We start from the raw sequence: 57,671 nt of genomic DNA on the forward strand, positions 1-57,671 counted from the left end.
ATAATCTCTTAATGATCTTCTTAATGCTTCGTCAGCATCAAGCTAGGTCGGCTATATTACCCTTTCTTTTCAGAAAGTCAACTAGCAATGTTAATTTATTTTCCAACTCATTCTCAAAACTTAGATCTAACCTATTCAGCTAAATCTTTGTTTTTCAACAAGTTTTAATCAACATCACCGCCGATGGATGTGCATTCTACAGCATTCCTCCCCCAATGCAACCTCTTTTTTAAAATTTAATTATATTTTCTTAACAAGTGATTATATTTTCTACAAAATCACTCTTTTTTCACGGTTAATTCACATTTTTTGTGCAAATATACTTTAGTAAACTGCTTTCAACTCTCGCTATAATGGCGTTATTCTGTTCGTACTTACTATTTATTTAATAAGACTAATATTCAGCTTTTATTCTAGGATGTTTTTATGCAGTACTCTCAACTTATTTGGGTCAGTATGTTAAGTATTGGTTTAGCAGCACCCGCTTACGCCAAACAACCTGAGATTGCAGGCAATAAAATTGCTGACGATACTGCATTATCAACATCTGATAAGTTGTCTACCTCAAATGATAATAACCAGCCTTTAAACAACGATATTGCTAAGGCTTCACAACCAGCTTTAGAAAATTCAGTTAACACCAATGGATCTATCAAAGATTTAAAAAATTTAAAAATTGATAATTTCAAAGTCAATGCAACAGCAGCATTACCTGAAAATGAAAAAGATCCACTTCAACCTTTAAACAGACAAATCTACGCATTTAATGATGTTGTCGATCAAAATGTCTTGCGCCCTATAGCCGTGCAGTACGCTGATAAAGTTCCAGAACAAGTTAGAGATTCATTACGTGGCTTCCGAGACAATTTGGGTGAGCCATGGAATGCTGTAAATCAGGTTGCTCAAGGTCGCTTTAAACGTGCCGCACAAACGTTTGGTCGTTTTACATTAAATACAATTACAACGCTTGGTTTCGCTGATCCTGCACGTCGCTTATCTCTGCCAATGGAAGATGAGGATTTTGGAACTACTCTAGGCTATTACGGTGTCCCTTCTGGTCCTTACCTCGTTCTTCCTTTTATGGGACCAAGCACCTTCCGTGATACTGTTGGTCGCGTAGTAGATAGTCAGGCACGCCCTCAAAAATATTTACTCGATGGTCATGATCGCATCTATTATAGTGACTGGGCACTTAGCGCATTAGATACACGTGCTCAACTTTTAGAGATTGAACAAGTCTTGCAAGGTGACAAGTATGCAGCAATGCGTGATGCCTACTTACAACGAAAAAACTATGTTATTGCTGAAAAACGCGGTTTAGAAACGGGTTCTGGACTATTTATTGAAGATGATTTTTCAGATGATGAGTCCTTCATGGATGAATCTATCGAATCTGAATAAAAGCCATATGTAAGTTAAAGTCTAAATCTTTTGTTTTTAGACTTTAACTTGGCGTTCGATATAAGTTCGTCTAAGATAGTTTTATAAATAAAGCATTTAGGATTGATTCTTTCATCTATGTATTTCATTCAACCCACTCGTGACATCCATCTTCTAGATAGCGTTCTAGAGGCTCTGCCGAGTTTACAAATGATTCATATAGATGATCTTCATCTTTACGATTCAACCATCATTGCCATTAGTGATGTTAATGATTTTCTGCAATATAAATGGACTCTCCCTACGATCGTGATAGGTCATGCAGATGAGGGACTTCAACTCTCGCAAGCATGGGAACTTGGCGCACTCGCTGGCTGGATTTGGGACCGTCTTCCAAAAGATCTCGCAAAATCGATTGCTAAAATTGAAGCAAAATACAAACGCAATCAGGACAGCCGCGACCTGCCCTCTGCAGCTGAATTACAAAAAAAACTATTACCCAACCCAATCGACCTACTTAATTATAAAGTCGAGACTTTATTTCAACCGTCAGCTTACTTATCTGGTGATTGGTATGATTATTGGAAACTCAGTGATCGTGAAATCTTATTTTATCTCGCGGATGTTTCTGGACATGGTGTAACAAGCTCACTTCTTACCTCTTGGATGGCTGCATTTCACGGTAGATCGAAAACCCCACGAGAACTCCTCAAAAAACTTAATGGCATGCTTTTACAAGAGAACATCGAAAAGCATATTACAATGATTGCAGGCACATTGAATCTAGAGACCCACCAGCTTAAGTGGTCAAGCGCAGGGCATTACCCTCCAGCAATTATCTTTGAACCTAATCAGGATGCTCGCATCCTCAACACCAGCAGCTTTCCCTTAGGTCTTACTGAAGATCTCGAAATTGAAGAGTTTGAATGTACGTTGAATCGTGGAGCTCGTTTTATTATTTGCTCAGATGGTGCACTTGAACCTTTTGATGGTGGATTGAATGAACAATTTACACAATTGGTCTATCACTTGCAAAATCAATCATTCGAAGTTCCTGAACATGTTGCAGATGATATTGCAATACTCAGCTTCCAACGTCTAAATTAAGTTAATAATCAATAGTGTAGCTGTTTATAAATCGATCTACGACTGAAGACTACTTGAGTATCGACTTGCGCTATGTGATAATTTTAGCATCCTTTCTGCAAATGGCATTTATATGTCAACAGGTCATGTTGAATATGCAAGCTTGGATGGTACGCACATTTTCAAACTCATTGGAGAAGTGCGCGCTCAATCTTGTATAAGCCTTGATAAATTATTATCTCGGATTGAACAACAACAAAACGTCGTAGGCGCAATTGTTGATTTAACCCAAACTACATTCATAGACAGTACTGTGCTTGGAATCCTCGCAAAACTAGGATTAAAGCTCAAACAAGTGCATCAAGTTCAAGCTGTTATGTTATCTACTAACCCAGATATCACTACACTTGCGAACAGTATGGGTCTTGGTCAGGTTTTCGTAATTTTAAACTATTGCGGAGATCCGAATGTGTGCACGCGCGCTTTATTGGACGAACACATCACACATAATGCAATGCTTTCAACTGTATTAGATGCTCATCGTACATTAATGAAATTAAATGCTGATAACCAAAATATGTTCGAGCCTTTGGTTAAACAATTAGAACAACAACAAGATACCATCGATCACAGCATCTGATATTCTCTTAAGCATACTGAGCGCTTAAGGAGAACCTCATGACAACCTTACTTTCTGTCACCCAAATGAACTCCCAAAATGATATTGAAAATAACTTTCAAGTCATTGAATCATTGTTAGCAAAAAGTAAGAATCAAGGGGCCTCCTTGATCGTTTTCCCGGAGAATTTCGTTTGTTTTGCGGCAGGCAAACAGCGTGAGACTGCTGAACGATTTGAAGAAATACAATCTCGTTTAGAACAACTTGCTCATCAATATCAAATGTGGATTGTTGCTGGGACACTCCCCTGTCCTTTTCGCCCAGACGGCACCATTGTGCCAGATGGTCGTGTCAGAACAACTAGTCTTTGTATTAGCCCTGAAAAGACAGAAGCACGTTATGACAAGATTCATTTATTCGATGTTCAAGTCGGTGATGCGGTAGGTGGATATCAAGAATCTAAGTTTTTTGAACCAGGTGATCAAACCGTCATTGCTAAAACTCCATTTGGCAATATTGGTTTAATGGTCTGCTATGACCTTCGTTTTCCTGAACTTGCTTTAAAGCTGCGCGTACAAGGCGCAAATATTTTAACAGCACCTTCTGCTTTTACTTACACGACAGGTCAAATGCACTGGCAATTACTTTTACAAGCTCGTGCCATGGACAGTCAATGCCAAGTTTTAGGCTCAGCTCAACAAGGGTGGCACGGTGAAAAAAGACAAACCTGGGGTCACTCTGGTGCTGCGAATTCTCGTGGTCAATTTTTAGATATCACCTCTGAAGAAGGTGCTCAAATGATTACAGTTCCTTTTGACATCGATGAACAGAAAAAAATTAGAGAATCGATGCCATTAATTCAGCATCGTAAACTTATTCAGCTTTGACCTGCTCACACATAAAAATTGAATACCAAGCTTTACAAAATTACCGATTATCATTCCTTTTAAATCAGAGAGTATAGATATTCACCTATACTCTATCTGGAAGGAATCATGTCATTAGAAAAAGTTGTTTATACCGCACATGCAAAAGCTACTGGTGGGCGTGATGGTCGTGCTACATCATCAGATCAAATTTTAGATGTTCAGCTCGCTGTACCAAAAGAAATGGGTGGTCCCGGTGGTGGAACAAATCCAGAGCAATTATTTGCTGCTGGTTATTCTGCATGTTTCTTAGGTGCGATGAAATTTGTTGCCAACCGCGATAAATTGAAAATCACACCAGAAGCTTATATTGAAGGCGAAGTGAGTATTGGTCCTATTCCAACTGGTTTTGGAATAGCAGCCACTTTAAATATTCATCTGGAAGGCTTGGATAAAGAGGAAGCTCAAAAGCTGGTAGATGCTGCTCATATCGTTTGCCCATATTCAAATGCAACACGTGGCAATATTGATGTGACCTTGAATGTGATTGTTTGATCCAGTTGTTTCAATCCTAAAAATCACGCTGATATGCATATGCATCTCAGCTTTTTTGTGGTTATAAGTTAATTTCAACTTAGAAAAAGAAATTTTATATTAGGTGGGATCAAGTAGATTTATGTGTATCTAAAGGAATAATGACTCTTTGCCTCAGCTTGCAGTAATCAGTCCTGCAGCTTAATTTAAAGAAAAATAGTGATTTGGAGATACCTCCACTAACTAGTTCAGTATCTCCAAAATTTCCGTCTTCAACTATATCAATTCAAAAGTACATATGTCTTTTTGACTATTACTCTTTTAATCTAGCAAGTAAACTATTTAAAAAGTATTGCTAAGTCAATTAAGGCGGGCGTTGTAATTGAGCCGATCATTGACTTCATAACACTAGGCGTCCCATTAACGGAAATAGCTGGACGTGCACGAGGAGTTGTAAGTGCTGTATCGCTATTTAGATCTATACGGTATAGGATAGAAGCACCATTATTGTTGCTTATTGCCGCTAGAGCTAATCCATTATCACCACCAGCAATATCGAAACCATCATTCAAGCTTAAGTTCACGCCAAGACTACCTAATCTCACCAATGTTCCATCATTGGGTGGAACTTGCTTCGTCAGTAACTGATTGGCCTGATCTAGATTAAATAATTCGGTGCTAAGAGCTGAAATAGGTGTTTTAAAACTGTTGGTATATGCCGCAGCGCTAATCACTGCATTTGTGATCCCATTAATTTTGCCATCTTGAATGGTTTCACCCGTATCGACATTGATTCGCAGATTTTGCCCTGAATTACTGATGACTCTTAAACGGTCAGCCGTTGGATTGAAGTCAACAGCAAACTGTGTGCCGTCTAGAGTACTAAAGTTACTACCCGTGCCTGCTTTAAGTGCAGTCACAAGTGTTGCAGCACCAGAATTTGGGTTAATGGTATACAAGTTTGCTTGATTAGTTAAACCATATAGTGTATCGGTTTTATCAGTAGCAGTACGTAATCTAAAATCAATACCTACGAATTTTTCATTGACCAATACGCCTGTAATTTTTTGTTCGGCCGTATCATTTGGACTATTGATTTCAAATCTAATTAAAGAATTATTATTGGTCAACCCAATTCCTTTTGAAGTGGTTTCTTCTGCTCGATTAAGCGCAATCCCACGAATGGAGGTTTGACGATATTCGTTAGGCAAGTCGCTTGTCTCAAAAATAGCGTTATTGGTCGTTCCGACTTGAGCAAGATTAACTTGAAATAGTTTATATGCACCCGAGACTTTTAATGCAGCAAAACCAATATTATTTATTGGGTCTATATCAAAACCACCGTTATTCGATACATCCTGACCTAAGGGTGCAGAGATACCTAATGTTCCGGCATTTGCATTTTGCAGATAAATGCGATCTGTCGAAGATTCGATACTGTATAATTTTGTACTTGCCGTTCCAGCAAAAGCATTGGTATAAGCTGCGGCACTTACTTCGGTTGTAGCATCACCAACCCGACTAATTTCTCCATCGGTGATGGTGAGACCTGTATCAACATTAACTCTTAGGTTTTGACCATCTTGACCAATAATTCTTAGACGATCCGCAGCAGGGTTGAAATTCACGCTAAGCGCATCAGGATTGGAAGTAATTTTACTAAAAGCTGCATTACCATCTGTCGTATCTGCTGGATCAGCTGTCATTTTAATAACGAATTTTGCTACTCCAGAACTTGGATTTAACGTGTAAATATTACCCAACAAACCTACTGCATATAACTTTCCATCACTTGGACGATGGTCCATTCCAACCAGTTGATCCCCAGAAACTAAACCTGAAATTTTAATATTTGAAATCAGCGAACTAGGTTGGTCATGATTGAGTGAGCTAATCATACCGTCACTGGTCAGTAGCAAGAGATTACCAGTAGCATTTGTTGGAGGAATAGGCTCAGATGAATTTGAATCATTACATCCAACTAATCCGATACCACCGAGTACGGTGAGGGTGCAGATGAGTGTTTTGAGTTCCATGTATAATTTTCCTTAATTACTGATATTTGATTTTGAAGAACTTCTGATTACACGGTTCAATATGTAAAACAACTCAGCTTTGCTGAGAAACACGTCGAGGTATCTTTAGACTTGGAAAGGATCATTCTCTATAGTTAAGCATGTAGAATACATAGAAATGTAGATCTTCAAGTTCAATGTCTGTCGCATGTTAATTAACCATATGTTTTTATTATTTTTTAGTAAATATATGTTTTATAGCTATTGTTTTGTATTGTTAGATCTATTTGGTAATACTTCACAGATTTTTCACATTATGTATGAAACCAAATGCAAAATTAAATTATCACATTGCAAAATCTAAATATTACATAATCTTTAATTTTGTAAAATAATTTTAGTGAGATGTCTTACAGTAATGGCGTTTTGACATAAGATAATTCATAAATATTCCTATAATTGACCTTATAAACCTTATTCAAAATTATTTTTATTTATTAATGTAATTCATTACCTTATGCGAATGCGAAATGCCCAACTATTATAATTGGGCTCTTTTGTTGAATCCTCAGCTTTCGAGCTTAATTTCAAATCAGCGCTTCTTCGTTTTATCGAGAATTATTAAATAATCTCTGAATCACTCCGCCGCTTCATTTGTTACTCGAAGTACTTCCTCTAATGTACTCTTACCTTCAAGCACCTTTCGTAACCCATCATCACGTATCGAACCTGACTGCTGACGAGCATAGTTTTCAACTTCAAACTCTGCAGCATTCCCATGAATCAGACGGCGCATTCCATCATCAACAGGGACGATTTCATAAATGGCGGTACGACCACTAAAACCTGTATGCGCACAATGTTCACATCCCTCTGGTTGAGGCAGATTGAGTGCAGTACCATCATGGACATTCTTAAAAATTTCTTTTTCAAAATCATCCGCGGCACGCCAACTATGACAATGCGAACACAAAGTACGAACCAATCGTTGCGCAATCACACCAATTAAAGAACTCGATAGAAGGAATGGCTCAATTCCCATGTCTTTTAAACGCGTCACTGCACCAATCGCAGTATTGGTATGCAACGTCGACAATACCAAGTGACCCGTCAAGGATGCTTGCACAGCAATTTCTGCAGTTTCTAAATCTCGGATCTCCCCCACCATTACCACATCTGGATCTTGACGAAGCATCGCTTTCAATGCACGCGCAAATGTCATATCCACTTTAGTGTTAACCTGAGTTTGTCCAATACCTTCAAGTTGATATTCAATTGGATCTTCCGCGGTCAAAATATTCTTAGATCCGTCATTTAAATCCGAGAGTGCAGCATAAAGTGTCGTCGTTTTACCAGAACCTGTCGGTCCGGTCACGAGAATGATACCGTGAGGACGATGCACTAATTGGGTTAATCGCTCGTAATCATCTTTCATCAGACCCAAATGAGTCATATTTAAACGACCTGCTTGCTTGTCTAAAAGACGCATTACTACGCGCTCACCATGTGAAGAGGGTAAAGTCGAAACACGGACATCCACCTCACGACCTGCCAGTCGTAAAGAGATACGACCATCCTGAGGAATTCGCTTTTCAGCAATATCAAGTTTTGCCATTACTTTAATACGTGAAACTAACAATGGGGCAAGTTCACGACGTGGTTGCACGATTTCTCGAAGTTGCCCATCAACACGTAAACGAACCGATAACTTTTTTTCAAAAGCTTCAATATGTATATCTGATGCACTCACTCGAATGGCTTCGGACAATAATGCGTTAATCAATCTAACAATCGGAGCATCATCTTCCTGATCCATTAGATCTTCTGCTTCAGGTACTTGATCAGCTAAACTTAACAAGTCAGGATGATCTTCTAAACCAGCAGCCACTTGCTGAGACTCGCCTGTTTCACCAGCATAACTTGAACTGAGTAACTGACTAAAATCTTGTTCAGTCGCCAATTGATATTGGGCTGTACGCCCCACGTAACGGCGTGCTTCTTGCAAAGCAACCAAAGCAGTATCTTGGCGACGGACAATAAAAACTTGATCCCCTTCATAACGCAACAAAACGCCATGCTTTTTTGCAAAACTATACGGTATTTGTATTTGTTTAAGTACTTGCATAAGGGATGATAATCATGATTAAAATTACCTCGAGTGTACTCTAAGCATTTGACAGCGTGAAGACAGTTTTTTAATGAATTTATTTAAGGATATTCCCTATTGTCACTAGATCAGAAACTTGAGCAAAACCCTTCGACTTTAAGATGGTGGGGTGAGCAGCATTTTGAACTCAATCAAGTGCGTGCTTGGCAATTTGGTTCATTGCTCTTTCGACTCACTCGTGGCTTACAAGAATGGCGCATGGAGTACTACCGTCCTCAAATTCAATACGACTACGAACAAAAGTGGCAGGAAATGGATGACCCCCATTTTTCATTTCCTCGTCCAGTACATGTTGAACGTTACATGTTCAGGGAAACTCACCCTAAAATTCAATTGATACCACGTCTTGCAGATCGATCTGTGGTGATCCGTCCTGTAGACCCAATTTACATTCCTGCTGGTCAACGTGGCACGCTTTATATTAGTACTCCTCTGTGGCTTTCAGGTTATGTCGAAAGTCAAAAGACCCCATTATTCGATATACCGGTCATTATGCCTAAAGATACATGGTTCGGTCCGGATCAACGCAGTGGTGAAATGTGTTACGCCACTTCAGTTGATGGTCGAACAGAACTCAAACAACTTCGTCCACGTGCATTTCGTGCAGTCACTCCAATTGACTTTCACAATGTCAGTGGACATCAACTCCGTTTCGATCGAATGAATGTACCTGTTCCTGCCCTGCCTTTGTTTTATAGTGAAAGTACAGAGCGATTATGGACGTCACAAATTAAAGTCATTCACGAAGGGATGGATCGACCAGCACGTATTCGTATTGAAAATCGCACCCCACCATTGGCTGGTGATGTAATTTATGTCAATCCAGCACGTGCCCCAGGTAGTACTTTATTTAACATGTTTGATTCATTCTTCTAAGGGGGGCATATGGCAGATAGTCTTACCGGCACCATTGCTGATAGCCTCAAAAGTATATTTACCAATATCAATACGGATCGCCTAACTGAAATTATTATTGCGATTGTGCTTTGCTTTATTGGATTCCTTTTTGCTCGAGTCGTTTCCAATACTTTTGTGAGAACGATCGGCGCCAAATTTAATGCTCATCAGCGTTTGGTATGGCGGCGCGGTATTTTTTATTTTATTTTCCTCATCTTTGTGATGGCGAGTTTAAAAGAAGCAGGTTTTAAATTAAGTGTATTTCTAGGTGCCGCTGGTATTTTGACCGTAGCGCTGGGTTTTGCATCTCAAACCTCTGCGACGAACTTGATCAGCGGTTTATTCTTGATTGGTGAAGGTTCTTTTGAAATTGGTGACACCATTCAAATTACGTTAATTCGTGGACATACCATCGAAGGTGAAGTGATCTCGATTGATTTACTGTCTGTCAAATTACTGACTCAAGATAATGTCTATGTCCGTTTACCTAATGAGCAATTAATTCGTGCTCCCGTACACAACCTTTCTAAATTCCCGATACGGCGCATTCCTATTACACTTGCAATCAACTTTCATGAAGACATCATTAAAGTACGAGAAGTTTTATTAAAGGTGGCAAACAGCTATCCTTTGGTGTTAGCAGATCCTAAACCTGCTGTGACGGTAACCGCATTCCGTGAATCTTCAATCGAATTGTTATTCGCCATTTGGTGCCAACAGGAAAACTTTTTGAAAGTGCGTGATGAAATGCAAGAACGCATTCGAAATGGTTTTGTTGATCACCATATTGAAATTCCTGTACCTAAAATGGGCTTTGTTGATCGCCCTCCACAACCCTCGTTGACAGATGAGGAAATAGACCAATACGCCAATGATAAGGAAATCAAAAGAGAGCCTAAATTATAATGAATTAAGGTTAATGCTTGATCTCAGGATCAAGCATTAGTCTCTTCTACTCGTTTTTGCTCTGGCGCTGGAGCGATGTACGCAATAATCAACATTAATCCTCCCGCGCCTAAAAATGATAAAACTCGACTTAGAGTGCCGATATGGGATAAATCTAACAACACCAACTTAAAAGTCACGATCGCCAAAATACTTGCACCAAACATCCATACCACTCGATTATGGATGATAGCGGCATATTTCATCACAATGAATGCCATGACCACCCACAATAATGTCAACGCCAATTGCACGGCAGAATCTTGCCAAATGATCCACTGGTTATAAGGTGTAGCAAAATAAAAATGTAAGGCTCTAAGAAGTACATAACTACTTACCCATAGCACAGCGAGTAAGATCAAGAATGCGCCAAGTGTTCGCTCTAGCCCCATTCTGATTTGACTGCGAAGCACCTGAATAAGCACCCACAAACCAGTCAGACTGACGAAATCAATAGGGTTTAAGATTGGGATAAAATATTTCCAAAAGGGTTCTACCACCCAAATTTGTGAGCTGACAATCCAGCACAACAATAAAATGAGGCTGGTCTTTGTTAACCAAAGCTTATTCAAGTCTGTTGTTTTAGAAACACTATAGCCATAAAGTATCAACGGTAAAAGAACAGCTCCCATCATAGGTGACATTGAAACTACACCCACACTGGCACAAGCTAAAGAAGCGAGTCCACCAAAGGCGATCCATTCATTTTCGTACTGAGCATTTGAAATTGGTTTTAACCACAGATAGCTCAGGCCCAAGCAAGCCAAGATAAACAAGCCTTGCTCACCAAATGACTGCCAGACGATGACTCCTTGAGTGTATTGATCGATCAGCATAATAGCTGCGAACACTACAATAGGAATCAGCCCCAACCATTTTGGTAATAACCATGACCATGAGACTACTTGGCGCGGTTGCAACACAAAATTGGCAGCAAAATAAATCGCAGTTGTGAATGCAAGTGTGTAGATTAATCTCATCGGTTCACTAAAACTTTCCACACCTTGATAAAGCAGTAAAAGACTCGCAAAAAAAGAAAAAATAGACAGGAAAATTTTATCTGACAGTGTCAGCTGTTTTTGATAACGCATCACAACATTGGAGACCACAATCGCAAGGATATAACTTAGACCTAGTAACCATGGGATGATATTTGGAATTGATGCTAACTCGATCAAATAGTATAAATACGAAAAAAATCCAACTGCTAACAACGCATAACCTAATGTTCGCCCTACCCTAAACTCACGATGCAAGCCCCACATTAAAATAAGAAGTCCTTCAAAAATCCACCCGATCACACTCCATACTTGTGGGATCAAGATCGGCGGGATAAAACTTAGAAAAATAAAACCTAACATTAAATAATTTTGTTTAATCGCCGTATCAAATTTCGCGTGCTGCACAACTTTAAAAATCGCAAAGTGAGTCAATGCAAAACCCAAACACAAGGCAATTTGAACCGATTTTTGATCTAAATACATGAGATGTAAAAATGCGTATGCGACCAAGGGACTGACATAAATCAATGCGGAGTCAATAATACGCTGACCTAAATGAGCTTGATTTTGATGTGTAGCGAGCTGGTTAAATCTGAAACCCAACCAAATAAATACACTCGCATGTGCAATAACTAGACAGGATAAAACGAATCTCTCTGCAACACCGCCATTCAAAAAGGCATAACCACCACCGATAACAACAATGAGCAGCAACGCTATTTGAGTGAGTATTTTCCATGGATGTAATGTACAAATTACACCTACAACACAATTGACCGCTAGATAATAAGACAGTAATTGAGCTGAGGAAAAATCTGCATGAGGTAATGTGAACGGTGCAATATAAGCAACCAAAACTCCCATCAGGGAAAGCTCCACTGACCGCTGTTTTAAAATCAGTATGACCAACGACAGCATGCTCAAGCTGTAAAGCGTAATCGTATTAATGAGATTTAACAGATCATAGTGATAAGCAAATAGAATACTTAATAACAATCCCGCAAAACCCAGTCCTTGTAAAGCAAGACCAAAGCCGCGGTTTTTTTTCTGTATATGATAACCAAAGGCAACACATATGATCGCGATGACAGCAACAGCCAAAAGTTTGATTGAAAGACTTAAGGTCCAATGTTCAACCATATATCTCAATAATAAGACGACCCCAATCACCAGGACAGTAATCGCAACTTTCAGGACAGGATTCCCATGAAAGATCCATCGTCTGATTTGCGCCCCAAAACCCAAATCATTCTGCTGATTTATCTGGATTCCCTCTAAACCTTGTAAAATACTTGGGGTACTCGTCTGATCGTCTCGATCTAGTTTTATTAGCTTTTCCTGCAAAGCACCGATTTGAATTAATCGACCCTCAAGTTGTCGCAACCAGTTTAGAAAAAAATAAATCCAGAATGTTAAACCTAATCCAACCAACCATGTCCAATCGAACAAACTACCAATTAGTGCAAAAAATGATGAAATATATAAGGGCAATCGTGATGTATTCTGCTTCGAATAATGAGTCTGTTGCTCAATGTTGGTAAGCGGTTTTTCAATATGATGGGCATATTGCATAACACTTATGAGGAATGCAGCAACACATAAAAACGTAATGATCGGCAACGCTAGAACCCAAGCACTGATCGCTACTATGATGAGTAGCATCAACCAAATCATTTTTAGTTCACTATGTTGCTTCAGCATACACATCATTCCTTTTTTAGCTAGATTGATGATACCTCAGCAAGAATTGGCATTTTGCGTTTTTCATCGCATATTCTGTACACTTGATTGCAAATCTTGTATCAGCGCAACTGCTGAAAATCACGTACAATGAAAAAGTTAATTGGATTAGGAACGTTTCAATGCCACCATTTGTCTTGGTCGATGGGTCATATTTTTTATTTCGTGCTTATCACGCACTACCACCGCTAACGACGTCAACAGGTTTACAAACCAACGCAATTCGCGGAGCTATTTCTGCTATCCAAAAGTTAATGCGTCGTGTTCAACCTACACACATGGCTGTCATTTTTGACACACCTGAACCAACTTTCCGTCATCAACTTTCCCCAATCTATAAAGGGGATCGACCGAGCATGCCTGACGAACTCGCTCAACAAATTCCATATTTACATAATTTAATACGCGCTTTAGGTATCCCACTCCATGCCATTCCAGGCGCGGAAGCCGATGATATCATCGGTACGCTGGCAAAACGTGCAGAAAAAGAAGGCTATCAAGTCTTGATTTCCACAGGCGATAAAGACATGGCTCAATTGGTCACGGACAAAGTGACACTTGAAGACAGTTTTAAAGACAAGCCCATGGATGTGAATGGCGTTTTTGAAAAGTTTGGTGTTTGGCCGAACCAAATTATTGATTATTTAACCCTCATGGGAGATGCCTCTGACGGCATCATGGGCGTTCCTGGTATCGGAGCAAAGACTGCGGCTAAACTGCTGAATGAATATGGTTCAATTGGTGGCATTCTTGAAAATGTCGATAAAATTAAAGGCAAAGTAGGCCAAAATATTAAAGACAATGTAGATGGTATTGCGCTAGATCATCAGCTAGCAAGTATTGTTTGTGACTTAGACATGAATCTGACCTACGATGATCTTAAACTCCGAGATCCAAATGTTGCAGAGTTACGTCAGCTTTACACCGAACTTGAGTTTAGAAATCAACTTCAGTCTTTAGATCATCCCAACAATCCAAATAGTGCTGCGTATAAACAATCAAGTCAAGTTGTCGCAAAACCGAGTACTGCAACATCGAAAATCGAAGACCAAGCGGTTCAAACTAGTGTAGATGATCAGCTTGGCGAGGCAACTTACCATACCGTTTTAACACCAGCGGATTGGGAAAAACTCTTTCAAAGATTGACTACTGAGAAACGCTTTGCTTTCGATACTGAAACCACAAGTTTAGATTATCGTGTTGCAGAGATGGTAGGCTTCTCTGTGGCATTTGATGCCCAAGATGCATATTACGTTCCGCTTGCTCACGACTATGAAGGTGCTCCAGAGCAATTGGATCGCGACGCTATTCTTGCGCAAATCAAACCAATTTTAGAAAACGCTGAGATTGAGAAGATTGGTCATCATTTAAAATATGATGCTCATATTCTCGAAAATCATGGAATTCATTTACAAGGCTGGTACTTTGACACCATGCTTGCCTCGTACGTGCTCAATGCTGTGGCGACGCGCCATGGTATGGATGACGTTGCGCGCGTTTATCTTAGCCACTTAACCACCACTTACGAACAAGTGGCGGGCAAAGGTGCTAAACAAAAAACCTTTAATCAAATTGAAATCGAAACAGCAGCGCATTATGCCGCTGAAGATGCCCATGTAACCTATCGTTTGTATGAGGTATTGGAGCGTAAGCTTAAAGAAATCCCAGAGCTTCTCAATATTCTTCATCAAATCGAAATGCCGACAGCTGCAGTTCTGACGACGATGGAAGAAAATGGAATTCAGCTCGATTTGAGTTTCCTCGATCAATTGGGTCAAGAATTTTCTAATACAATTCTAGAGTTAGAAAATCAGATTATCGAAATCGCGGGTCAACCTTTCAATGTCAGCTCACCTAAGCAGGTGGGTGATATTCTTTTTGATAAGTTAGGTTTAAAAGGTGGTAAGAAAACTTCAACAGGTCAATACAGTACCAGCGAAAGCATTCTTGAGAAAATTGATCACCCGATCGCTGCACTTATTTTAGAATATCGTGGCTTGTCTAAATTAAAAAGTACCTATACTGACGGTTTAATCAAACAAGCCAATAACGAAAGTCATCGTGTTCATACCAGCTACCATCAAGCTTTAACCGCAACTGGACGATTATCTTCAACTGATCCTAATCTTCAGAATATTCCAATTCGTGAAGAGATCGGTCGTCAAATCCGAAAAGCTTTTGTTGCACCTGAAGGTCGGGTTTTACTTGCTGCCGATTACTCACAAATTGAACTACGTCTTATGGCACATTTTTCACAAGATGAGGCTTTAGTTGACGCGTTTAATCACGGCCAAGATGTTCATCGCCGTACTGCAGCAGAAGTATTAAATATTGCTTTGGATGATGTAACCAATGATCAACGTCGCCAAGCCAAGGCTGTCAACTTTGGTTTACTTTATGGCATGTCTGAGTTTGGTTTAACGCGTCAATTGGGATTCACACGCGAAGAATCTCAAAATTACATTAAACAATATTTCCATCGCTATCCTGGCATTTATGAATATATGCAACGCACACGACAAGTCGCATTAGAACAAGGCTTTGTCGAAACCATTACGGGGCGTCGCTTATATACGCCAGATATCGATGCGCGCAATATGATGATTCGAAAGGCAGCTGAGCGTGCTGCAATTAATGCGCCTCTTCAAGGTTCTGCTGCGGAGATTATCAAAATGGCAATGATCGAAGTAGATAAAATTTTACCTAAAGCTCAGGCCAAATTATTATTGCAAGTTCACGATGAATTAGTGTTTGAGGTAGATGAAGCGATTGCTGACGAGATCTCTATTAAAATCGCAGATGCAATGCAAGGTGTTGTTCAACTCTCTGTGCCACTTGTTGTTGAAATCGGCAAAGGGAAAAACTGGGGCGAAGCGCACTAATTTCTAAGATTCTTAAATTATAAAAAAGGACTCAAATGAGTCCTTTTTTATGAGATTGTTTAAATCCGCAATTTAGATTTAACCAATTGATTTCAACATGATTTCAGCAATATAAAGTGTAAAAAATGCAAGGATAGGAGAAAGATCAATCATCCCTAAATTTGGCATTACTTTACGGAATGGTGCCAACATCGGTTCAGCTAATTCTTGAATCACTTCAATATATGGTGAACGTGTTTGTGAAAACATCAAAATCCAACTACATATAATGTAAGCAAACAGCAAATATTTAAGAATTGAAATTAATGCCTGCAACATTGAAAGTACTGTTGAACCAATAAAGTACAATGCATCGCCTGTTGGTAAAGCATTTAAATATTTATAGCCAAATACCTTAAGAAAATACAACAACACGATCAGCACTAAAGCTGCTAGATTTACACGCCCCTGTGCCACAGTTGGCAAGATTCGCCCAAACACATCTACAATTTTAGTTGCTTTCACTGTCGATAGCACAACAGGGTTATATGGACTGACTGCCGCCAATTGCATTAAAAAACGGAAAAATACCAATAAAATCGCAACATTAATGATAATGTCAAAAAATAGCGCAGAGTTCGCACCCATACTTCAATTTTCCTAAAATTTAATTATTTAGAACTATCACTTAATTCCTGAGCGAGCTCCTGACTGCGTTTTTTTGCAGCCGCAAGAGCAGCTTGAATATTCTGTGAAATTTGCGCTCGATCAAAAACTTCCAAGGCCGCTTGAGTTGTACCATTTGGTGATGTCACATTTCTACGCAGTTCAGATGGCGTATTAGAACTGGTGATCGCCATTTGTGCAGCACCGAGAGCTGTTTGTAGCGTTAATGCTGTTGCAGTTTTCTCATCCAAGCCTAAATTTTTCCCAGCACGAATCATACTTTCCATCATATAGAAAAAGTACGCTGGACCTGACCCCGATACCGCAGTTACTGCATCAATTTGCTCTTCTGAGTTTACCCAAAGTGTTAAGCCTGTTGCAGCTAAAATCTGACTTGCCAATTCACGCTTTGCTTGGTCAACAACGTCATGAGCATATAAACCATGGGCACCTGTTTGAACCAATGCAGGTGTATTAGGCATGACACGAACGATAAACTCCGTCCCCGTTAATGCAGCAATCGTTGCAATTTCAGCTCCTGCTACAATCGAAACAATTAACTTATTCTCAAATTTATCTTTTAACGGTTTAAGAACTTGTGCCAGTACTTGTGGTTTCACCGCCAGAACAACAACATCAGCATTTTGGATCGCGTCTTCATTATTGTCTGTAACTTGAATTTCTTTTTCTTTTAATAACTCTCTCACACGTTCTACAGGATCGGAAACTGTAATACGCGTTGTTGGTAAACCACGACTAATCAACCCTCCAATTAGGGCTTGAGCCATATTACCACCACCAATGAAACAAATATTACAGTTTAACGCAACACTCATGAACGACTCTCAACCTTGATTTTATAGCGATGAAACTAACTTTGGCTGCCAACCACCGACTTCACAATATTCTGATTCAGCCAGCCAAAACCCTTTTGGCGTGAAAACACCAAGCATAACATTATCTAAGCTTAAAATTTGAATAGTATGACGCTTCCATGGAAAAATTTGTGCCTCTTGAATTGCTTTTTTTAATGGCCATTTCCCCACACGTCCATGCAAATGGACTTTTTCCCCACCTTGACGATAATGCAATGTCAGAGACTGATTTAAAAGTTCTGTACGCAGACCACACTCTTCATGATGTTGGCAGATCTTAAATTGACCCGAAGCTAAATTAACAACTTGCTGGATTTCAAATTTTATTTCCGAATCAGTTGTGTTTGATTCTGCTAAGTATTCATCCTTAGGAACTCGATATAAGATATTTTGGAAACGAACATAATATTGTCCATTCCAATGCAATGCTGCTTGTGCATCAGGTTTCGCCAAAATAACTTCTTCAGTCAATCGCTCTACCATCTTAAATGCAGGACGGTATTGATCCTTACCTTTCATCCAATTGGATAAAAGTTGTCTTCTTCTTGCTAAACTTAATTGATTGAGTTGTCGTAAATCTAGATGATCATCATCGCCACAGAACGCCAAATCCTGTTGTAAAATCTCTTGCAAAATTTCATCCGCATCTTGCATCAACACACTGGTTCTCACAATCGCCTGTTGCATTTTAGGGAATCGGCTTTGCAAAATATTCCAAAGCTCATGACGGCACCAAGCTCGATCATAGTGCGTATCAAAATTGGTCGGGTCATCCACGTAGGGCAATTTGAGTTGTTCTACCCATTGGCAAATCTGCTCACGACTGAGATTCAATAATGGTCGCCAAATAATGAGGTCTTCACGCGAATCTAATAATTTCATCGCGGACAACCCCTGTATTCCAGCACCAGAGAACAAACGTAATAATACGGTCTCAGCTTGATCCTGCTGATGATGTGCCAGTACTAAAATATCTGTGTCGGATAAATGATGTTTAAAAGCCTGATAACGTGCTGCTCGAGCTTGCTGTTCCAAATTCCCTTCAGCAACTTGAACTGTCTCGAGAACCACAGGGATGTGCGCTGCCATACAAAATTGATGGACGAATTCAGCCCATTCCTGATTTGCAGATTGCAACTGGTGGTTAATATTAATCGCACGGATTTTTTGGGGAATTAATTGAGACATGACATACAGCAACAGCATGGAATCCATGCCGCCACTGCATCCCACTAAGAACGTGTGTTCATCACCAAATTTGGCAATTTGTTTTAAGAAGCTAGACCTGAATTGTCGCTGCCAAACTTCATTAAACGTTGGTAACGTGCTTCGCATCTTGCATTTGCATCCATTGGAACAAGCTCATCAAGTGCAGCTTGTAACACATGTTTTAATTTATCCATGACTACGTCTGGCTGAAGATGAGCACCCTCACCTTCATCTACAACATACTCAACAATACCAAGTTCTTTCAGTTTATCTGCAGTGAGTGCAAGTGCTTCACTCGCTTGCTCAGCTTTTTCAGCAGTTTTCCAAAGAATTGAGGCACAACCTTCAGGTGAAATCACAGAGTAAATACTGTGAGAAAGCATAATCACACGATCTGCAACGCCAATGCCTAATGCGCCGCCAGAACCACCCTCGCCTAGAACAGTCGCGATGACAGGTACTTTTAAACTTGAGAGTTGAGCTAGACTCGTAGCAATTGCTTCTGCTTGTCCACGCTCTTCAGCACCTACACCAGGGTATGCACCCATGGTGTCAATAAATGTGAAAACTGGAAGATTAAATCGTTCAGCCATATCAAGTAAACGCTGAGACTTGCGATAGCCTTCTGGATTACTCATCCCAAAATTATGCTGTAACTTTTCACGTGTACTACGACCACGATGTTGACCAACCACCATCACAGCCTGACCATTAAAACGTGCTAAACCGCCAACCATTGCACCATCATCACCATATAAACGGTCACCATGAAGTGCATCAAATTCTGTAAAAATTTCGCTCACATAATCTAAAAATTGTGGGCGATCTGGATGACGCGCAATTTGAACCGTTTTCCATGCTTTAGATTGAGCAGCTTTATTTTTCATAAGTCGATGAATATCCCTAAATTAACTATGACGTAGTTAACTAATAAAATTCGCTTATCAGCTTCTGTTAGCCAATAAATTGTTCCGACTGAATATTCAAAACGATATCCCAATGTTTAAATTGCACCTGCTCATCATGCAGCTCTGCAACCAACAAAGGCCATTGTTTTGCATCACCAGAAACTTTCAGTTGCCATTGTTGCTCATCTAATATCTTTAATTCAATGGCAGGAAGCATCTCATCGCTTCGGCTGTGATTCAGCAAAATTGCGAGACGAAGGAGCAAACATAGATAGACAAGTTTAATTCCACCGACTTTCGTCACATCATTTTTTGCTTCAGCACGCAATTTACGGCGATGATGAGCGACCAAATGTGACAAATGATTTTGATCAATTTGTGAAAAACCAGCAATGTCAGAATGCTGAAGCAAATATGCGCCATGACGATGATAACCACTATGACTAATGGCTAAACCTATTTCATGAAGATAAGCTGCTCGACGTAGCAAATCACTATCGTCATTATTTAGACCAAGCGTTCCTGCCACGCTATCAAATAATTGTTGAGCCGTTTCAACAACACGTTCTGCTTGTTTTTGATCAGCACCATAACGCCCCATCAAGGCTTGTACGCTACGATCTCGAATATCTTCATGCTGGAAGCGCCCGAGTAAATCATACATTACACCTTCTCGTAAGGCGCCATCTGAATAGACCAGCTTATCAACTTGAAGAACTTCAAATACAGCGTATAAAATCGCAATACCCGCAGGTAGGACTGCACGACGATCTTCCTTAAGACCCTCAAATTCCATGTCTGAAATATGCTTGTATTTGAGTAACTTATCTTTAAGTTTTTCCAAGCCTTCTCGCGTCAAGTTTTCCTGATCATCGCTCCAACCCATATTTACCGCAATTTGACGACAGGCTTTAATGGTTCCACTTGAACCAACAACAGTATCCCATCCTGCCGCACGGTAAGTAGTCGCGATACCCGAGATTTCTTTGCGTGCGGCAGTCACCGCACGATCGAAAGCTTTTGGATTAATATCTCCGTCTGCAAAATAGGCCTTCGTAAATGCAACGCATCCCATTTGCACGGATTCAGTATGAATCGGCTCAAACTCTTCACCAATGATTAATTCAGTCGAGCCACCACCAATATCAATCACCAAACGGCGACCGCTGTTCGCCATAGTATGTGATACACCTAAATAAATTAAGCGTGCTTCTTCACGACCAGCAATAATTTCAATAGGTTTAGGCAGAATTTCAGCTGCTTTTTGAATGAATTCATGCCCATTTTTAGCTTGGCGCAAAGCATTGGTGGCCACAATTCTTAAACGATTCGATTGGACTGAACTTAGGCGCCCTACAAATCGAGCCAAGCATGCTAAACCACGTTGTTGAGCAGCTTCTGTCAAATTTTTATTTTCATCTAAACCTGCGGCCAATTGGACCTTTTCAGACATCGATGCGACTTTTTTTACCTCACCATGATCAACTCGAGCAATCGCCAAGTGGAAGCTGTTTGAGCCCATATCAATGGCTGCAAGGAGTTCTTCATCAATCAAAAAATCAGACATTGTTGCGCTAAGTTCAACCAGAATTGTGCCTAGATTAATTCACATAACTGTAATTTAAAAGCCATTTATTTAGTCAATTTAACGACTATTTAAAAAATCATCATATATGACAATTGTGTTACACCGATCATGGAAATCGTGAGCATCAATTAGACATTTACAGAATTTAGTCCGAAAATAAACCCTATCCCCTACTTTGTTAAAGTGGTCTATGTAATACTTATATACATAGATAGACCGTTTTCAAAAAATTATTCGGAGTAAATTCCATGTCTGCTAATATTGTTAATACAACTGATGCTAATTTTGAAGCTGACGTTTTAAATTCTGACACGCCAGTTCTTGTTGATTTTTGGGCAGGCTGGTGTGCGCCATGTAAAGCTATTGCTCCTGTACTTGAAGTTTTAGCAACTGAATACGAAGGTAAGGTTAAAATCGTAAAAGTTGACGTAACTTCATGCGAACAAACTGCTGTAAATTACAATATTCGTAATATCCCAGCTTTATTGATGTTCAAAAATGGTGAAGTTGTTGCTCAACAAGTTGGTGCAGCTCCTAAATCTAAACTTGCAGCTTTTATTGAAGAAAATATCTAATTCTTTCAATTTTAATTGCCTTGAAAGCGTCAAATTTTTGGCGCTTTTTTTTGACGGTAAAATTGACAAAGAGCCATATCTCACTTATATTGCATGATCAAGAAACACTTGGACAATTTCTCCTCGTTTCTTACAATACACAAAACATAAGATCGCCGCTCGGCTAAAGAAATTGTTTACACATTTCTCCTCGAAAGAACTTACTAGATTCTGAGTTTGTTATTGTGCAAATCAATTGCTGCTCTTTTCTTGCACTGCGGATGTCTTTTGCTTCTATTCTATCTGTGTTCCACACTTCCTTTTAATTCAATCGACCATTTATGAACTTAACTGAACTCAAGAAAAAACCGATAGGCGAACTCATCAAAATTGCTGAGTTCATGGGCCTTGAAGGAATGGCACGTAACCGTAAGCAAGACATTATTTTTGCCATTTTGAAACGCCATGCTATGAATGGTGAAGAAATTTTCGGCGATGGTGTTCTTGAAATTCTGTCTGATGGTTTCGGTTTTTTACGTTCTGCAGCAGGGTCTTACCTTGCGGGTCCAGATGACATTTATGTCAGCCCTTCTCAAATTCGCCGCTTCAATTTGCGCACTGGGGATACGATTACAGGTACGATTCGTCCACCAAAAGAAGGCGAACGTTATTTTGCACTTTTAAAAGTGAATCAAATTAACTACGACACGCCAGAAAACTCTCGCAATAAGATTCTTTTTGAAAACTTAACGCCTTTATTCCCAACTGAACAATTAGTGATGGAGTTAGGAAATGGTTCGACTGAAGATTTAACTGCGCGTGTTGTCGATTTAGTTGCTCCAATTGGTAAAGGTCAACGTTCAATTATTGTTGCACCACCCAAAGCTGGTAAGACAATGTTGATCCAAAACATTGCTCAATCTATTGTTCGTAATAATCCTGAATGCTTCCTAATCGTTCTTCTCATTGATGAGCGTCCAGAAGAAGTAACAGAAATGGAACGTACCGTTCGTGGTGAAGTTGTTGCTTCAACATTTGACGAATCACCTGCACGTCACGTTCAAGTCGCTGAAATGGTGATTGAAAAAGCAAAACGTTTGGTAGAACACAAAAAAGACGTTGTTATTTTGCTTGACTCAATTACACGTTTAGCACGTGCATATAACACAGTTATTCCATCATCAGGTAAAGTTTTAACTGGTGGTGTTGATGCCCACGCTTTAGAACGTCCAAAACGTTTCTTCGGTGCTGCACGTAATATCGAAGAAGGTGGTTCACTTACGATCATTTCTACTGCTTTAATTGAAACTGGCAGTAAAATGGATGAAGTCATCTACGAAGAATTCAAAGGTACAGGTAACCAAGAGATTACGCTTGATCGCCGTATTGCTGAGAAACGTGTATTCCCTGCGATGAATATCAAGAAATCTGGTACACGTCGTGAAGAACGCCTCATGGATGAAGATAAACTACGTAAGGTTTGGATTTTACGTAAGCTTCTCCATCCTATGGACGAACTTGCTGCGATGGAATTCTTACTTGATCGCATGAAGGAAACCAAGACCAATGATGATTTCTTCGATCAAATGAAACGCAAAGCTGCCAACTAATACGCAAAAGGCCATCATTTATTGATGGCCTTTTATTTGGGTTGACACCATTTACATAAATACACAATACTAACTTTTGAATGTAACTTTTCTTGCAAGTATGTGATTTTTATCATCTTGTATTTTAATTCCCTTTATTTTTTAAGTATTTACTTAGTATTTCTCCAATTCAAAATGCAAAAATGATTGTAATTTTCTGTTAAAAATAGGGTCAAATTTCTCATTTTTTAAGCATTTTTTCATTTCGCCTAGTAGTAATTCAAAATACTCAGTGATAGCATGTCGGCATACCAGTTAGGCTGCTCCATGCGTTATTAACCTTACTAACGTTAGGAATAATAAAAGCACACAACAGACTAACCGGGTTTTTTGTCTCAATTTATTTTAATGAGAGTGATGCCATGTTATTCAAAAAAATTGCTATTGCTGCTGCCGTTGCTACTACTTTAGCTTTCGTTGGTTGTGCTAAAAAAACTGAAGAAGCTGCTGCTGATGCAAACGCTGCTGCATCTGAAGCTGTAGAAGCTGCATCTGAAGCTGTTGTAGCTGCTGACGCTGCTGCTGTTGAAGCTTCTTCTGAAGTTGCTGCTCAAGCTGACGCTGCTGCTGCTGAAGCTACTGATGCTGCTGCTGAAGCTACTGACGCTGCTGCTGACGCTACTGCTGCTGCTTCTGCTGCTCAATAATCTAAAGTTTAGATTATTCGAAAAAAAGAGAACCTTTGGTTCTCTTTTTTTATGCGCTGAATTTTATGAATACGCATAAAGTTAAGAGCATAAAAAAAACCTGAGCTGAGCTCAGGTTTTTTTTTAATGTTATTTGATCAAGCGATTAATCGACTTGCTCTGTCCCTACACGCTGTCTAAACTTTTGACCAGCACGGAAGGTCACTACACGGCGTGCAGAAATAGGAATCTCCTCACCTGTTTTTGGATTACGCCCTGGACGCTGACGCTTGTCACGCAGTTCGAAATTACCAAAACCCGATAATTTGACATGTTCACCTGCAATTAATGCCTGGCTAATTTCATCAAAAAACAACTCAACCATTTGTTTAGCTTCACGACGATTTAAACTCGTCAGCTCACTCAAATGATCAGCCATTTCTGCTTTTGTTAATGCTGTCATGAGGCCCTCAATGTCGCTTGGTAAGTGTTTTCTAACACTTGTAAAATATTATCCATACCAGATTTAATTTCAGCATCCTCAAGCGTGCGACTCGGATGCTGCCATAAAAGTGCAAACGCCAATGAACGTTTACCCTCTTCTACACCTTGACCCGTATACACATCGAATAACCAAGAAGAATCAAGTAACTCTCCTCCAGTTTTTTCGATAAGTTGCTGAATTTCACTAACATTAATCTTATCACTAATTAAAACTGCAATATCACGTCTCACTGAAGGAAATCGTGATAATTCTGTAAAATTAGATACATAAGTTTGCAAAACAGACGATTGATCGAGTTCTGCTACCCATGTCGTTGCGAGATCAAGCTCATCTTCAAGCGATGGATGTAAACGACCAATATAACCAATCGATTGTCCGTCCACTAAAATTTCAGCAGATTGACCTGGATGCAACCATGAACGCTCTGAACGCACATATTCTACTTGAACTCGTCCAGCCGCCAATACAGCCTCAATTTCACCTTTAAAATCGAAGAAATCCATTGGCTGAGGTTTAGCATGCCAAGATTCCTGATTCTTCGCACCTGTTGCCACAATCGCTAGTGTAGGTATTTGCTTAAGATCATGAATACTGGTTGCTTCTTGATAATCAAAACGCAAGCCAAGTTCAAAGAAGCGCACACGACTTTGTTGACGATTAACGTTGTATTGGACACAAGGAATTAAGCTTGAAAGTAAAGTCGAACGCATTACCGCCAAATCACTTGAAATTGGATTTGCCAATGCCAAAGGATTTACACTTGGATTTAACTGTTTTTCAAGTTTTAGATCAGCAAAACTAAAGCTGATTGCCTCTTGATAACCAAGTGCAACCAAAGTTTGACGTAATTGTGCAACTTCAAATTGATCTTGGTATTTTGCAAGTTTCACATCAATCACAGGCAAGCTGATTTGAATGTTGTCATAACCATGAATACGCGCAACCTCTTCAATTAAGTCTTGGTAGATTGCCATATCATAACGATGTGATGGCGGTACGACAGACCATTGACCTTGTGCTTTAATTGTTACCTGACAACCTAGACGTGTTAACGCATCAGTAATAAAGTCAGAGTCAACTTTATAACCAAGAAGTTGATCAACTTGCGCCTGCTCAAGCTCGATTGCTTCGCGTGTTGGCAATACTCTTGGATTTTCTGCTACCGTAATTGGACCAAATTCACCACCTGCAAGCTCAGAAATCAACTGAGATGCACGGTGCATTGCGATCATTGGAAGTTCGAAATCCACTCCACGCTCATAACGCTGAGACGCATCTGTATGTAAACCGAAGCTACGCGCACGACCCGCAATATGAAGTGGTGCAAAGAATGCTGATTCAAGGAAGATTTCAGTCGTTGCGCCTGTCACCGATGAAGACAAGCCACCCATGATGCCCGCAATTGCTAATGCTTTTTCGTCATCTGCAATCACCATCACGTTGTCTTGCATTTCAACTTCTTGCTCATTCAAGAGAACAAGTTTTTCACCTGCAGTTGCTTGACGAACGTGTACCGCACCTTGAACTTTACCACCATCAAATGCGTGAAGCGGTTGACCCAACTCCATCAATACATAGTTGGTAATATCAACTAAGATACTGTGCTGACGGATACCAGAACGAGCCAGTGCGCGTTCCATCCATTCAGGAGTTGGCGCTTTGGTGTTGACGTTTTTGATCACACGACCTAAGTAACGTGGGCAACCTTCAGTAGATACAACGACCTTCTTTTCATCAGCAATCGTTGCAGCCACTTCTTTAATTTCAGGCGCAGTCACGGGAAGTTGGTTAATCACACCAATTTCACGTGCAATCCCACGAATACTGAAACAGTCACCACGGTTTGGTGTGATACTAATATCAATCACGTTGTCATCAAGGTCTAGATATTCACGTACGTTTACACCGACTAGCGCGTCCGCAGGAAGCTCGAGTAGACCGTCGATTTTATCTTCTAAATCAATTTCAGATGCACCGCACAGCATACCTTGTGATTCAACACCACGAAGCTTACCTTTTTTGATTTTAAAATCACCTGGCAATACTGCACCGATGGTTGCTACGGGTGCTTTCATTCCTGCACGTACATTAGGTGCACCACAGACGATTTGTAATGGTTCACCCACACCAATGTTGACAGTCGTTACACGTAAACGATCTGCATCTGGGTGCTGTTCTACCGTAAGTACTTCACCTACAACCACACCTGTAAATGGTTTTGCAGCAGGAGATAAATCATCTACCTCAAGGCCAAGCATGGTCAGTTGGTCAGATAAAGTATCGCTATCGATGGCTGGGTTAACCCATGTGCGTAGCCAATTTTCGCTAATTTTCATTGATATAAAACCTGTAATTCAAATCTCTAGAATCCTCCCTCTAACCCCCTTTGCTAAGGGAGAGAACCCCAAATGATTCTGTGGAGTTCCTCAAGTTAGGAGAGGATTTAATAAAAAGTTTTAAGCAAACTGGCGTAAGAAACGCACATCATTTTGGTAGAACATACGCAAGTCGTTTATGCCATAACGAAGCATTGCAAAACGTTCAACACCTAAACCAAATGCAAAGCCTTTGTACTTGTCTGGATCAATACCCGCTGAACGAAGAACATTTGGATGTACCATGCCACAACCTAATACTTCTAACCATTTTCCTCGCTCATCCATGATGTCGACTTCAGCACTTGGTTCTGTGAATGGGAAGTAAGATGGGCGGAAACGTACTTTCAAGTCTTTTTCAAAGAACTCATTCAGCAAATTAACCAATAATCCTTTTAACTCAGCAAAGCTCGTATTTTCTGCAACGTACAAACCTTCAATCTGGTGGAACATCGGAGAATGTGTTTGGTCTGAGTCACAGCGATACACACGACCTGGACATACAATACGAATTGGTGGTTGCTGTGTTTCCATCGTTCGAATCTGTACACCAGAGGTATGCGTACGAAGCAAATGGTTTACATCGAAGTAAAAGGTATCGTGCATTGCACGCGCAGGGTGATGACCCGGAATATTTAATGCCTCAAAGTTGTGATAGTCATCTTCAACCTCTGGACCAGTCGCAACAGAAAAACCTGCTTTCGTGAAGAATTGACAAATACGCTCTTGTACTTGGGTCACTGGGTGGATACTGCCCACCTGTTGTCCACGACCAGGCAACGTGATGTCGATCTGTTCACTTGCTAATTTTTGTTCTAGTGCAGCTTTTTGTAATGCAGTTTGACGCTCAGTTAATGCGCCATTAATCGCTTCTCGAACTGAATGAATCTGCGCACCAAAAACCTTACGCTCTTCCGGATCCATTTTACCCAGTGCTTTCGATTGTTCAGCAAGCTGGCTTTTCTTACCCGTAAATTGCACTCGAACCTGATCGAGTGTTGCAAGGTCTTGAGCTGCTGCAATGGCAGCGAGCGCTTCAGTGGTCAGGGCTTCCAGTGACATAGTAACTCTCAAAGCAACAAATATAAAAAATAATATAACTGCGCATTCTAACAGCTTTTATAGCTCCGTATGAAGATCAGCAAGTGTTAAAATTGGATGTGGAATTAAATTGGAAATTACATTTATAAAAAGTTTAAGATATGCGCAATGATCATTGAGAAGATATGTCATGGCATTAGATCAAATTTGGAAACAACAGCTCACACTCGTGACTTATGGCAATGAGTTTTTAAGTCAGGATTTAAGTTTTCAACACTGGAAAAATCATGCGATTTTTAATCAGCACCATTTCCTTTTTCGAGATTTAAATACACAACACTTATTGGCACAACACTTCCAAGTTTGGTTAGAAAGCTTAAAACGTCAGGGTGTCACATGCTTAAGCCTACATAACTCAAGTTTATTAATCGATGAAAAAAATCCCAATCCAAATGTTGAGCTTTTACCATATCCCCATTTCATTGTCAGTCATCACCGCAATGTAAAAACAGCATGGATCTGTGGTAAAGAACTTGCCGAATGGTATAGTTCTGAACAAGACTTCGACATACCAAACAACCAAACACTCCCTGCACGAATTGAAACATTTTGGCGTTTTGATCTATCCACCCAACATATCAAACGTGTTGAGGCAGATCTTCAAGCACCTAATTGGAATGATATTCACGACTACACAGAGAATGAGCTGTTCGATCGCGCATTAGCACAAGGGGTGGAATCCGTTAAACGTGGCGCAATCTTTTATGGTACTGACGATCAATCACCCTCCAACGCTGGAGCTGCCTTACCATTACTGCCACAAGATTATGCAGCACCTTATGCCAATGAAACCTTAGTGCGTTTCATGCATCTAGAACAACATTTAAAGATTCAAAAACGAAAGCTTTTGGAGCAAGATCATCAAGAATCTCTTGAGGAAGAAAAACAACTGAAGGTATTTCAACAAAAGTTAGATGACCTGAGTGCAAAATTCATTACTAAAGTAGCAAATCACTATAAAACTGCTCATTTAAAAAGCCCCGAAATTCACTCCCCTTTGGATGAAGCCTTAACACATACTCAACATGGAAAACGCTTTTTCAACAATGATTCCAGTTCTCACCAACCCACACCTAAAACAGGTAAATCAAATGTGTTTGCCCTCATTTTAGTCACTGCAATAATCTGTTTCTGCGCTTACTATTTTGGACTGTGATGTTTTAAAAATTCATCTAATTGTTCAGTTTTATGAAAATGTAGCCACTTTATATGATGATATTGAGTGGCATTCATCATCTGCAAATATTTAAGTCTATTTTTCCCATGTGTTTGGACTACCCACAATATTATTGAGTCTTTACTTAACAATTTCGCCCAATGTTCTCTATTGTTAGAATTTTTCCATATTTTCTTTTGGCTAATCACACGGTATAGCGACCTCTTAATCACACGATAAAGATTTACGCGTAGTGAAAAATCCAACCACATCACAGTGTCGATCTCACTTAAGATTAAATTTTGAATCAGAGAATAATTACCATCAATCACGAAGCCCTTATTCATAGACCTAACACGATTTATAAATTTTTCTTGAAATTGTATTGGAGATGACTCAGTCCAGTTATCCAACCAAAAGAGATTATCAAGTTCAATATGATCGACTTGCAGTTGAGCAGCCAACTTACGTGCAAAGGTTGTTTTCCCAGATGCTGCTGTACCGACGACCATAATTTTATTCATACTAATCTCTTGGCTTTATTTGGTCGTAAACAATGAAAATAAAAAAGACCGCTAAAAAGCGGTCTTTTTCTCATCTACGATGATTAAGCAGCTAATGCGCCTTTAGCTTTTTCAGCTAAAGCAGCAAATGCAACTGCGTCATGCATAGCGATGTCAGCAAGTACGCGACGGTCGATGATCACTTGAGCTTTTTTCAAGCCATCGATCATACGGCTGTACGACAAACCATTTTGACGTGCACCAGCATTGATACGCGCAATCCATAAAGCACGGAATTGACGTTTCTTTTGACGACGGTCACGGTAAGCATATTGACCTGCTTTGATTACCGCTTGGAACGCTACGCGGTAAACGCGTGAACGAGCACCATAGTAACCTTTAGCGCGAGCAAGAATTTTTTTGTGACGGCGATGAGCCTGTACACCACGTTTTACACGAGCCATTTATAATCTCCTTAGATGTACGGGCACATACGACGAACTGAAGCAACGTCACTTACGTGAACCATTACACAGCCGCGCAATTGACGAATACGCTTAGCAGATTTTTTGGTCAAAATGTGGCGTTTGAACGCTTGTTTACGCTTAAAACCGTTAGCAGTCGCTTTGAAGCGTTTTGCTGCACCACGGCGAGTTTTCATCTTAGGCATAACAACCTCTTTTGAACACCTGTTCGGCTCGTTTGCACCATTACAATACGACCTGCAGGTAAGGGAGCGAGTATTCTATAGCATCTTTGCGCAAAACAAAAGCACCGTTAATCTTGATTCAGACAAATTAATCTTGATGAGTTTTACTCTACGAAAATTTAGAACAAACCAAGATACACCCAGTAGATAAATAGATATCGACCTGTTTTCGCTATACCCACCACGAAGATAAATTTCCAGAATTTTTCTTTCAAGATTCCTGCAATTAAGGTGATTGGATCACCAATGATAGGCACCCAACTTAAAAGAAGTGACCATGTACCATACTGCTGATAAGCCCGTTGAGCACGAATCATTTGATCTGACTTAAATGGAAACCACTTTTTGGTTTTAAACTGCTCTATTTTTAAGCCCAACCACCAATTAACGCATGAACCCATCACATTCGCTACACTTGCAACAAAAATAAGCATCCACGGCGAAAATTGTTTTAGAGCAAATGACCCCAACAATATTGCTTCGGACTGTAAGGGCAATAAAGTGGCGGCTCCAAAGGCACTTAAGAACAATAAAATCAGATTCATTTACTGGACTTATTCACAGCTAGAAGTTTCTGAGTTTTACGATATTCTTTTATCGACCAAGCAATTGCTAACACTACTATGATGGCACGTAGCACCGTATATTTACTCGTTGTCGCTGGAATCACCTGTTTTAATTGATCCCTAGAATCTGGTTCGATTGCTGCAATGATATTTTGCACATGAAATATTTCGACGATATAAGAAGCAACACAGAGTAAAATACCAGCAATAATTGCCCAGTATACTTTTGAATTAGATTCAACAATTTTGCTAAAATTTAAAAAAAAATCCTTCATGGCAGTTCTCCATAAAAAAACCACCGAATGGTGGTTTAGATATGTAGAGTTTATCACACTTAAATCCGTGATCTACTTTAGTAGTGCAAGCGCCTTTTGTACCGCTGGTCTCTGTTGGATACGTTGAATATAAGCTTCCACTTCAGGAAACTCTGCTAAATGAATACTTTGCCACTCGTGCCGCATCAACCAAGGGAAAATTGCCATATCCGCAATAGAGTACTCACCTGCCACATAGTCTTGCCCAACTAACTGCTTATTGAGCACCCCATATAATCTTTTAGTTTCTGTAATGTAGCGCTCGATCGCATAAGGGATTTTCTCTTTAGCAAATTTAGCAAAATGATGATTTTGACCTAACATCGGTCCTAGACCACCCATTTGCCACATCAACCATTGTTCAACCTGAATTCTCGCGATTTCGTGCTGAGGATAGAATTGTCCCGTTTTACGTCCTAAATATTGCAGTATTGCACCAGACTCGAAAATCGAAATCGATTGATTATTCGGTCCATTTTGATCAACTATCGCAGGAATTTTATTATTAGGAGAAATCGCAAGAAAGTCAGTTTGGAACTGATCATTTTCTAATATATTGATTGGATAGATTTGATAATCTAAAGCCATTTCTTCGAGTGCAATTGTTATTTTTAATCCGTTGGGTGTTCCCCAGTAATATAAATCGATCATTACAGTTCAGGCTCCATATGCCCTTTGTTGATTGATTTATCCACCATAAATCATTTCAAACCAAACAACAAGGATAGAAATTTTTTATTTATAAATTGTAAAAAATCAATTATTTATAAAATATTTTAAATTTTTTTTGAATTTATTATTGAAAAATTTCGGTCTGAACCTATATAAAAAATTGCCAGATTTATGATGATCATCTGGTTCTGTTGATGATAGTCATGACAGAACAACATTCTTATTTTTATGACTTTGCTGACCTCAGGAGGTTTTAATCATGAGTAACTTAAATCTTCATCCATTGTTTCGTCGTAGCATTGGTTTTGATCGTTTAAACGATTTTATTGATTACGCAATGCAAAGTGATGCTCCAAACTACCCACCTTATAACATTGAAAAAAAAGGTGAGAATAAATATCGCATCGTGGTCGCTACTGCAGGATTTAGTCAAGATGAGTTAAATATCAGTCTTGAAAATCAGCTTCTCTCGATCACAGGAAAACCAGAAGCTATTCAATCTGAACAAACCGAATATCTTCATAAAGGAATTGCGCGTCGTTCATTTAAATTATCGCTTCGCTTAGATGAACATATTGAAGTTCAACAAGCAGATTATGAAAATGGCTTATTAGTGATCGACTTAGAGCGTATCATTCCAGAAGAGAAATTACCTCGACAAATTCCAATTGGCAAAAAACTTCTGTTAGAAAATACAGAGTCTACTGAAAAAACAGTTCATGTCGAATAAAGCATCTAACTTAATGAGTCACAAAAAAAGCCGATGCAAAAGTATCGGCTTTTTTTATAAATCAAATCTACAGCTACTTTGAGCAACGAATTTCCTGATGTGCAATATAAAAAATCCTTTTTGGGTCATCTTTCAAGACAGTAAACACTCTAAACCTATTCAGTTTTACCATCCATCTAGAATTTTCTATGCATAAGTACGAGTTTACCTGTCGAAATAATTACATTTTTTACTCAAGCCACAAAATGATTCGAGAAGTTTAAAATATACGTTTATTAGACTTCACTAAAGTACTGCCTGATGGAAATATTCAACTGATGATTTATACCCCAACTACAGTCGTTCCTCTCTTTACTAACTCAGGATGTACCTATATCCCTTCAATCAACATATAAAAAAGCCCTGCATGTGCAGGGCTTTTTCTCTAAATCGGTTTTACTTTTTCTTTTTAGGACCAAGTAACATACCCATTTGACGGCCTTCCATTTTTGGTGCTTGTTCCACTACACCGATTTCAGCCACATCAGCTTCAATCTTTTGTAATTGAGCAAGACCCAATTGTTGGTGAGCCATCTCACGACCACGGAAACGTAGAGTAATTTTAACTTTGTTGCCTTCTTCAAGGAATTTCAGAATAGCACGCAACTTAACATTGTAATCACCAACGTCTGTACCAGGACGCAACTTGATCTCTTTAACCTGAACTTGATGCTGCTTTTTCTTAGCATCTTTTTGCTTTTGCTTCAGATCAAATAAATGCTTGTTGTAATCCATGATTTTACAAACAGGCGGCTCTGCATTCGCAACGATCTCAACGAGGTCAAGATCAACTTCTTCTGCAGCACGCAACGCTTCAGCAAGTGAAACGATGCCTTTTTGTTCTCCGTCAGCGCCAACGAGACGCACTTCTTTCGCACGAATCTCATCATTTAATGCAGGACGATTGCTTTTAGCACCTTGTTGTTGGTTACGGTCAGGCTGTTTAATCTTTCTTACTCCACAATATACCGGCCGCGTTCGGCTACGGCTACTTTCACTAAGTCAACGAATGCATCGATAGACATAGTACCTAAATTTGTTCCAGAGCGAGTACGTACATTCACTGTACCTTCCTCTACTTCTCGATCCCCAAGCACCAATAGGTATGGAATACGCTCTAAAGTACGCTCACGAATCTTAAAGCCGATTTTCTCATTTCTCAAGTCTGAAATCACTCGAATGCCATTTTCTTGCAATTTAGCGACGACTGACTGACAAGCATCTGCTTGAGAATCGGTAATATTCATCACACATGCTTGAATTGGTGCCAACCATGGTGGCATAAATCCAGCGTAGTGTTCAATAAGTATACCAATAAAACGTTCAAAACTGCCAAGAATTGCACGATGAAGCATCACAGGATGATCACGATCGTTGTCTTCAGTGACATAAGATGCATCTAAACGTAATGGCAAGTTAAAATCGCATTGGATTGTACCGCACTGCCAGATACGACCTAAACAATCTTTCAAAGAAAATTCAATTTTAGGACCGTAGAACGCACCCTCACCAGGTTGTAAATCCCAAGCGAGACCCGCTGCATCCAGTGCGTCAGCTAAAGATTTTTCAGCAACATCCCAAAGCTTATCATCCCCTACACGCTTTTCTGGACGTGTTGAGAGTTTCATTTGCACTTCTTCAAAACCGAAATCTTTATAAACATCTAAAGTCAGTTTAATAAAGTCAGCAACTTCTTGACCAATTTGCTCAGTTGTACAAAAAATGTGTGCATCATCTTGGGTGAAACCACGAACACGCATAATCCCGTGTAATGAACCCGATGGTTCGTTACGGTGACATGAACCAAATTCAGCAAGACGAATTGGTAAATCACGGTAAGATTTTAAACCTTGGTTAAACACTTGAACATGACATGGGCAGTTCATTGGTTTAACGGCATAGTTACGGTTTTCAGAATGTGTAGTAAACATGTTTTCTGCATAGTTTGCAGCATGTCCTGATTTTTCCCAAAGACTAAAATCGACCACCTGAGGTGTGCGAATCTCTTGATAACCATTGTCCTGCTGAACTTTACGCATGTATTGTTCTAAAACTTGATAGATCGTCCAGCCATTTGGATGCCAGAACACCATGCCTGGTGCTTCTTCTTGCATGTGGAACAGATCAAGCGCTTTACCAATTTTACGGTGGTCACGCTTTTCAGCTTCTTCAATACGTTTGATATAAGCAGCCAACTGCTTCTTATCCGCCCAAGCCGTACCATAAATACGTTGAAGTTGTTCGTTTTTCGCATCACCACGCCAGTAAGCACCTGACATCTTCGTCAACTTAAATGACTTTAAGAATTTAGTGTTTGGTACGTGTGGACCACGACACATATCCACATATTCTTGATGATAATAAAGACCCATTTGAGTCTCATCTGGCATATCTTCGATGAGGCGTAATTTATAATCTTCACCACGCTCAGTGAATACTTTGATCACTTCATCACGAGGTGTCATCTTTTTAATGACATCATAATCTTGATCGATGAGCTTTTTCATACGCTCTTCGATGGCAGCCATATCATCTGGTGTAAATGGTTTTTCACTGTAGATATCGTAATAGAAACCATCTTCAATGACAGGTCCAATCACCATCTTTGCTTCGGGGAAAAGCTGCTTCACTGCGTGACCAACTAAATGGGCACAAGAGTGACGAATAATTTCAACACCTTCATCATCTTTAGGCGTAATGATCTGCAACGTGGCATCATCAGTGATTAAGTCACATGCATCAACTAGATGGCCGTTTACACGACCTGCAACCGTATTTTTTGCAAGACCTGGACCGATGCTTTGAGCAACTTCCATGACAGAGACAGCTTGATCAAATTGTTTTTGATCGCCGTTTGGCAAAGTAATAATTGGCATAAAAAATCCTTAAGGAGTGATGCCCCGTACAATGGAGCATGTCACCGCGAGATTATGATCGAGGCGAACCTCAAAAGATAAAAACGGTGGATAAATAAAATCGCTAGAGATTTTACACGTGTCACGTTGTTTAATAAACCGTTAATCGAGCATTAGGCGATAGCAGTTTTAATTGTGACAAAAATAGTTAAAATATATTCCCAATCTAATATTTAAACCAATATTATCCCAATTATAGAAAAATAATCTTTTATACTTTCTATTAGATGATCAACATACTTTTAAACAAATAAATATAACCCACTGAAATCATTAGGCAGGTCATATGAAATCTCACCCACTAATTGCTTGGTCTACACTCCAGCCGCTTAAACCCGCATATGCTTTAGCAGCCAATGTGGATCTTGTTGTTCTTCGTCTTGAAGATCATGATGAAGAAAAAGTCGTAGTCATGTATGGTCGTTGTCAGCATCGCGGAGCACTCATGTCCGATGCCCATATTCAAGGCGACAAAATTGTATGTGGCCTTCACGGCTCTCATTACCTCTATAAAACTGGCATTAACCCGAGATATCTCAATAAAAATCTGCAAAAATTTAAAGCTTGGATTCATGATGATCATGTCTATGTTGACTTAGAAGAAATCGAAGCTTGGGAAAAAAGAAATCCACAGCAATTCAACCGTAATCGTTATCAAGGACTCTACGCAGATTCTCAGCCTGCTCCTGAAGAGCCACACAATAGATTCATCTTAGAATTAGCTCGAAATGGTCTAAAAAATTTCGGTCATCATGGTCCTACCGCAGCCATGGGTGTGCCTTTTGACAAACTTCCAAAATGGGAAGATATTCAACTGGTCACAGCTCAACTTTGGAAAGCTCCTCTACTGGATGATGCCCCCGTTGCAAGCGAAGTGATTATTGGACCAAATGCAAAAAAACCATTGAGACTCAATATTCCATTATTTGTTTCCGACATGAGTTTTGGAGCTTTATCTCAAGAAGCAAAAACTGCACTGGCAATGGGTGCGGAAATGGCAGGTACTGGCATCTGTTCTGGTGAAGGTGGAATGTTAGATGATGAACAAGCCTCGAATTCACGATATTTTTACGAGTTGGCCTCTGGTCGTTTTGGCTATGACATTGAAAAAGTAAAAAAATGCCAAGCTTTTCACTTTAAAGGTGGACAGGCAGCAAAAACAGGAACAGGCGGACATCTACCCGGGCATAAAGTAGTCGGAAAAATTGCAGAAGTACGTGGTTTAGAAGAAGGACAATCTGCGATTTCTCCCGCAACCTTTCCGGATTGGACTGAACTTTCACAGTACAAGGAGTTTGCAAACTATATACGCGAGCAGACAGGTGGCATTCCGATTGGCTTTAAACTGTCTGCACAGCATATCGAAAAAGACATTGATGCTGCGATTGCGATAGGTGTGGACTACATTATTTTAGATGGTCGTGGTGGTGGTACAGGTGCAGCACCAACATTATTCCGTGACAATATTTCAGTGCCGACCATTCCTGCTTTAGCACGGGCACGTCGTCATTTAGATCGTTTAGGACGTCGTGACATTAGTTTGGTCATTACAGGTGGCTTACGTGTCCCTGCTGATTTTATTAAAGCCTTAGCGCTGGGTGCAGATGCCATTGCCCTGTCTAACTCTGCCATGCAGGCAATTGGTTGTTTGGGAATGCGCGCGTGTAATACAAATGAATGCTCTGTCGGTATTGCAACACAAAAAGATCATTTGCGTCGAAGACTCGAAATTGAAAAATCAGCACAGCAACTCGCCAACTTCTTCAATGCTTCAGTCGAATTGATGCAGGTAATGGCGCGTGCTTGTGGGCATGACCATTTAAGTAAATTTAATTTGGATGACTTAACCACTTGGAAAAAAGAAATCAGTGAATTAACGGGCATCCACTACGGCGGTATCCAATAAATTTCAAACCAATGCTAAAAAGGGATGATTAACTTCATCCCTTTTTCTTTTAATCACTACTCTCTAAAATTTTCCCAAGGTTCAAATCTACTCGTTTCCAAATCAGATGAATTCCACTCATTTTCTTTTCGATAAAGGTACGTGCGATTGAACTGCGGGATGACCACCTCACTCTGGCTCGGTCGAATAATTACATAGTCATCAGGATGGATATCAATTTTACGATCGACACAAATCATTTCCTGATTGGTGCTTCGTCCATACAATAAATGAGGATGAGATTTTGCTGGATAAACATATTGACCCATCCAATAGCCACCGTAGATAAAAACCGATTGATGCTTCTGAAAGAATTTTATTTTTTTAAATGAAGGCATTCCTGGCAATGAAACTTGGTCTAAAACTTTCAGTACGGGACTCGCTATATATAAAGCAGATTTAAGTGAAGAAAGATATTCAGAATCAAAATCGCTGGGCTTAAGCAACATTGAGCCAAATGACAGATCATTACACACACTATGTTTCACGTGAAAACTAAAGGTTGGACTTCCTCCTCCGTTAAAACACAGCTGAGCATGATTTAAATCTGGGAATTGGTGCTTTAAGATGTGCTGATAATTTTGATAAATATGTTGAGATTCAGCATAAGCTGTTTCTGCACGCTTCACCACCTTAGGTAGTTTAGTGACATGCGCATCGTAGCCCATTAAGCCACTCAAATTTAGCGTTTTTTGATGCTGCTGAATATAATTGAGCATTTGTATAAATTCAGCAGAATTTTGAACGCCTCCACGATGTAATCCCACATCAATTTCAAGATTGATATTGAAGCTAAGTCCCAGTTGATCAGCCAAGGCATGATATTGTTGCAAACGAGCAAAGGAATCAATTAACCAATGTATCTTGCATTGGATTGGCGTGTGATGGTTTTGATAAAACCTTTCTACTGCACGAATTGGCATCGGCTTGCCAAAGAGTAAATCAGCTTGATCAAAATGATTGAACATCAATTCTAAGTGATCAATATGGAACACCATAAAGTGTCGGGTGTCTAATTCGAAACTTAGCTTTTTTAACAAAGGCAAACAAGCCAAAGATTTAACGACCAACCGCGGTTTTAAGTGCTTTGCTGAAGCTAGCTGCTGTTTTACATAAGCAATATTAAAGTTTAATGCATCCTCATCGATCAAGAGCATAGGTTGACCTAAACCATGTGCCCGCAGATCATCATTCATTTGATTAAAAAAACTATTCATCTCTCATCCATGTTGCCCAAGTAATAGTTTTTCAAGATAGGGATTGAGAAACTTTCGATGGGGATCGAGCGCTTCTCTGATTTGCATAAATTCATTCCATTTCGGATAAAGAGCTCGAATCTCTTGGTGAGATAGTTGATGCATCTTAGCCCAGTGTGGACGGCCTCGATATTTTTGAAAAATCGGCTCAATAAGATCAAATACTTTTTGAGGTGACTGCTTATAATATTGATGGATTGAAACCGAAATACTGTCTTGCTGATAGAAAGGACTTAGCCAAATATCATCCCCTTTGACCACGCGGAATTCGATAGGGAAAAAAGAATTTATTTGATATTTTCTAAACGTTGCAATCACTTCTTTGATGCATTGAATACCATTCTCAATTGGAATTTGATATTCCATTTCATTGAATTTGGTATTCCGAGGTGTTGCAAAAATATCACTCGACCAATCAATGAATTCTGTTGGCTTCACAAAAACACCGACTAATTTTTGAAGATATTTCGTCAAAAAAGGGGCTTTTTTAGAAATTTCACAACACCATGTTAAAAGTTGATCCTCAGATGGCCAAGAAGTTTCTCTTGGCTTCACCTCACCCTCTGTAACATCAAGTGTTTTAAAAATTAACTGATCTGTAAAAGGGAAAATAAAATACTCCAAATGCCGATGTTGGTGCATCAATTGGAGAAATTGATCAAGGCTTTCTTCTACAGGGGCTAAATGAATTTTCTCTTCCAATTTATATCTAGGGCGGTTTTGCATGGTTATTTTCGTTAATATCCCGAGTGATCCCAAAGATACTCTCCCTGCCTGAAAAATTTCAGGGTTCTCCGTCTTGGAGCATTGGATTAACTCCCCGTTTGCCTGTAATAGCTCAAAATCTTCTACATAGCCTGAAATAGAATATAGCGCTGCACCTGTCCCGTGTGTTCCTGTAGACACAGCACCAGCTAAACTTTGTTGATCAATATCACCCTGATTCATAAGCGACTGTTCATAAGGCGCAAGATGCTGTCCTAAATTGAATAGTCGAGTACCTGCCCATAACGTCGCTTGGCATTTAGCCTGATCAGCATTTAAGACACTTGAAAATCGGTCTAAAGAAATAATAGACGCATCCGTTTTTACCAAAGGAGTAAATGAATGCCCTGCACCAACCACACGAACTTTAGGATGTTGAATCACAATATCCTGTAATTCATGTAATTGATCTGGATATAAGATGTGTTGCGGGTTTGAGTGGCAATATCCCGACCAGTTAGACCAATAATGATGTGTCAGATTACTCATGTTGCCAACTCCTTTTGTGCAACGGCGGTTTGAACATTTCCCCGATTGGTTCTTTTCTCTAATTCTTTTTGAGGTACTGCTTTAGGTACGCAATTTGATAATTGACGTTGTTCAGGTGGCAAACAAATCTGTTTAGCCAAATGTTTAAAATAGGTTTGAAAAGCTGCCAAAGTCCATTGACCAAATAAAGTGTGTCCACCTTCATAGGCTTGTTCTTGATATTCTTCGAATGTCGTCACATAGCCCATATAATCATTACAATAAGATGCAAACCAAATTTTTGCGTTAGGAAATGTCGGTAATACACTTTTCTGAATGGTATTTAATACGCGCTTACCTGAAGTTGTTGTAAACTCTCCGGGAGCACATACCAAAAAAAGTTGACCGATTCGAATGAGCTGAATTGGCACAATATGTGGCACTAAATCGCTTTCTTGAATTGCGCCAGCGTGAACTTGAGCATTCATTTCAGCAATGAGTGGATCTAAAACACCAGGAAGTGAACCTAATTTTTTTCCTAATATCCGATGCTGACCCGATTCAAAAATAATATTTTTGGGTCCTTGAGCATGATAAAGCTTCTGATAATAAGCACTTTCCACTGGATCTTTTGAATTCAATTTACTTCGTTTGAATTGTTTTGAAAGTAAATTCATAGCCATGATCAATGGCTTTGCAGCACCCACACCATCGACTGGTGTGCCCGCAATAAATGCTGTCCCATGACAAGCTTGGCTTGTTATCGCATTGCTATATCCACCTGAAAACTCTGGATCAGCCACAGTATTTGACATATCCACATACTCGAGTACTGCATCCAAATCCTGATATTGAATTTTTTGATTTTGCTGCTCAATTAAAGCGGCTAAAGCATACTCACTCTGTATACGACCATTGTTTCTCGCATAGATGTATTCTGCTTCTCCTTTTATCTTTTTTCTGATCTTAGTCTGATTCTTTCCATGGAAGTGTGGTGACACATCGCCTGCTGTTGCTTGCGCAAATATACAAACTGGTCCATCCACCCCAGCAGCACTTAAGGTCTCTTCCGAAAGTGTTGCGGCATAGCCTTTATTATCACCATCATGAGCGTCTAATTGATTGCCCAAACATGTCGCATGCACACCAAACAGTGACAACAGAGAATGCAGCTTTTCCCCACGATAAAAGCCAAGGACTTGCATTTGTCGATTGATCGCTTTGTAAGTTTCAGATTCGTCGACGAATGCAGTATCGAGATTTCGATTATACGCTTTTATCGAGCGATTCCATGCCACAGGAACTTGCTCAGGAATGTCAATTGTCGCTAACCGAATCTCTGTAAAATCGCGATTGGATAATGCCTGTTGAATACTGGATTGCACAGCATCCACTACTGCATCAAGGTGCTCAGGCACAAATCCTGGTGTCGGCATATTATAAAGAGCTTCATAACCACAACCGCCTGGACCTGAATGGGTATGCGTTGCCATTAGAACCAAACGATGTGGATCGAAACGATCGCTCAACGTTTCATTCAAGCGTTGGATTACAGTAATTCGAATTGCTGAAGTAATACAGCCAAAATCTAGACAACATAAAATTAATGGAGCATCTCGATCTTTTTGAATGGTCACTGTTCTCGCATACAGCGCAGTTCTTTTTTTATAGGCACGGTGATGCCACATCCCATAGCCAAACATGGCATAGCCTTTGGGTTCGATGTTAATTTCATCTTTCCCCCACCCAACAATATACATATGCAAAATCCTTTTGCTTTTATTATTCGATTTTGAAACTTAAAATCTGTTTAAAATTTACCCTATTTCTCGATCAATTACATTATTCAGCACAAATAAATATCACCAACTTCACGAATAAAACGCAATAAATTGAAATTAAAAAATATGAATTTTCGCCTAATTGACAAAATGTCACGTTTGCTCGACTAAAGGATAAATGTATTCCGTTTCTTTTTTGCTTATCTTTTACTCAGGATTATAAAAATGAAGATGGATACTAAAATGAATTTAAGTCCGTATGACGAACTACCTAGAACGCCGGCAAATTTTGTTGCCCTTTCTCCACTCAGATATTTAGAGCGTGCGGCCTACATCTACCCTCAGCAAGATGCAATTATTCATGGTACACGCCGGATTAGCTGGAAAGAAAAGTACCAACGTTGCCGTCAATTTGCCGATCAGCTGCAAAAGCTTGGTATTCAGAAAAATGATACTGTATCAGTATTACTTCCAAATATTCCAGCCATGATCGAAGCGCATTTTGCAGTGCCTATGGCAGGCGCTGTACTCAATACATTAAATACGCGCCTAGATGCAAAAACACTCGCATTTATGCTTGAACATGCTGAATCAAAAGTACTTTTAGTTGACCCTGAATTCTCAGAATTAGCACAGGAAGCTTTAGCACAAGTTCCTCAGGACATTTATGTTATCGATGTTGCAGATACTGAATATGAATTCAATGAACAAGCGCCCCGTATTGGAAAAATTGAGTATGAATCTTGGCTTTCACAAGGTAATCCTGAGTTTGAGTGGCAATTACCACAGGATGAATGGGATGCCATCAGCTTAAACTACACCTCAGGCACAACTGGGAATCCAAAAGGTGTGGTCTATCATCATCGTGGGGCTTATATTAATGCAGCAAGTAATATCATTGCTTGTGGTATGACACCCCGTGCCACCTATTTATGGACTTTGCCTCTGTTCCATTGTAATGGATGGTGTTTCGCTTGGACCATGGCCGCCAACGGTGGCACAAATGTTTGTCTTCGAAAAGTTGATCCAGCACAGATCTATCAATTGATCGCGGATCATCAAGTCGATTACTTCTGCGGTGCACCAATTGTATTGTCCATGTTGATCAACACACCAAAAGAGCAACAACGCGAAATTAATCATCGAGTTGAAGTGATGGTTGCTGGTGCAGCGCCACCAGCTGCCATTATTGAAGGTATGCGAAATCTAGGAATCAATGTTACCCACGTCTATGGTCTCACTGAAACCTATGGACCATCAGCGCTATGTGCTTCGCAAGCAGGCTGGAGTGATTTAAGCATCCAAGAACAAGCTCAACTACATTCACGTCAAGGTGTACCTTATCCACTTCAAGATGGGATGAAAGTACTAGATCCTGAAACGATGCTGCCTGTACCGAATGATGGTCAGACCATGGGGGAAATTATGTTCCGTGGCAACATTGTCATGAAAGGGTACTTGAAGAATCCTGAAGCCACCGCTGAAGCATTTGCTGGTGGATGGTTCCATACTGGCGATCTTGCCGTATGCCAGCCTGATGGTTATGCCAAAATCACAGATCGCTCGAAAGATGTGATTATTTCTGGTGGTGAAAATATTTCTTCACTTGAAGTGGAAGAAGTACTGTATCAACACCCTGCCGTGCTGACAGCTGCAGTTGTTGCAAAACCTGATCCACGTTGGCAAGAAGTTCCATGCGCATTTATTGAATTGAAGCAAGGGCAACAAGCTACACCTGAAGAAATCATTGAATACTGCAAACAACATCTTGCTCGATTCAAGGTACCTAAAGACGTAGTGATTACTGAAATCCCTAAAACTTCAACAGGTAAACTGCAAAAGTTTGTGTTGCGAGATTGGGCAAAAGATCGTGCTGCACTCTAAATATTAAGCATCTAAGAAATAAAAAAGGTCTGAAACATCAGACCTTTTTTTTGACCATTAACGATCAGAGATAAGTGCAACTTGCTGAACGTAATTCAGCAAATTTAACTTAGATTGTGCAACAGCATCCTCACCTAAGTTTTTTTGAATATCACGTTCAATACGAAGTAAATGCTGACGTATTGCATGATGCTCTGCAGCATTGTAAGTCTTCATAAATTCTTTAATAACAGGCTCACCTTGTGCAATCATACGATCGACCCAGCGGTGCAATTGTGCTGTCTTTTTCGCCCCTTGTTGAGGTGTCAAATAAGATAAGATCATGCTCTCGTCTTCATTGCGTAATAATTTACCAATACGCAAAAATTGACGACGACGAGCCTCACCTGATGTTATCAATTGAACATCCAATAAAGCTTCAATTAAGCGCTCTTCCACAGGAAGGCTTTCAATCTTTTTTTTGGGTAACTCAGCAAGTTGAGCCCCTAAAGCAGCCATACGTTGTACAGCTTTCTTTTGTTCAGTTTTACTTGCACGTCCTTCTAAAGACTCAAAATCATCTTCAGTAAAACGTTGCGATCGACGTGCCACGATTATTCAGCCTCGTAAAATTTTGCTGCGAATAATGCTTGAACTTCAGACAAAGCTTTCTCTTCATCTGCCCCTTCAATCACTAGTCTTAATGTAGTTCCTTTGCCTGCACCGAGCATGAGCAAAGACATAATATTTTTGGCATCGACTAATTTATCGCCCTTACCAATTTTAATCGAACTTCGAAATTTGGTAGTGACCTCAATGAGCTTGCCTGACGCACGCGCATGTAATCCTAATTTGTTAATTACGTCAACAGTTGTGTCAATCATGACCAGTGCTTCATTTCTCTATGCAAGACCTGAATAGACCATTGTGCCTCAAGCGCCTTTTTGAGTCTATCCACAATAAATACAGAGCGGTGCTGACCACCTGTACATCCTATCGAAACCGTAATGTAATGGCGATGCCCTTCTGCAAAGGCAGGCAACCACTTCTCTAAAAACTGCTTTAAATCCTCAAACATCATATTCACTTGGTCAAATGATGTCAGGAATTTTTCAATGGGCTCATCTAAGCCCGAATATTTTCTAAGCTCTAAATCCCAATGTGGATTGGGTAAATGCCGCACATCAAAAATAAAATCAGCATCCAACGGAATACCATGCTTATATCCAAAAGACTGTAAAATAACAATTAAGTTATCTACCTGCCCTAAGCGGGATAATAATGTATCTTTAAGATCATGGACACTTTTATCTGATGTATCAATCTGTACAGTTGCTCTTAATTGAATCGGCAACAGTAATTGTTTCTCTTCTTGAATGCACTCATTCAGACTTTTAAAACGATTCGCCAGTGGATGAGGTCGACGCGAGGCACTAAAACGAGCAATTAACTCTTGATCTTTGGTCGTGAGATAAATGACCTCGACTTCACCATGTTTTTCCAGTTGCTGATAAACTTGCTCAAATTCTTGCAAATCAGCGCGTGTACTCCGAACATCAACCCCTAAAGCCAATTGTTCTAAATTATTTTCTTGATCTAACTTTCCAACGATCTCAGGAAGTAATGCTAGCGGCAAATTATCGATACAGTAATAACCTAAATCTTCGAGAACCTGCAATGCAGATGACTTCCCTGAACCGGATTGTCCTGTAACAATAAGAATTCGCTTCATGCACCACACCTGACGATCATCATCGAGTTTAATCCTGTTTTAAAGACTGATTTGTAAATTGTCGATCAAGCGTGTCGAACCAATTTTCGCAGCAACAAATAACACAATATCTTGGTCAAATTGCTCTACTGCCTGCAACATTGGATTACGTGCTTCAACATAATCCACGACAAAGCCAGCATCACTTAAAGTTGATTTTATCTCAGCAAGAACCTCTGTAAGCGCTTGACCTTGTTTTAAATTTGTTTCAGCAGTTTTTAAAGATTGATAAATGACTGGTGCAATTTGACGATGTTCAGCCGAAAGATAACCATTACGTGAACTTAATGCCAAACCATCTTCAGCACGTGCAATTGGCACACCAATAATTTCAATCGGCATGTTCAAGTCACGTACCATTGTCTTAATCACAGCCAACTGCTGGTAGTCTTTTTGACCAAAAAATGCAAAATGTGGTTGTACGATATTAAATAACTTCGTTACTACTACCGCAACACCATCAAAGTGCCCCGGACGTTGAGCACCACATAAATCATTGGTAATTTGACCGACACTAATGTTTGTTAAGCGAGGTTGACTGCCATACATTTGCTCAACTGAAGGTGCAAAAATAATGTCACAACCCTCTTCAGCCAACAACTGACTGTCTTGATCAAGTGTGCGTGGGTAACTGTCATAATCTTCATTTGGGCCAAATTGAATCGGATTCACAAAAATACTGACCACAACCACATCACATAATTTACGTGCTTCACGTACTAAATTTAAGTGACCTTGATGTAGATTCCCCATGGTCGGGACAAAACCAATAGTCTTTCGTGCTTGACGAGCAGCATGAAGTGATGCGGTTAAACCATGGATTGTTGTTTCAGTTTTCATGATTAAAGCTCAACTTGGAACGTATGTTCTTTAGCAGGGAAAGATTGATCTAGTACAGCAACATGATACGATTTGATTGCATCAAGAATGGCCGTTTCACCAGACTGTTCTTTCATAAAATTACGTACAAAACGTGCAACACGACCGAAGTTTAATCCCAGCATATCTTGAACAACCAGAACTTGACCATCGGTTTGTGCTCCAGCACCAATACCAATCACAGGTACATGCGGAAATAGTTCTGTAATTTCTTGACCCAATTGTGCAGGTACACACTCTAGCAATAACACTGCAGCCCCAGCCTCAACAACGGCTTTACAATCAGCAATCAGCTGATCCGCAGCTTCACGCGTTTTGGCTTGTAATTTATAGCCACCAAATACATGAACGGATTGTGGCGTTAGTCCAAGATGGACACACACTGGAATACCATTGCGAGTCAATACTTCTACCGTTTCAGCAAGCCAAGCACCACCTTCAAGCTTGACCATTTGTGCGCCAGCTTGCATCACTTTTTTCGAGTTTACTAGTGCATCATTGAGTGTGGCATAACTCATAAAAGGCAGATCAGTTAAGATGAAAGCATGGTTATTTCCACGACGTACAACTGAGGTGTGATAGACCATATCTTCCACATTCACAGGCAACGTTGAATCATGGCCTTGAATAGTCATCCCAAGCGAATCACCAATTAAAATGGTATCTATTTCAGCAATTTCCATTGCCTTCGCCATACTGGCGTCATAACAAGTCAGACATGAAAATTTTCGACCTTGCTGTTTGAATTGTCTTAAATCGCTCAGACTGATCATAAGATGTCCTCTAACACAGTTCCTTAGAACATTTTAAAGTTTAAATATTGATCCAAGATGAATCTGCTAAAACATCCAATTGGCTGTGTTTTGCAATATTCGTTTCTCGAATTTTCTGTCCATGAATTTCTAATTCGACATCCAGATCTAATAACGGCAGTATGACAAAATCTCGCTCAAATATCCCGATATGTGGAACAGTTAAGCGATCATTTTGAATCGTTTGATCACCATATAACAATAGATCTAAATCGAGTGTGCGTTCACCCCAACGACGTAAACGCACCCGCCCTGCTTCATTTTCTATTTTTTGTAATTCATCTAATAATTCAAGCGCCGTTAGACTCGTATCTAAACGAACGACCGCATTGTGGTAATGTGGTTGGTCTTGAGGACCCATAGGTGGACTATGATAAAGCCTTGATGCTTTCACCACACCCAGCATTGCCAGTTTCGTATAGGCTTCTGCCATCAACTGCTGAGAATCACCTAAATTACTTCCCAGTCCAATATATGTTCGTACTGTCATTGGATAGGACCAAACACCACTGTATTTAAATCACGTTTGACACGTTTACGCTTCAAAATAGGATGATCAGCTGCAATACCATTATCCAAAGCGATACTCGCATTTTGCTCTGTTCTTCGCTCATTCGCTGAAGCGGCCTTACGACTGCGGCGGCTACGTGACTCCGTTTCTTTAACTAGCGGTTCAATCTGCTGAGGCTTTGTTTCCGCAACATCTTCGATCACGGCAACTTTACGTCGTGATTTAGTCCGTTGACGATTGTACTGCGCAATCACACGCTCTTTTTCGTCCAAAGACATCAACTGATAAGCATCCCACCATTGACCCATGCCATTGGTCGTCTGATCTCCAGACTTTTCACGCAGCAACATAAAGTCAAAACCTGCTCTAAAACGAGCATGACCTGAGAGTGCTTCAATTTGCTGAGGTTTTGGGTTCAACAAACGAGTTTGCATTTCCCAAACTTCACGAATAAAGGTTTCTGCAAAACGCGGGATAATCGTGCGTGTCGCTTGGCGCTTCAGCACATCTAAGCCAGCTTGAGCACGTGCTTCAGCTGCCACAACACCTTTATGCATATAAAAATCACAACGCTCAAGGAATGGTTTCCACAACAATACCGCATAGAAAAATGCAGGGTTGATCGTTTTACCAATTTGAATTCGCTGATCTGTATTTTTCGCTGCACGTTCAATAAATGCATCAATATGAGGAGGAATATCTGCAAATAATTGTTTCCAGATTCCAAACTCAATCAACATTGGGAGCACACGATTCAAATGCCCCATTGTGAATAACTTTTGAGATTCATCATATAAACGATGGGGTGATACATCACGTAAAAGCAAGGCTGCTTCAGGTGTAAATACATCTAAAATTGCAGGATCAATTTTAAAGTTAAGTTTCGCAGCAAATCTCAGTGTTCGTAACATACGAACTGGATCTTCTTCAAAACGTAACTTTGGATCACCCAATAAACGCAATGTTTTTGTTTTTATATCATCAATAGCGTTACAGAAATCAAGAACGATACCCTTACGCGGTTGGTAATACATCGCATTGATTGAGAAATCTCGACGAGCAAAATCTTCTTCAATTGAGCCCCAATTATTATCTCTTAGAATCATCCCTGCAGCAGAAGTCACTGCTTTTTTAGGAGGAGCTCGGAAAGTGGCCACTTCAATTAATTCACGACCAGAATAGACATGAGCCAACTCAAAACGACGACCAATAATTCGGCAACGACGACCAAATACTTCTTTAATTTGTGAAGGTGTCGCATTGGTTACAGCATCGAAATCTTTAGGCGCAAGTCCAAGCATCAAATCACGGACACCACCACCGACGATGTAAGCTTCATAGCCGGCTTTAGTTAAAGAATCAATAACATCTAAAATGGAAGAAGGTAATTGTGCAGTGGATAAACCGCACTTTGACGCGTGCAAAGTTTGCAAAAGACGCTGTCTCCTACGTCAGAACGTAAAATCATAATTGTGCTAATCATAGCTCTAACACAATCAAAGGGCAATTTTATTCTCCAAGATTCACCGTCAAAATTGATTAAATTTCAACACCCCTTAGTGCCATTTGACCTCTATAAAAATGTGTTAGAGGGCTAACTGGTTGCGATTCTTTTCGATAAACTTTGGACCTATTCCTTTGACATTTTGAAGTTCATCTACTGACTTAAAACTGCCATGCTTTTGCCGATACTCAATAATTGCAGCAGCTTTCTTCTCACCCACTCCTTTAATCATTTGTAGTTCAACCATTGAAGCCGTATTAAGACGAACTTTAGTTGATTGCCCGACACCACCAGCTGATTGCTTTGATGATGTATTTACGGCTGGTCGAGATAAATAATGGTTCGCACTTTGCCGGTTAAGTCGTTGATCATGAGCTTCTTGCTCTGCTTTCCATTTTAAGTAAGATTGATCAAACTGTTGTGGATATGCCGAACTGATTAAACTCACACATGCAGTAAATATCAGAAGAAGAAAAGAAATGATGCTATTCATGTTGAACCTGAATGTTATTGTTATGTTGCTTTAGATACACTTTTGCCTGACCCCACAATTGGTCCATTTCTTTGAGACTCATATTTTCAATGGGCGTATTTCTATTTTTTGCCTGCAACTCAATGTATGAAAAACGTTGTTTAAATTTGTGGATGGTTCCAAGTAGAGCCATCTCACTTGAAATGCCGATTTTACGTCCAACATTGATTAAAGAAAATAAACAATCTCCAAACTCCTCTTGTATTTCGTCGGAATTTTGATGGTTGAGCGCCTCTCTCAATTCAGATAACTCTTCATCTAACTTTTCATACGCTTGCTCAACATTTTCGAAATCAAATCCAATCTGAGCTACATTTTTTTGAATTTGTTCGGCTTGATCTAAGGCAGGACCCGCTTTAATTTCATCTAAACGTGATTTAGTTTTGTCTTTTTTCTCTTCAGCCTTAATTTTTTGCCAAAGTTCACTCACCTGCTGTTCATTCAGTTGTTCAAATTGAGCCGATTGAAAGACATGAGGATGTCTTCGAATCAACTTGTCGCACAACGTTTCCACCACATCATGAAAATTAAATGCTCCTTGCTCACTATACATTTGCGCTTGAAATACAACTTGCAGCAGAAGATCTCCTAATTCCTCTTTTATATGCGCTGTATTTTGTGATCGAACTGCTTCTTCAACCTCATAAGCTTCTTCAATCGCATAGCGAGTCAAGCTTTCAGGCGTTTGTTTTTGATCCCATGGACATTTCGCACGAAGCTCTTGCATGATATTTAAAAGTTTTTCCATGAAAGTTGATCTCTAGTGAATGATGAGTTTAAAGATATTGTTGATTCAATGAACAATCTTATGCTCAACTAGGAACATAAAATGATGTAAAACAACAAGGATTTTCGATGACATCTAGTATTTTTATCAGTGGCGCAGCACAAGGGATTGGCGCAGCTACCGCAAAACTATTCTATCAGCAAGGTTATAAAGTCGGTATTTATGACATCAATCTCGAACAAGCTGAACAATTGGCTCAATCTTTAGGGCCAAATGCTAAAGCGGGTTTGCTAGATGTTTCCCAATACGACCAATGGCAAAGTGCTTTAACTGAGTTCAACGAATGGGCTGGTGAAATAAATATATTATTAAATAATGCTGGCATCTTATATTCAGGGGCATTCGAAAATACAGATATCTCATCGCATCATCGAACATTTAATATCAATGTTAACGGCGTTCTCAATGGCTGTCATGCTGCGCTCCCTTTCTTAAAACAGGCCTCCCACGCACGTATCATCAATATGTCCTCTGCTTCTGCTATCTATGGTCAAGCTGATTTAGTGTCCTATTCAGCAAGTAAATTTGCTGTTCGCGGCATTACAGAAGGTCTTGATGTTGAATGGCAAAAATATGGAATACGCGTATTAGACATCATGCCATTATTTGTTCAGACTGCCATGGTAAAAGGCATGGATGCGGGTACGATTCAAAATATGGGAGTCAGTCTCAGCGCCCAAGACGTTGCTCAGGAAATTTACCGTGTCGCACGTTTAAAAAACCATCACTTAACCGTGACTCACCATACGGTTGGCATCAAAACTGAACTGATGTATCACCTGTCAAGATTCAGTCCCCAATTGATCAACAGAGTGACAAATTTACTATTAAGTAAAAAGAAATGACAAATTAGTCACATTTGTGTAATATTCTCTCGCCCCAACAGGGGCATTTATAACAATGCGTTACAAATGAGAATATATAATGAAAAAAATTTTAACTTTAGCTATCGCTACTGCTTTAACAACGACTCTTGCTCAAGCTTCGGGTGAACTACCAACCAAACAACACTCAACTGCTGAACTCAAGGCAATGGATTGTGCAACACTAGCTGTTGAAAAAGCCAATGCTAAGCGTAACTTAGAAAATGCTGATAAAAATATTGCAGCTGCTGCAACCCAAACGCCAGCTAAATCATTGAGCAAATGGGCGGGTATGGCAGGTAATGCATTATCTACTTTCGGTGGCAACTCAGAAAAAGCAACAAAAATGGGGCAAGTTGCAAACTCTGTAGCGGGTGAAAGCGATACTTCTGATGCTGCAAATATTCCATTACAGCAACAGATCAAAGCTGCATCGCAAGCAAACATCGATAATATTGGAATCTATCAAGGTTCTAAAAAATGCAAAATCTGATTTAACGCTATTTGAGTGATCAGTCATAAAAAGCCTGCTAAAGCAGGCTTTTTTTTAATTCCCCTGCACCAAACGTCTTGCGCTAATGATGCCTGGTTGCTGTTCCAATCGAGCCAACAAGCGAGACAATTGAGCCAAACCTTTGACCTCAATCAACAGCTTCATATTGGCAATACCATCCGCTTCGGAAATGGTATTCACTTGGCGAATATTAATCTGATCTGAAAAAATCACTTGGGTTAGATCCTTCAGCAGTCCTCGACGATCATAAGCCTCAACCACAATTTGGACACTCTGCCCTCTTGTCGGTTGCATTTCCCAATCTGCTTCAACAGCGCGTTCAGGTTCTTGGCTGATCATACGTACATAATCCGGACAAGCCACCTTATGAATACTCACCCCACGATTGAGTGTGATATATCCAGCAATCGACTCACCATGAACAGGCTGACAACATTGTGCAATATGTAGTTCAACATTATCCAAACCGTCAATCAGAATCCCATGCGCTGATAATGTATGACTCGCCCGTGGATTTAATGCTGGCTTCAGCACTAACTCAGGCTCATCTTGATCCAAGTGCATATGACGATTGACTTGATTAATCAATGCATGAAGACTGATATCTCCACTCACCAAGGATACAAGAATGTCCTCACCTGTTTTAACGTTAAAATGAGCACAATAATCACTCAAATCAATACTTTTTGGGTGAATTGCAAGACGTGATAATTCCTTGGTGAGAATCTCTCGACCGACTTCTAAGTTCTTACTACGGTCTTGCTGTCTGAACCAATGGCGCAACTTGTCTCTTGCACGTGCTGTCTTGATATAACCTAAAGAGTTCACCAACCAATCACGATTTGGCTCACGATCTTTCTTGGTCAAAATCTCGACTTGTTCACCTGTTTTTAATGTATAAGTCAGTGGAACATAACGTTGGTTCACACGTGCTGCATAACACTTATTACCAACCTCAGTATGCACATGGTATGCAAAATCTAAAACGGTTGAATTACGCGGTAATTCTTTAATGTCACCATCACGACTAAAAACATAAATTTTTTCAAAATCTTCAAAATCTTGAAGCTGATTGAAATTTTCAGTTTCGTCTTCATTCGGATGCGCACCTGCTTCATTTCGTTCTTGATAATGTTCAAGCACGGAACGTAAAGAGTGCAAACGATGATTAAATGAATAATCTGTAGTTTTGGCACCTTCTTTATAATTGAAATGAGAACAAACGCCTAACTCAGCTTCTTCATGCATTTCAGTGGTTCTGATTTGTATCTCTAAAGATTTATTTTCAGCAATCACTGCAGTATGTAAAGAACGGTAGCCATTGGCTTTTGGGTTAGTGATGTAATCATCAAACTGATGGGGAATATGACGCCAGATTTGATGTACGATCCCCAAAGCGTGATAACACTCAGATACATTCTGAACCAGTACACGAACAGCTCGAATGTCATATAGCTGATCGAAACTTAAGTTCTTACTTTTCATTTTTCGATAAATCGAATAAATGTGTTTCACACGACCTGAGATTTCAGCCTCAATGCCATGCTTCAACAACTCACTTTTCAGCTTATCGACCACGAATTGAATATATTGTTCGCGCTCTAAGCGTTTTTCATTGAGTAAAGATGCAATTTCTTTATAGCGCTCTGGTGCTAAATAACGGAACGCAAGATCTTCAAGTTCCCATTTTAACTGCGCGATACCAAGACGATGCGCCAAGGGCGAGTAAATGGTCAAAATTTCTCGTGCGACACGCTCTTGACGCTCTTTTGGAGAGTTTGCCAACTCACGCAAAGCCAGCGTACGCTCAGCCAACTTGATTAATACAACGCGAACATCCTCTGTTACTGAGATCAACATCTTGTAAATCCCAGTTAAATGTTCACGCTGATTATTATTGAAGTGATCTTCTAAACGTTTATTTTTTTCGATCAGCTCTGACAACTTACCCATTGCCAAAGTGCCTTTCACCAAATTGTAGACACTTTCACCAAAGCTTTTACGAATCTCCTCAAGCGACGTCATGCCCTCACGCACACTACGATAAAGCATCGCTGCTGACAAAGTATCTTCATCAACATGTAGGTGAGCCAAAATATCTGCCATACCTAAGCCAGTCGCGAAGGTATTGGTTTTATGATGGTGATCAGAAGTCAGTTCTTTTTTTAAAACACTAAGAGCGACTTCTTCTAATTTTTTAAGTTCTGCACCGTCTAAAATAATCCGCGCACGGTCTAGCCAAGTTGCTAAACCAAGTTGCGCTTCAGCGGCATGTTCTACAGTCGTTTCCTCAGACAACTCAGTCAGTCGTCCAGGTAACTGCTCACGTACTGTGACCATACCCTTCTCCTTTTTTAAATCTAATCTTCATTTTATTAAATCAACACTTAGCACTAGCTTTTTTCAAATAAAGCAATAGATTCAACATGGCCTGTATGACTGAACATATCCATCACACCAGCTTTCTTCAACTGATAGCCATGTTGTACTAAAATCCCTGTATCACGTGCTAATGTAGCAGGATTACAGGAAACATAGACGATTTTTTTTGCACCAAAATTTGGCACATAGTGCATAATTTCTTCAGCTCCAGCGCGTGGTGGGTCTATTAAGAGTGCATCGAACCCTTGATTTGCCCAAGAATGTTGCGAAAAATCTTGCGTTAAATCCTGAGCATAAAATTTTACGTTTGTGATGCCGTTTTTCAGTGCATTTTCTGTCCCACGCATCACCATTTCCTCACTTCCCTCCACCGCGACGACCTCACCCCGTGTTACAGAACGTGCAAGTGGCAATGAGAAATTCCCTAGACCACAGAATAAATCAAGAACACGCTCATTTCCGCTCAGGTCAAGCAATTCACATGCCAGCTTCACCATTTGTGGATTAATGGTGGGGTTCACCTGAGTAAAGTCAGTCGGTTTAAAACCAAACGTCACGTTAAAATCAGGTAGTGAGTAATGTAATCGCTCAGATAGGTCACCATCCGCACGATGAACACTACTTACACCAGCAGGTTGCAAATAAAGCTGCCATGATCTTTCTAACGCAAATTCACGCAGTTGGTTGACATCATTTTGCGGTAATTTGTTGGTATGACGTATCAAAAGTGCAACCTCTTGATCTCCTTTCGCCAATTCAATATGACCTATATCTGCTTTTGCTTTTAGATTTTCAAGGAGTACCTTGAGGTGAGGTAACGCAGCATCTAGCTCTGCATCTAAAATTTTGCAGGTTTTAATTTCAGTAAGCTGATTAGATTGAGCCTCACGAAAACCCATGACTAATTTATTTTTTTTAGCAATGTAGCGAACGCCAATACGCGCCTTGTGACGATAATCTTCACGTGTCGAACGCAATGGTTCTAGCCACGACTCTGGAAGAGCACCTGCAAAGTGGGTGAGATGCGACTCTAAAACTGATTGTTTTAAACGAATTTGTTCATCTAATTTTATGTGCTGCATATTACAGCCTCCACATTTTCCAAAATGTGGACAAACTGGCTGTGTACGAATTGGACTCGGCGCCCCAATCAACTGCACACAATCAGCTTCTTCTAATTTTTTTGCCTGATGGGTAATTTGAGCTTCTACTGTTTCTCCTGGCAGTGCAAAACGAATAAAGACCTTTTTACCCAATTTGTCTTGAGGATGTTCCTGTCCTTGAAAATGTGCGATCCCTCGCCCTTCGTGTGAAAGTCTCTCAACTGTAAATGTATAACGAGGAAGTTGAGATGAGCGATGTGCGGCACGTTGTTTCAAAGAGATAACCTAATGTTGAGTTGATTTAAAATCCGAAGCGGTGAAGTCAGTTTTTTCAGCAGTTTCTTGCCAAATACGCAAAAATTCTGTTTGCTGGGGTTGACCTTGAAGATAATGAATCGTCGCTTGAATCCACAGACGATGATCTTCAGGCAAAATCTGTCCTTTTAACAATACATAGCGCAGATAGACTAACCATGTGTTTAAAACATCCCCTTCACAATAACTGGTTAATTCTATCCAATTATTGTTACGAACATATTCAGGGATAAAATAACCTGGTGTTCCGCGCTTACCCGGGTAACCGAGCATATAAGCGACATCATCCAGTTTTTGGAAGTGACGCGCATTAAACATTGCCATAAAATCCATCAAATCAATATGACGATGATGGTAACGATTCTGGTAGTTATTATAGCGCTTTTGTGTATCAATTTCGCCTTGATCAAACAGACTTGGCGCAGACAACCCATGATACATTGCTCTATACATAATAACAGGCAGATCAAATTGGGAGCCATTCCAACTGACTAAAGTCGGATTACGTTTATCAAAAATTGATAGAAATTTTTGTAAAATTTCAGGTTCTGAATAATGTTCACGACTGAATGAAAATAATTTCATTCCCGCCTTTTCATCAATCCATAGTCCTGAAATACAGACAATTTCATGTAAAGCAAGTCGCTGAAAGTCAGTGCCCGCTTCTTGACGTCTTAACTTACTCAGCGCTTGTTCAATACTATCTTCTGGTAAATCTAAGCCATATAGATGCGCTCCTGATTTAAGATCGGTCAATGTTTCAATATCAAACACTAAAACAGGTAAGCGCATATAGATTTACTCGAATTTATTGTTCATCTTCTACAGAGAATAACCCCGTAGAGAGATAACGATCACCACGATCACACACGATACATGCAATCACAGCACTAGGATGTTGTTCAGCGATTTTTATTGATGCCCAAACTGCACCACCAGAAGAAGTACCAGCACTAATTCCTTCCTTACGTGCCAATTGACGAGCCATTTTTTCAGCTTCAATTTGTGGAATATCCATAATTTGATCAACACGAGAAGCATCAAAAATCGTCGGTAAATATTCTTGAGGCCAACGGCGAATACCTGCAATATTCGACCCTTCAGATGGCTGTAAACCAATAATTTGAATATTTGGATTTTGTTCTTTGAGGTATTTTGAAATCCCCATGATGGTTCCCGTTGTTCCCATCGAACTTACAAAATGCGTAATTTTACCGCCAGTTTGTTGCCAAATTTCTGGACCAGTTGTCAAATAGTGTGCTTGGACATTGTCTGGATTACCAAATTGATTGAGTACTAAACCTAGACCATCTCTTTCCATTCGCAATGCGATATCACGAGCTTCTTCCATATTCTCGGATTCAATAAGCTCAGCACCATACGCACGCATTGCATCTTTGCGCTCTTGACTAGAGCTTGCAGGCATAATCAATTTCATTTTATAGCCACGCATTGCCGCAACCATGGCTAATGCAATACCTGTGTTACCGCTAGTCGCTTCGATCAGCGTATCACCTGGCTTAATGTCACCACGTTTTTCAGCTTGCATGATCATGTTATATGCTGGGCGATCTTTGACAGAGCCCGCTGGATTATTACCTTCCAGTTTTGCCAATACAGTCGCTTGAGTATGACTTGCCAGACGCTGTAACCTAACCAATGGGGTTTTACCCACATAGTGGTCTAATAAAAAATCGTCTGATTGAAAATCTACTTGTGTATTACTCATTATTTGCACCCATATTGAGGTGCAGGTATTGTATGAAAAAAAGTATCTCACTGCATCAATTTCAAAGGCTTTTTAATGAGGGTGATTAAAGCACCATCATTTTTTTAAAGCGTGCTAATA

The 57,671-nt window shown here is 39.9% G+C and carries 52 protein-coding genes; 17 read left to right on the plus strand and 35 right to left on the minus strand.

The genetic code is table 11. The features are described from left to right. Nucleotides 1-426 precede the first annotated feature (426 nt). The 5 genes from FTV32_RS09265 (at nucleotide 427) to FTV32_RS09285 (ending at nucleotide 4,506) form a co-directional block, all read left to right on the plus strand. The gene (locus FTV32_RS09265; protein WP_180028499.1) at nucleotides 427-1,401 is read left to right on the plus strand and encodes a VacJ family lipoprotein; all 975 of its coding nucleotides are present in this window, start codon (nucleotides 427-429) and stop codon (nucleotides 1,399-1,401) included. A 117-nt stretch (nucleotides 1,402-1,518) separates the two neighbouring features. Then, on the plus strand, nucleotides 1,519-2,487 hold the full coding sequence (gene gigA, locus FTV32_RS09270; RefSeq protein WP_035268527.1) for an RsbU family protein phosphatase GigA: 969 nt from the start codon (nucleotides 1,519-1,521) through the stop codon (nucleotides 2,485-2,487). A 112-nt stretch (nucleotides 2,488-2,599) separates the two neighbouring features. Continuing rightward, a complete protein-coding gene (gene gigB / locus FTV32_RS09275) occupies nucleotides 2,600-3,106 on the plus strand; it encodes an anti-anti-sigma factor GigB (RefSeq protein ID WP_035268529.1) in 507 nt (168 codons plus the stop codon). A 38-nt stretch (nucleotides 3,107-3,144) separates the two neighbouring features. Next, nucleotides 3,145-3,972 carry a carbon-nitrogen hydrolase family protein gene (locus FTV32_RS09280; RefSeq protein ID WP_180028500.1) on the plus strand — a complete coding sequence of 276 codons (828 nt, stop codon included), beginning with the start codon at nucleotides 3,145-3,147 and terminating at the stop codon, nucleotides 3,970-3,972. 108 nt (nucleotides 3,973-4,080) lie between these two features. Then, nucleotides 4,081-4,506 carry an organic hydroperoxide resistance protein gene (locus tag FTV32_RS09285; protein WP_035268535.1) on the plus strand — a complete coding sequence of 142 codons (426 nt, stop codon included), beginning with the start codon at nucleotides 4,081-4,083 and terminating at the stop codon, nucleotides 4,504-4,506. 317 nt (nucleotides 4,507-4,823) lie between these two features. On the opposite strand, the gene FTV32_RS09290 is transcribed toward FTV32_RS09285, so the two are convergent. Beyond that, entirely contained in the window at nucleotides 4,824-6,521 is a 1,698-nt protein-coding gene (locus FTV32_RS09290; RefSeq protein WP_180028501.1) for a DUF4394 domain-containing protein, read from the minus strand. 616 nt (nucleotides 6,522-7,137) lie between these two features. Then, nucleotides 7,138-8,625, minus strand: coding sequence for a type II secretion system ATPase GspE (gspE, locus tag FTV32_RS09295; protein WP_035268540.1), 1,488 nt, complete (start codon nucleotides 8,623-8,625; stop codon nucleotides 7,138-7,140). 99 nt (nucleotides 8,626-8,724) lie between these two features. Here gspE and FTV32_RS09300 point away from each other — a divergent pair, with 99 nt between their 5' ends. Beyond that, complete coding sequence (locus FTV32_RS09300; RefSeq protein WP_092768367.1) at nucleotides 8,725-9,543, plus strand: hypothetical protein; 819 nt, start codon at nucleotides 8,725-8,727, stop codon at nucleotides 9,541-9,543. Between the two features lie 9 nt (nucleotides 9,544-9,552). Further along, nucleotides 9,553-10,470, plus strand: a complete 918-nt coding sequence (locus FTV32_RS09305; RefSeq protein ID WP_180028502.1) for a mechanosensitive ion channel family protein — start codon at nucleotides 9,553-9,555, stop codon at nucleotides 10,468-10,470. 29 nt (nucleotides 10,471-10,499) lie between these two features. Here FTV32_RS09305 and FTV32_RS09310 read toward each other — a convergent pair whose 3' ends face one another. Further along, on the minus strand, nucleotides 10,500-13,211 hold the full coding sequence (locus FTV32_RS09310) for a DUF2339 domain-containing protein (RefSeq protein WP_180028503.1): 2,712 nt from the start codon (nucleotides 13,209-13,211) through the stop codon (nucleotides 10,500-10,502). A gap of 161 nt (nucleotides 13,212-13,372) precedes the next feature. Here FTV32_RS09310 and polA point away from each other — a divergent pair, with 161 nt between their 5' ends. Beyond that, nucleotides 13,373-16,132, plus strand: coding sequence for a DNA polymerase I (gene polA / locus FTV32_RS09315; protein ID WP_180028504.1), 2,760 nt, complete (start codon nucleotides 13,373-13,375; stop codon nucleotides 16,130-16,132). A gap of 78 nt (nucleotides 16,133-16,210) precedes the next feature. Here the strand turns inward: polA and FTV32_RS09320 are convergent, their stop codons facing one another. The 5 genes from FTV32_RS09320 to ppx all read right to left on the minus strand — a co-directional run bounded on the left by FTV32_RS09320 (nucleotide 16,211) and on the right by ppx (nucleotide 21,336). Beyond that, nucleotides 16,211-16,759, minus strand: coding sequence for a YggT family protein (locus FTV32_RS09320; protein WP_092768361.1), 549 nt, complete (start codon nucleotides 16,757-16,759; stop codon nucleotides 16,211-16,213). A 23-nt stretch (nucleotides 16,760-16,782) separates the two neighbouring features. Further along, nucleotides 16,783-17,613, minus strand: coding sequence for a pyrroline-5-carboxylate reductase (gene proC, locus FTV32_RS09325; protein ID WP_035268555.1), 831 nt, complete (start codon nucleotides 17,611-17,613; stop codon nucleotides 16,783-16,785). A gap of 21 nt (nucleotides 17,614-17,634) precedes the next feature. After that, entirely contained in the window at nucleotides 17,635-18,987 is a 1,353-nt protein-coding gene (gene tilS, locus FTV32_RS09330; RefSeq protein WP_180028505.1) for a tRNA lysidine(34) synthetase TilS, read from the minus strand. Continuing rightward, nucleotides 18,924-19,748 (minus strand): acetyl-CoA carboxylase carboxyltransferase subunit alpha, encoded by an 825-nt coding sequence (locus FTV32_RS09335; protein ID WP_035268558.1) that lies wholly within the window; start codon nucleotides 19,746-19,748, stop codon nucleotides 18,924-18,926. The genes tilS and FTV32_RS09335 overlap by 64 nt, the downstream gene beginning before the upstream one ends. Nucleotides 19,749-19,815: 67 nt before the next feature. Continuing rightward, the gene (gene ppx, locus FTV32_RS09340) at nucleotides 19,816-21,336 is read right to left on the minus strand and encodes an exopolyphosphatase (protein ID WP_035268561.1); all 1,521 of its coding nucleotides are present in this window, start codon (nucleotides 21,334-21,336) and stop codon (nucleotides 19,816-19,818) included. A gap of 269 nt (nucleotides 21,337-21,605) precedes the next feature. Here ppx and trxA point away from each other — a divergent pair, with 269 nt between their 5' ends. The 3 genes from trxA to FTV32_RS09355 all read left to right on the plus strand — a co-directional run bounded on the left by trxA (nucleotide 21,606) and on the right by FTV32_RS09355 (nucleotide 24,207). Further along, a complete protein-coding gene (gene trxA, locus FTV32_RS09345; protein WP_035268564.1) occupies nucleotides 21,606-21,932 on the plus strand; it encodes a thioredoxin in 327 nt (108 codons plus the stop codon). 320 nt (nucleotides 21,933-22,252) lie between these two features. Next, on the plus strand, nucleotides 22,253-23,521 hold the full coding sequence (gene rho, locus FTV32_RS09350; RefSeq protein WP_035268567.1) for a transcription termination factor Rho: 1,269 nt from the start codon (nucleotides 22,253-22,255) through the stop codon (nucleotides 23,519-23,521). A 401-nt stretch (nucleotides 23,522-23,922) separates the two neighbouring features. Next, nucleotides 23,923-24,207: a hypothetical protein gene (locus tag FTV32_RS09355; RefSeq protein WP_035268570.1), complete on the plus strand. Its 285-nt coding sequence runs from the start codon at nucleotides 23,923-23,925 to the stop codon at nucleotides 24,205-24,207. Between the two features lie 145 nt (nucleotides 24,208-24,352). On the opposite strand, the gene FTV32_RS09360 is transcribed toward FTV32_RS09355, so the two are convergent. The 3 genes from FTV32_RS09360 to pheS form a co-directional block, all read right to left on the minus strand. Beyond that, nucleotides 24,353-24,649: an integration host factor subunit alpha gene (locus FTV32_RS09360; RefSeq protein WP_035265376.1), complete on the minus strand. Its 297-nt coding sequence runs from the start codon at nucleotides 24,647-24,649 to the stop codon at nucleotides 24,353-24,355. Further along, nucleotides 24,646-27,027: a phenylalanine--tRNA ligase subunit beta gene (gene pheT, locus FTV32_RS09365; protein ID WP_035265375.1), complete on the minus strand. Its 2,382-nt coding sequence runs from the start codon at nucleotides 27,025-27,027 to the stop codon at nucleotides 24,646-24,648. Before pheT ends, FTV32_RS09360 begins: the two co-directional genes overlap by 4 nt. A gap of 120 nt (nucleotides 27,028-27,147) precedes the next feature. Then, complete coding sequence (pheS, locus tag FTV32_RS09370; protein WP_035265373.1) at nucleotides 27,148-28,128, minus strand: phenylalanine--tRNA ligase subunit alpha; 981 nt, start codon at nucleotides 28,126-28,128, stop codon at nucleotides 27,148-27,150. 169 nt (nucleotides 28,129-28,297) lie between these two features. On the opposite strand from pheS, the gene FTV32_RS09375 reads away from it, so the two are divergent. Then, the gene (locus FTV32_RS09375; RefSeq protein WP_180028506.1) at nucleotides 28,298-29,323 is read left to right on the plus strand and encodes a hypothetical protein; all 1,026 of its coding nucleotides are present in this window, start codon (nucleotides 28,298-28,300) and stop codon (nucleotides 29,321-29,323) included. Here FTV32_RS09375 and FTV32_RS09380 read toward each other — a convergent pair. The 6 genes from FTV32_RS09380 to FTV32_RS09405 form a co-directional block, all read right to left on the minus strand. Further along, nucleotides 29,308-29,847: an AAA family ATPase gene (locus FTV32_RS09380; RefSeq protein ID WP_035265369.1), complete on the minus strand. Its 540-nt coding sequence runs from the start codon at nucleotides 29,845-29,847 to the stop codon at nucleotides 29,308-29,310. The two genes, FTV32_RS09375 and FTV32_RS09380, sit on opposite strands and share 16 nt — an antisense overlap. An 83-nt stretch (nucleotides 29,848-29,930) precedes the next feature. Continuing rightward, nucleotides 29,931-30,290, minus strand: coding sequence for a 50S ribosomal protein L20 (gene rplT, locus FTV32_RS09385; protein WP_004867327.1), 360 nt, complete (start codon nucleotides 30,288-30,290; stop codon nucleotides 29,931-29,933). A gap of 11 nt (nucleotides 30,291-30,301) precedes the next feature. Then, a complete protein-coding gene (gene rpmI / locus FTV32_RS09390; protein WP_004278281.1) occupies nucleotides 30,302-30,496 on the minus strand; it encodes a 50S ribosomal protein L35 in 195 nt (64 codons plus the stop codon). A gap of 158 nt (nucleotides 30,497-30,654) precedes the next feature. Next, complete coding sequence (locus FTV32_RS09395) at nucleotides 30,655-31,080, minus strand: YqaA family protein (RefSeq protein ID WP_035265367.1); 426 nt, start codon at nucleotides 31,078-31,080, stop codon at nucleotides 30,655-30,657. Next, nucleotides 31,077-31,376 (minus strand): hypothetical protein, encoded by a 300-nt coding sequence (locus FTV32_RS09400; protein WP_035265366.1) that lies wholly within the window; start codon nucleotides 31,374-31,376, stop codon nucleotides 31,077-31,079. The genes FTV32_RS09395 and FTV32_RS09400 overlap by 4 nt, the downstream gene beginning before the upstream one ends. A gap of 72 nt (nucleotides 31,377-31,448) precedes the next feature. Beyond that, entirely contained in the window at nucleotides 31,449-32,066 is a 618-nt protein-coding gene (locus FTV32_RS09405) for a glutathione S-transferase family protein (protein WP_035265364.1), read from the minus strand. 280 nt (nucleotides 32,067-32,346) lie between these two features. On the opposite strand from FTV32_RS09405, the gene FTV32_RS09410 reads away from it, so the two are divergent. Continuing rightward, entirely contained in the window at nucleotides 32,347-32,817 is a 471-nt protein-coding gene (locus FTV32_RS09410) for an Hsp20 family protein (protein WP_179998611.1), read from the plus strand. Nucleotides 32,818-33,252: 435 nt separating this feature from the next. Here FTV32_RS09410 and infC read toward each other — a convergent pair whose 3' ends face one another. Beyond that, complete coding sequence (gene infC / locus FTV32_RS09415; protein WP_373683335.1) at nucleotides 33,253-33,738, minus strand: translation initiation factor IF-3; 486 nt, start codon at nucleotides 33,736-33,738, stop codon at nucleotides 33,253-33,255. A 71-nt stretch (nucleotides 33,739-33,809) separates the two neighbouring features. After that, entirely contained in the window at nucleotides 33,810-35,732 is a 1,923-nt protein-coding gene (gene thrS / locus FTV32_RS09420) for a threonine--tRNA ligase (RefSeq protein ID WP_035265361.1), read from the minus strand. Nucleotides 35,733-36,057: 325 nt separating this feature from the next. Here thrS and FTV32_RS09425 point away from each other — a divergent pair, with 325 nt between their 5' ends. Next, the gene (locus FTV32_RS09425) at nucleotides 36,058-37,677 is read left to right on the plus strand and encodes a glutamate synthase-related protein (RefSeq protein WP_035265359.1); all 1,620 of its coding nucleotides are present in this window, start codon (nucleotides 36,058-36,060) and stop codon (nucleotides 37,675-37,677) included. A 56-nt stretch (nucleotides 37,678-37,733) separates the two neighbouring features. On the opposite strand, the gene FTV32_RS09430 is transcribed toward FTV32_RS09425, so the two are convergent. From FTV32_RS09430 to FTV32_RS09440, 3 genes are read right to left on the minus strand one after another with little or no spacing between them, the layout of a single operon-like run. Then, on the minus strand, nucleotides 37,734-38,933 hold the full coding sequence (locus FTV32_RS09430) for an alanine racemase (RefSeq protein WP_035265356.1): 1,200 nt from the start codon (nucleotides 38,931-38,933) through the stop codon (nucleotides 37,734-37,736). Nucleotides 38,934-38,936: 3 nt separating this feature from the next. Then, complete coding sequence (locus FTV32_RS09435) at nucleotides 38,937-40,226, minus strand: D-arabinono-1,4-lactone oxidase (protein WP_180028507.1); 1,290 nt, start codon at nucleotides 40,224-40,226, stop codon at nucleotides 38,937-38,939. Beyond that, the gene (locus FTV32_RS09440) at nucleotides 40,223-41,965 is read right to left on the minus strand and encodes a neutral/alkaline non-lysosomal ceramidase N-terminal domain-containing protein (protein ID WP_035265354.1); all 1,743 of its coding nucleotides are present in this window, start codon (nucleotides 41,963-41,965) and stop codon (nucleotides 40,223-40,225) included. The genes FTV32_RS09435 and FTV32_RS09440 overlap by 4 nt, the downstream gene beginning before the upstream one ends. Nucleotides 41,966-42,229: 264 nt before the next feature. Here FTV32_RS09440 and FTV32_RS09445 point away from each other — a divergent pair, with 264 nt between their 5' ends. Then, nucleotides 42,230-43,870, plus strand: coding sequence for an acyl-CoA synthetase (locus FTV32_RS09445; RefSeq protein ID WP_035265353.1), 1,641 nt, complete (start codon nucleotides 42,230-42,232; stop codon nucleotides 43,868-43,870). A gap of 57 nt (nucleotides 43,871-43,927) precedes the next feature. Here FTV32_RS09445 and yjgA read toward each other — a convergent pair whose 3' ends face one another. From yjgA to mazG, 9 genes are all read right to left on the minus strand, one after another. Next, on the minus strand, nucleotides 43,928-44,461 hold the full coding sequence (gene yjgA, locus FTV32_RS09450) for a ribosome biogenesis factor YjgA (protein WP_035265351.1): 534 nt from the start codon (nucleotides 44,459-44,461) through the stop codon (nucleotides 43,928-43,930). Between the two features lie 2 nt (nucleotides 44,462-44,463). Beyond that, nucleotides 44,464-44,733 (minus strand): HPr family phosphocarrier protein, encoded by a 270-nt coding sequence (locus FTV32_RS09455; RefSeq protein ID WP_035265349.1) that lies wholly within the window; start codon nucleotides 44,731-44,733, stop codon nucleotides 44,464-44,466. Then, nucleotides 44,730-45,581: an RNase adapter RapZ gene (gene rapZ, locus FTV32_RS09460; protein ID WP_035265345.1), complete on the minus strand. Its 852-nt coding sequence runs from the start codon at nucleotides 45,579-45,581 to the stop codon at nucleotides 44,730-44,732. The genes FTV32_RS09455 and rapZ overlap by 4 nt, the downstream gene beginning before the upstream one ends. A gap of 39 nt (nucleotides 45,582-45,620) precedes the next feature. Then, on the minus strand, nucleotides 45,621-46,460 hold the full coding sequence (panC, locus tag FTV32_RS09465) for a pantoate--beta-alanine ligase (protein ID WP_035265343.1): 840 nt from the start codon (nucleotides 46,458-46,460) through the stop codon (nucleotides 45,621-45,623). A 2-nt stretch (nucleotides 46,461-46,462) separates the two neighbouring features. Further along, nucleotides 46,463-47,272, minus strand: coding sequence for a 3-methyl-2-oxobutanoate hydroxymethyltransferase (gene panB, locus FTV32_RS09470; RefSeq protein ID WP_035265341.1), 810 nt, complete (start codon nucleotides 47,270-47,272; stop codon nucleotides 46,463-46,465). A 40-nt stretch (nucleotides 47,273-47,312) separates the two neighbouring features. Continuing rightward, entirely contained in the window at nucleotides 47,313-47,801 is a 489-nt protein-coding gene (folK, locus tag FTV32_RS09475; protein ID WP_035265339.1) for a 2-amino-4-hydroxy-6-hydroxymethyldihydropteridine diphosphokinase, read from the minus strand. After that, nucleotides 47,798-49,255, minus strand: coding sequence for a polynucleotide adenylyltransferase PcnB (pcnB, locus tag FTV32_RS09480; protein ID WP_035265338.1), 1,458 nt, complete (start codon nucleotides 49,253-49,255; stop codon nucleotides 47,798-47,800). Before pcnB ends, folK begins: the two co-directional genes overlap by 4 nt. Nucleotides 49,256-49,408: 153 nt before the next feature. After that, nucleotides 49,409-49,819: a ComEA family DNA-binding protein gene (locus FTV32_RS09485; protein WP_035265336.1), complete on the minus strand. Its 411-nt coding sequence runs from the start codon at nucleotides 49,817-49,819 to the stop codon at nucleotides 49,409-49,411. After that, on the minus strand, nucleotides 49,812-50,606 hold the full coding sequence (gene mazG / locus FTV32_RS09490) for a nucleoside triphosphate pyrophosphohydrolase (RefSeq protein ID WP_180028508.1): 795 nt from the start codon (nucleotides 50,604-50,606) through the stop codon (nucleotides 49,812-49,814). The genes FTV32_RS09485 and mazG overlap by 8 nt, the downstream gene beginning before the upstream one ends. A gap of 107 nt (nucleotides 50,607-50,713) precedes the next feature. Here mazG and FTV32_RS09495 point away from each other — a divergent pair, with 107 nt between their 5' ends. Both FTV32_RS09495 and FTV32_RS09500 read left to right on the plus strand, forming a co-directional pair. Continuing rightward, nucleotides 50,714-51,490, plus strand: a complete 777-nt coding sequence (locus tag FTV32_RS09495; RefSeq protein ID WP_035265333.1) for an SDR family oxidoreductase — start codon at nucleotides 50,714-50,716, stop codon at nucleotides 51,488-51,490. Nucleotides 51,491-51,569: 79 nt separating this feature from the next. Further along, nucleotides 51,570-52,001, plus strand: a complete 432-nt coding sequence (locus FTV32_RS09500; protein WP_035265332.1) for a hypothetical protein — start codon at nucleotides 51,570-51,572, stop codon at nucleotides 51,999-52,001. Nucleotides 52,002-52,055: 54 nt separating this feature from the next. On the opposite strand, the gene FTV32_RS09505 is transcribed toward FTV32_RS09500, so the two are convergent. The 4 genes from FTV32_RS09505 to cysM are packed head-to-tail and all read right to left on the minus strand — an operon-like array spanning nucleotide 52,056 to nucleotide 57,551. Then, entirely contained in the window at nucleotides 52,056-54,362 is a 2,307-nt protein-coding gene (locus FTV32_RS09505) for a bifunctional (p)ppGpp synthetase/guanosine-3',5'-bis(diphosphate) 3'-pyrophosphohydrolase (RefSeq protein WP_035265331.1), read from the minus strand. Between the two features lie 53 nt (nucleotides 54,363-54,415). Continuing rightward, nucleotides 54,416-55,783 (minus strand): 23S rRNA (uracil(1939)-C(5))-methyltransferase RlmD, encoded by a 1,368-nt coding sequence (rlmD, locus tag FTV32_RS09510; RefSeq protein ID WP_180028509.1) that lies wholly within the window; start codon nucleotides 55,781-55,783, stop codon nucleotides 54,416-54,418. Between the two features lie 9 nt (nucleotides 55,784-55,792). After that, nucleotides 55,793-56,614 (minus strand): 3'-5' exonuclease, encoded by an 822-nt coding sequence (locus FTV32_RS09515; RefSeq protein WP_035265329.1) that lies wholly within the window; start codon nucleotides 56,612-56,614, stop codon nucleotides 55,793-55,795. A 16-nt stretch (nucleotides 56,615-56,630) separates the two neighbouring features. Beyond that, on the minus strand, nucleotides 56,631-57,551 hold the full coding sequence (cysM, locus tag FTV32_RS09520; protein ID WP_180028510.1) for a cysteine synthase CysM: 921 nt from the start codon (nucleotides 57,549-57,551) through the stop codon (nucleotides 56,631-56,633). Nucleotides 57,552-57,671: the final 120 nt, after the last annotated feature.

Origin of the sequence: Acinetobacter sp. YH16032, assembly GCF_013417345.1 — a bacterium.
In the GTDB taxonomy this organism is placed as follows: Bacteria; Pseudomonadota; Gammaproteobacteria; order Pseudomonadales; family Moraxellaceae; genus Acinetobacter.

Bases quoted from the DNA above. Each gene is read 5' to 3' on its own strand.
- FTV32_RS09265 (WP_180028499.1), top strand. From the start codon at position 427: ATGCAGTACTCTCAACTTATTTGGGTCAGTATGTTAAGTATTGGTTTA.
- gigA (WP_035268527.1), top strand. From the start codon at position 1,519: ATGTATTTCATTCAACCCACTCGTGACATCCATCTTCTAGATAGCGTT.
- gigB (WP_035268529.1), top strand. From the start codon at position 2,600: ATGTCAACAGGTCATGTTGAATATGCAAGCTTGGATGGTACGCACATT.
- FTV32_RS09280 (WP_180028500.1), top strand. From the start codon at position 3,145: ATGACAACCTTACTTTCTGTCACCCAAATGAACTCCCAAAATGATATT.
- FTV32_RS09285 (WP_035268535.1), top strand. From the start codon at position 4,081: ATGTCATTAGAAAAAGTTGTTTATACCGCACATGCAAAAGCTACTGGT.
- FTV32_RS09290 (WP_180028501.1), bottom strand. From the start codon at position 6,521: ATGGAACTCAAAACACTCATCTGCACCCTCACCGTACTCGGTGGTATC.
- gspE (WP_035268540.1), bottom strand. From the start codon at position 8,625: ATGCAAGTACTTAAACAAATACAAATACCGTATAGTTTTGCAAAAAAG.
- FTV32_RS09305 (WP_180028502.1), top strand. From the start codon at position 9,553: ATGGCAGATAGTCTTACCGGCACCATTGCTGATAGCCTCAAAAGTATA.
- FTV32_RS09310 (WP_180028503.1), bottom strand. From the start codon at position 13,211: ATGCTGAAGCAACATAGTGAACTAAAAATGATTTGGTTGATGCTACTC.
- polA (WP_180028504.1), top strand. From the start codon at position 13,373: ATGCCACCATTTGTCTTGGTCGATGGGTCATATTTTTTATTTCGTGCT.
- FTV32_RS09320 (WP_092768361.1), bottom strand. From the start codon at position 16,759: ATGGGTGCGAACTCTGCGCTATTTTTTGACATTATCATTAATGTTGCG.
- proC (WP_035268555.1), bottom strand. From the start codon at position 17,613: ATGAGTGTTGCGTTAAACTGTAATATTTGTTTCATTGGTGGTGGTAAT.
- tilS (WP_180028505.1), bottom strand. From the start codon at position 18,987: ATGCGAAGCACGTTACCAACGTTTAATGAAGTTTGGCAGCGACAATTC.
- FTV32_RS09335 (WP_035268558.1), bottom strand. From the start codon at position 19,748: ATGAAAAATAAAGCTGCTCAATCTAAAGCATGGAAAACGGTTCAAATT.
- ppx (WP_035268561.1), bottom strand. From the start codon at position 21,336: ATGTCTGATTTTTTGATTGATGAAGAACTCCTTGCAGCCATTGATATG.
- trxA (WP_035268564.1), top strand. From the start codon at position 21,606: ATGTCTGCTAATATTGTTAATACAACTGATGCTAATTTTGAAGCTGAC.
- rho (WP_035268567.1), top strand. From the start codon at position 22,253: ATGAACTTAACTGAACTCAAGAAAAAACCGATAGGCGAACTCATCAAA.
- FTV32_RS09355 (WP_035268570.1), top strand. From the start codon at position 23,923: ATGTTATTCAAAAAAATTGCTATTGCTGCTGCCGTTGCTACTACTTTA.
- FTV32_RS09360 (WP_035265376.1), bottom strand. From the start codon at position 24,649: ATGACAGCATTAACAAAAGCAGAAATGGCTGATCATTTGAGTGAGCTG.
- pheT (WP_035265375.1), bottom strand. From the start codon at position 27,027: ATGAAAATTAGCGAAAATTGGCTACGCACATGGGTTAACCCAGCCATC.
- pheS (WP_035265373.1), bottom strand. From the start codon at position 28,128: ATGTCACTGGAAGCCCTGACCACTGAAGCGCTCGCTGCCATTGCAGCA.
- FTV32_RS09375 (WP_180028506.1), top strand. From the start codon at position 28,298: ATGGCATTAGATCAAATTTGGAAACAACAGCTCACACTCGTGACTTAT.
- FTV32_RS09380 (WP_035265369.1), bottom strand. From the start codon at position 29,847: ATGAATAAAATTATGGTCGTCGGTACAGCAGCATCTGGGAAAACAACC.
- rplT (WP_004867327.1), bottom strand. From the start codon at position 30,290: ATGGCTCGTGTAAAACGTGGTGTACAGGCTCATCGCCGTCACAAAAAA.
- rpmI (WP_004278281.1), bottom strand. From the start codon at position 30,496: ATGCCTAAGATGAAAACTCGCCGTGGTGCAGCAAAACGCTTCAAAGCG.
- FTV32_RS09395 (WP_035265367.1), bottom strand. From the start codon at position 31,080: ATGAATCTGATTTTATTGTTCTTAAGTGCCTTTGGAGCCGCCACTTTA.
- FTV32_RS09400 (WP_035265366.1), bottom strand. From the start codon at position 31,376: ATGAAGGATTTTTTTTTAAATTTTAGCAAAATTGTTGAATCTAATTCA.
- FTV32_RS09405 (WP_035265364.1), bottom strand. From the start codon at position 32,066: ATGATCGATTTATATTACTGGGGAACACCCAACGGATTAAAAATAACA.
- FTV32_RS09410 (WP_179998611.1), top strand. From the start codon at position 32,347: ATGAGTAACTTAAATCTTCATCCATTGTTTCGTCGTAGCATTGGTTTT.
- thrS (WP_035265361.1), bottom strand. From the start codon at position 35,732: ATGCCAATTATTACTTTGCCAAACGGCGATCAAAAACAATTTGATCAA.
- FTV32_RS09425 (WP_035265359.1), top strand. From the start codon at position 36,058: ATGAAATCTCACCCACTAATTGCTTGGTCTACACTCCAGCCGCTTAAA.
- FTV32_RS09430 (WP_035265356.1), bottom strand. From the start codon at position 38,933: ATGAATAGTTTTTTTAATCAAATGAATGATGATCTGCGGGCACATGGT.
- FTV32_RS09435 (WP_180028507.1), bottom strand. From the start codon at position 40,226: ATGAGTAATCTGACACATCATTATTGGTCTAACTGGTCGGGATATTGC.
- FTV32_RS09440 (WP_035265354.1), bottom strand. From the start codon at position 41,965: ATGTATATTGTTGGGTGGGGGAAAGATGAAATTAACATCGAACCCAAA.
- FTV32_RS09445 (WP_035265353.1), top strand. From the start codon at position 42,230: ATGAATTTAAGTCCGTATGACGAACTACCTAGAACGCCGGCAAATTTT.
- FTV32_RS09455 (WP_035265349.1), bottom strand. From the start codon at position 44,733: ATGATTGACACAACTGTTGACGTAATTAACAAATTAGGATTACATGCG.
- rapZ (WP_035265345.1), bottom strand. From the start codon at position 45,581: ATGAAGCGAATTCTTATTGTTACAGGACAATCCGGTTCAGGGAAGTCA.
- panC (WP_035265343.1), bottom strand. From the start codon at position 46,460: ATGAAAACTGAAACAACAATCCATGGTTTAACCGCATCACTTCATGCT.
- panB (WP_035265341.1), bottom strand. From the start codon at position 47,272: ATGATCAGTCTGAGCGATTTAAGACAATTCAAACAGCAAGGTCGAAAA.
- folK (WP_035265339.1), bottom strand. From the start codon at position 47,801: ATGACAGTACGAACATATATTGGACTGGGAAGTAATTTAGGTGATTCT.
- FTV32_RS09485 (WP_035265336.1), bottom strand. From the start codon at position 49,819: ATGAATAGCATCATTTCTTTTCTTCTTCTGATATTTACTGCATGTGTG.
- mazG (WP_180028508.1), bottom strand. From the start codon at position 50,606: ATGGAAAAACTTTTAAATATCATGCAAGAGCTTCGTGCGAAATGTCCA.
- FTV32_RS09495 (WP_035265333.1), top strand. From the start codon at position 50,714: ATGACATCTAGTATTTTTATCAGTGGCGCAGCACAAGGGATTGGCGCA.
- FTV32_RS09500 (WP_035265332.1), top strand. From the start codon at position 51,570: ATGAAAAAAATTTTAACTTTAGCTATCGCTACTGCTTTAACAACGACT.
- FTV32_RS09505 (WP_035265331.1), bottom strand. From the start codon at position 54,362: ATGGTCACAGTACGTGAGCAGTTACCTGGACGACTGACTGAGTTGTCT.
- FTV32_RS09515 (WP_035265329.1), bottom strand. From the start codon at position 56,614: ATGCGCTTACCTGTTTTAGTGTTTGATATTGAAACATTGACCGATCTT.
- cysM (WP_180028510.1), bottom strand. From the start codon at position 57,551: ATGAGTAATACACAAGTAGATTTTCAATCAGACGATTTTTTATTAGAC.